Origin of the sequence: Cupriavidus sp. WKF15 (assembly GCF_029278605.1) — a bacterium.
GTDB lineage: Bacteria > Pseudomonadota > Gammaproteobacteria > Burkholderiales > Burkholderiaceae > Cupriavidus.
The window spans coordinates 1,062,424-1,117,204 of sequence record NZ_CP119572.1 but is presented as its reverse complement, the minus strand read 5'-3'; the positions used below and the strand labels follow the sequence as shown (position 1 = coordinate 1,117,204).

General features: G+C 64.8%; 56 protein-coding genes and 6 tRNA genes (2 of these 62 running past the window's edge). 23 read left to right on the top strand and 39 right to left on the bottom strand.

Annotated features, from left to right (window positions below; translation table 11 throughout):
* The 4 genes from dnaQ to CupriaWKF_RS05350 all read left to right on the top strand — a co-directional run.
* Positions 1-69: the end of a DNA polymerase III subunit epsilon gene (gene dnaQ, locus CupriaWKF_RS05365; RefSeq protein WP_276099975.1), read on the top strand. It extends 645 nt beyond the left edge of the window; 69 of the gene's 714 nt are visible here — the last part of the coding sequence; the start codon falls outside the window, past its left edge; its stop codon occupies positions 67-69.
* Between the two features lie 133 nt (positions 70-202).
* A tRNA-Val gene (locus CupriaWKF_RS05360) sits at positions 203-277 on the top strand.
* Between the two features lie 180 nt (positions 278-457).
* Positions 458-1,117 (top strand): hypothetical protein, encoded by a 660-nt coding sequence (locus tag CupriaWKF_RS05355; protein ID WP_276099974.1) that lies wholly within the window; start codon positions 458-460, stop codon positions 1,115-1,117.
* 206 nt (positions 1,118-1,323) lie between these two features.
* A complete protein-coding gene (locus tag CupriaWKF_RS05350; protein ID WP_276099973.1) occupies positions 1,324-3,297 on the top strand; it encodes a diguanylate cyclase in 1,974 nt (657 codons plus the stop codon).
* A 54-nt stretch (positions 3,298-3,351) separates the two neighbouring features.
* Here CupriaWKF_RS05350 and CupriaWKF_RS05345 read toward each other — a convergent pair whose 3' ends face one another.
* From CupriaWKF_RS05345 to CupriaWKF_RS05320, 6 genes are all read right to left on the bottom strand, one after another.
* The gene (locus CupriaWKF_RS05345; protein ID WP_276100674.1) at positions 3,352-5,067 is read right to left on the bottom strand and encodes an ABC transporter substrate-binding protein; all 1,716 of its coding nucleotides are present in this window, start codon (positions 5,065-5,067) and stop codon (positions 3,352-3,354) included.
* A gap of 123 nt (positions 5,068-5,190) precedes the next feature.
* On the bottom strand, positions 5,191-5,499 hold the full coding sequence (locus CupriaWKF_RS05340; protein ID WP_276099972.1) for a DUF2160 domain-containing protein: 309 nt from the start codon (positions 5,497-5,499) through the stop codon (positions 5,191-5,193).
* 22 nt (positions 5,500-5,521) lie between these two features.
* On the bottom strand, positions 5,522-6,367 hold the full coding sequence (locus tag CupriaWKF_RS05335; RefSeq protein WP_276099971.1) for a carbohydrate ABC transporter permease: 846 nt from the start codon (positions 6,365-6,367) through the stop codon (positions 5,522-5,524).
* Entirely contained in the window at positions 6,360-7,244 is an 885-nt protein-coding gene (locus tag CupriaWKF_RS05330) for a sugar ABC transporter permease (RefSeq protein ID WP_276099970.1), read from the bottom strand. The genes CupriaWKF_RS05335 and CupriaWKF_RS05330 overlap by 8 nt, the downstream gene beginning before the upstream one ends.
* Complete coding sequence (locus tag CupriaWKF_RS05325; protein WP_276099969.1) at positions 7,241-8,359, bottom strand: ABC transporter ATP-binding protein; 1,119 nt, start codon at positions 8,357-8,359, stop codon at positions 7,241-7,243. The genes CupriaWKF_RS05330 and CupriaWKF_RS05325 overlap by 4 nt, the downstream gene beginning before the upstream one ends.
* Before the next feature lies 1 nt (position 8,360).
* The gene (locus CupriaWKF_RS05320) at positions 8,361-9,482 is read right to left on the bottom strand and encodes an ABC transporter ATP-binding protein (protein WP_276099968.1); all 1,122 of its coding nucleotides are present in this window, start codon (positions 9,480-9,482) and stop codon (positions 8,361-8,363) included.
* Positions 9,483-9,644: 162 nt separating this feature from the next.
* Here CupriaWKF_RS05320 and CupriaWKF_RS05315 point away from each other — a divergent pair, with 162 nt between their 5' ends.
* Positions 9,645-10,415 carry a DeoR/GlpR family DNA-binding transcription regulator gene (locus tag CupriaWKF_RS05315; protein ID WP_276099967.1) on the top strand — a complete coding sequence of 257 codons (771 nt, stop codon included), beginning with the start codon at positions 9,645-9,647 and terminating at the stop codon, positions 10,413-10,415.
* Between the two features lie 79 nt (positions 10,416-10,494).
* Here CupriaWKF_RS05315 and purU read toward each other — a convergent pair whose 3' ends face one another.
* A complete protein-coding gene (gene purU, locus CupriaWKF_RS05310) occupies positions 10,495-11,361 on the bottom strand; it encodes a formyltetrahydrofolate deformylase (RefSeq protein WP_276099966.1) in 867 nt (288 codons plus the stop codon).
* Positions 11,362-11,430: 69 nt separating this feature from the next.
* Positions 11,431-12,273 (bottom strand): NUDIX hydrolase family protein, encoded by an 843-nt coding sequence (locus tag CupriaWKF_RS05305; RefSeq protein WP_276099965.1) that lies wholly within the window; start codon positions 12,271-12,273, stop codon positions 11,431-11,433.
* 56 nt (positions 12,274-12,329) lie between these two features.
* On the opposite strand from CupriaWKF_RS05305, the gene glpK reads away from it, so the two are divergent.
* The 3 genes from glpK (at position 12,330) to CupriaWKF_RS05290 (ending at position 16,109) form a co-directional block, all read left to right on the top strand.
* Complete coding sequence (glpK, locus tag CupriaWKF_RS05300; protein WP_276099964.1) at positions 12,330-13,880, top strand: glycerol kinase GlpK; 1,551 nt, start codon at positions 12,330-12,332, stop codon at positions 13,878-13,880.
* 39 nt (positions 13,881-13,919) lie between these two features.
* The gene (locus CupriaWKF_RS05295) at positions 13,920-15,524 is read left to right on the top strand and encodes a glycerol-3-phosphate dehydrogenase/oxidase (RefSeq protein ID WP_276099963.1); all 1,605 of its coding nucleotides are present in this window, start codon (positions 13,920-13,922) and stop codon (positions 15,522-15,524) included.
* A gap of 192 nt (positions 15,525-15,716) precedes the next feature.
* A complete protein-coding gene (locus CupriaWKF_RS05290; protein WP_276099962.1) occupies positions 15,717-16,109 on the top strand; it encodes a hypothetical protein in 393 nt (130 codons plus the stop codon).
* 41 nt (positions 16,110-16,150) lie between these two features.
* Here the strand turns inward: CupriaWKF_RS05290 and CupriaWKF_RS05285 are convergent, their stop codons facing one another.
* The 4 genes from CupriaWKF_RS05285 to CupriaWKF_RS05270 all read right to left on the bottom strand — a co-directional run bounded on the left by CupriaWKF_RS05285 (position 16,151) and on the right by CupriaWKF_RS05270 (position 17,760).
* Positions 16,151-16,378 carry a hypothetical protein gene (locus tag CupriaWKF_RS05285; RefSeq protein ID WP_276099961.1) on the bottom strand — a complete coding sequence of 76 codons (228 nt, stop codon included), beginning with the start codon at positions 16,376-16,378 and terminating at the stop codon, positions 16,151-16,153.
* A gap of 138 nt (positions 16,379-16,516) precedes the next feature.
* Complete coding sequence (locus tag CupriaWKF_RS05280) at positions 16,517-16,912, bottom strand: YXWGXW repeat-containing protein (protein ID WP_276099960.1); 396 nt, start codon at positions 16,910-16,912, stop codon at positions 16,517-16,519.
* 101 nt (positions 16,913-17,013) lie between these two features.
* Positions 17,014-17,217, bottom strand: coding sequence for a hypothetical protein (locus CupriaWKF_RS05275; RefSeq protein ID WP_276099959.1), 204 nt, complete (start codon positions 17,215-17,217; stop codon positions 17,014-17,016).
* 81 nt (positions 17,218-17,298) lie between these two features.
* The gene (locus CupriaWKF_RS05270) at positions 17,299-17,760 is read right to left on the bottom strand and encodes a DUF4149 domain-containing protein (protein ID WP_276100673.1); all 462 of its coding nucleotides are present in this window, start codon (positions 17,758-17,760) and stop codon (positions 17,299-17,301) included.
* 266 nt (positions 17,761-18,026) lie between these two features.
* On the opposite strand from CupriaWKF_RS05270, the gene CupriaWKF_RS05265 reads away from it, so the two are divergent.
* Positions 18,027-18,614, top strand: coding sequence for a YfiR family protein (locus tag CupriaWKF_RS05265; protein WP_276099958.1), 588 nt, complete (start codon positions 18,027-18,029; stop codon positions 18,612-18,614).
* Positions 18,611-19,885 (top strand): diguanylate cyclase, encoded by a 1,275-nt coding sequence (locus CupriaWKF_RS05260; RefSeq protein WP_276099957.1) that lies wholly within the window; start codon positions 18,611-18,613, stop codon positions 19,883-19,885. Before CupriaWKF_RS05265 ends, CupriaWKF_RS05260 begins: the two co-directional genes overlap by 4 nt.
* 43 nt (positions 19,886-19,928) lie before the next feature.
* Here CupriaWKF_RS05260 and CupriaWKF_RS05255 read toward each other — a convergent pair whose 3' ends face one another.
* Positions 19,929-20,204, bottom strand: a complete 276-nt coding sequence (locus tag CupriaWKF_RS05255) for a hypothetical protein (RefSeq protein WP_276100671.1) — start codon at positions 20,202-20,204, stop codon at positions 19,929-19,931.
* A 54-nt stretch (positions 20,205-20,258) separates the two neighbouring features.
* On the bottom strand, positions 20,259-21,107 hold the full coding sequence (locus tag CupriaWKF_RS05250) for a D-amino acid aminotransferase (RefSeq protein ID WP_276099956.1): 849 nt from the start codon (positions 21,105-21,107) through the stop codon (positions 20,259-20,261).
* Positions 21,108-21,595: 488 nt separating this feature from the next.
* Between CupriaWKF_RS05250 and CupriaWKF_RS05245 the strand changes: the two genes are divergently transcribed.
* Positions 21,596-21,880 (top strand): hypothetical protein, encoded by a 285-nt coding sequence (locus CupriaWKF_RS05245; protein WP_276099955.1) that lies wholly within the window; start codon positions 21,596-21,598, stop codon positions 21,878-21,880.
* Between the two features lie 37 nt (positions 21,881-21,917).
* On the opposite strand, the gene CupriaWKF_RS05240 is transcribed toward CupriaWKF_RS05245, so the two are convergent.
* From CupriaWKF_RS05240 to acs, 5 genes are all read right to left on the bottom strand, one after another.
* Positions 21,918-22,160 (bottom strand): hypothetical protein, encoded by a 243-nt coding sequence (locus CupriaWKF_RS05240; RefSeq protein ID WP_276099954.1) that lies wholly within the window; start codon positions 22,158-22,160, stop codon positions 21,918-21,920.
* 331 nt (positions 22,161-22,491) lie between these two features.
* A complete protein-coding gene (locus CupriaWKF_RS05235) occupies positions 22,492-22,782 on the bottom strand; it encodes a hypothetical protein (RefSeq protein WP_276099953.1) in 291 nt (96 codons plus the stop codon).
* A gap of 189 nt (positions 22,783-22,971) precedes the next feature.
* Positions 22,972-23,062 (bottom strand) — tRNA-Ser (locus CupriaWKF_RS05230).
* Positions 23,063-23,122: 60 nt separating this feature from the next.
* A complete protein-coding gene (locus tag CupriaWKF_RS05225; RefSeq protein WP_276099952.1) occupies positions 23,123-25,174 on the bottom strand; it encodes a VC_2705 family sodium/solute symporter in 2,052 nt (683 codons plus the stop codon).
* A 105-nt stretch (positions 25,175-25,279) separates the two neighbouring features.
* Positions 25,280-27,262, bottom strand: a complete 1,983-nt coding sequence (gene acs / locus CupriaWKF_RS05220; protein WP_276099951.1) for an acetate--CoA ligase — start codon at positions 27,260-27,262, stop codon at positions 25,280-25,282.
* Positions 27,263-27,575: 313 nt separating this feature from the next.
* On the opposite strand from acs, the gene CupriaWKF_RS05215 reads away from it, so the two are divergent.
* The 4 genes from CupriaWKF_RS05215 (at position 27,576) to murI (ending at position 31,723) form a co-directional block, all read left to right on the top strand.
* The gene (locus CupriaWKF_RS05215) at positions 27,576-28,487 is read left to right on the top strand and encodes a DMT family transporter (protein ID WP_276099950.1); all 912 of its coding nucleotides are present in this window, start codon (positions 27,576-27,578) and stop codon (positions 28,485-28,487) included.
* Between the two features lie 104 nt (positions 28,488-28,591).
* Positions 28,592-29,125, top strand: a complete 534-nt coding sequence (locus CupriaWKF_RS05210; protein WP_276099949.1) for a TIGR00645 family protein — start codon at positions 28,592-28,594, stop codon at positions 29,123-29,125.
* 191 nt (positions 29,126-29,316) lie between these two features.
* On the top strand, positions 29,317-30,840 hold the full coding sequence (locus CupriaWKF_RS05205; RefSeq protein ID WP_276099948.1) for a fumarate hydratase: 1,524 nt from the start codon (positions 29,317-29,319) through the stop codon (positions 30,838-30,840).
* A 73-nt stretch (positions 30,841-30,913) separates the two neighbouring features.
* On the top strand, positions 30,914-31,723 hold the full coding sequence (gene murI / locus CupriaWKF_RS05200; RefSeq protein ID WP_276099947.1) for a glutamate racemase: 810 nt from the start codon (positions 30,914-30,916) through the stop codon (positions 31,721-31,723).
* Between the two features lie 3 nt (positions 31,724-31,726).
* On the opposite strand, the gene CupriaWKF_RS05195 is transcribed toward murI, so the two are convergent.
* Positions 31,727-34,027: an ATP-binding protein gene (locus CupriaWKF_RS05195; protein WP_276099946.1), complete on the bottom strand. Its 2,301-nt coding sequence runs from the start codon at positions 34,025-34,027 to the stop codon at positions 31,727-31,729.
* Between the two features lie 412 nt (positions 34,028-34,439).
* Between CupriaWKF_RS05195 and CupriaWKF_RS05190 the strand changes: the two genes are divergently transcribed.
* The 4 genes from CupriaWKF_RS05190 to CupriaWKF_RS05175 all read left to right on the top strand — a co-directional run bounded on the left by CupriaWKF_RS05190 (position 34,440) and on the right by CupriaWKF_RS05175 (position 36,837).
* Complete coding sequence (locus CupriaWKF_RS05190) at positions 34,440-35,099, top strand: energy transducer TonB (RefSeq protein WP_276099945.1); 660 nt, start codon at positions 34,440-34,442, stop codon at positions 35,097-35,099.
* A 34-nt stretch (positions 35,100-35,133) separates the two neighbouring features.
* Positions 35,134-35,862: a MotA/TolQ/ExbB proton channel family protein gene (locus tag CupriaWKF_RS05185; protein WP_276099944.1), complete on the top strand. Its 729-nt coding sequence runs from the start codon at positions 35,134-35,136 to the stop codon at positions 35,860-35,862.
* A gap of 24 nt (positions 35,863-35,886) precedes the next feature.
* Positions 35,887-36,297, top strand: a complete 411-nt coding sequence (locus tag CupriaWKF_RS05180) for a biopolymer transporter ExbD (protein ID WP_276099943.1) — start codon at positions 35,887-35,889, stop codon at positions 36,295-36,297.
* 219 nt (positions 36,298-36,516) lie between these two features.
* On the top strand, positions 36,517-36,837 hold the full coding sequence (locus CupriaWKF_RS05175; protein WP_276099942.1) for a hemin uptake protein HemP: 321 nt from the start codon (positions 36,517-36,519) through the stop codon (positions 36,835-36,837).
* 134 nt (positions 36,838-36,971) lie between these two features.
* Here the strand turns inward: CupriaWKF_RS05175 and CupriaWKF_RS05170 are convergent, their stop codons facing one another.
* The 3 genes from CupriaWKF_RS05170 to CupriaWKF_RS05160 form a co-directional block, all read right to left on the bottom strand.
* Entirely contained in the window at positions 36,972-37,379 is a 408-nt protein-coding gene (locus tag CupriaWKF_RS05170; protein WP_211949045.1) for a heme-binding protein, read from the bottom strand.
* A 182-nt stretch (positions 37,380-37,561) separates the two neighbouring features.
* Positions 37,562-37,819 (bottom strand): hypothetical protein, encoded by a 258-nt coding sequence (locus tag CupriaWKF_RS05165; protein WP_276099941.1) that lies wholly within the window; start codon positions 37,817-37,819, stop codon positions 37,562-37,564.
* A gap of 264 nt (positions 37,820-38,083) precedes the next feature.
* Positions 38,084-38,407, bottom strand: a complete 324-nt coding sequence (locus CupriaWKF_RS05160) for a hypothetical protein (RefSeq protein WP_276099940.1) — start codon at positions 38,405-38,407, stop codon at positions 38,084-38,086.
* Positions 38,408-38,615: 208 nt separating this feature from the next.
* Here CupriaWKF_RS05160 and CupriaWKF_RS05155 point away from each other — a divergent pair.
* Positions 38,616-38,702: transfer RNA gene (locus CupriaWKF_RS05155), tRNA-Leu, on the top strand.
* A gap of 37 nt (positions 38,703-38,739) precedes the next feature.
* Here CupriaWKF_RS05155 and CupriaWKF_RS05150 read toward each other — a convergent pair.
* Complete coding sequence (locus tag CupriaWKF_RS05150; RefSeq protein ID WP_276099939.1) at positions 38,740-39,825, bottom strand: putative sulfate exporter family transporter; 1,086 nt, start codon at positions 39,823-39,825, stop codon at positions 38,740-38,742.
* Between the two features lie 95 nt (positions 39,826-39,920).
* On the opposite strand from CupriaWKF_RS05150, the gene CupriaWKF_RS05145 reads away from it, so the two are divergent.
* Positions 39,921-40,832, top strand: a complete 912-nt coding sequence (locus CupriaWKF_RS05145) for a LysR family transcriptional regulator (RefSeq protein WP_276099938.1) — start codon at positions 39,921-39,923, stop codon at positions 40,830-40,832.
* Positions 40,833-40,880: 48 nt separating this feature from the next.
* Here CupriaWKF_RS05145 and CupriaWKF_RS05140 read toward each other — a convergent pair.
* From CupriaWKF_RS05140 to uvrC, 5 genes are all read right to left on the bottom strand, one after another.
* Positions 40,881-40,954, bottom strand: a tRNA-Cys gene (locus tag CupriaWKF_RS05140).
* 103 nt (positions 40,955-41,057) lie between these two features.
* Positions 41,058-41,133, bottom strand: a tRNA-Gly gene (locus CupriaWKF_RS05135).
* A 65-nt stretch (positions 41,134-41,198) separates the two neighbouring features.
* A tRNA-Gly gene (locus tag CupriaWKF_RS05130) sits at positions 41,199-41,274 on the bottom strand.
* Between the two features lie 169 nt (positions 41,275-41,443).
* Positions 41,444-42,043 (bottom strand): CDP-diacylglycerol--glycerol-3-phosphate 3-phosphatidyltransferase, encoded by a 600-nt coding sequence (gene pgsA, locus CupriaWKF_RS05125; RefSeq protein ID WP_276099937.1) that lies wholly within the window; start codon positions 42,041-42,043, stop codon positions 41,444-41,446.
* A gap of 98 nt (positions 42,044-42,141) precedes the next feature.
* The gene (gene uvrC / locus CupriaWKF_RS05120; RefSeq protein ID WP_276099936.1) at positions 42,142-44,133 is read right to left on the bottom strand and encodes an excinuclease ABC subunit UvrC; all 1,992 of its coding nucleotides are present in this window, start codon (positions 44,131-44,133) and stop codon (positions 42,142-42,144) included.
* A 130-nt stretch (positions 44,134-44,263) separates the two neighbouring features.
* Here uvrC and earP point away from each other — a divergent pair, with 130 nt between their 5' ends.
* The gene (gene earP / locus CupriaWKF_RS05115; RefSeq protein ID WP_276099935.1) at positions 44,264-45,427 is read left to right on the top strand and encodes an elongation factor P maturation arginine rhamnosyltransferase EarP; all 1,164 of its coding nucleotides are present in this window, start codon (positions 44,264-44,266) and stop codon (positions 45,425-45,427) included.
* A 234-nt stretch (positions 45,428-45,661) separates the two neighbouring features.
* The gene (gene efp / locus CupriaWKF_RS05110) at positions 45,662-46,222 is read left to right on the top strand and encodes an elongation factor P (protein ID WP_224003567.1); all 561 of its coding nucleotides are present in this window, start codon (positions 45,662-45,664) and stop codon (positions 46,220-46,222) included.
* A gap of 97 nt (positions 46,223-46,319) precedes the next feature.
* Here the strand turns inward: efp and nagZ are convergent, their stop codons facing one another.
* From nagZ to CupriaWKF_RS05060, 10 genes are all read right to left on the bottom strand, one after another.
* Positions 46,320-47,369: a beta-N-acetylhexosaminidase gene (gene nagZ, locus CupriaWKF_RS05105; RefSeq protein WP_276099934.1), complete on the bottom strand. Its 1,050-nt coding sequence runs from the start codon at positions 47,367-47,369 to the stop codon at positions 46,320-46,322.
* A gap of 15 nt (positions 47,370-47,384) precedes the next feature.
* A complete protein-coding gene (acpS, locus tag CupriaWKF_RS05100; RefSeq protein ID WP_276099933.1) occupies positions 47,385-47,807 on the bottom strand; it encodes a holo-ACP synthase in 423 nt (140 codons plus the stop codon).
* Positions 47,804-48,586, bottom strand: a complete 783-nt coding sequence (gene pdxJ / locus CupriaWKF_RS05095) for a pyridoxine 5'-phosphate synthase (protein ID WP_276099932.1) — start codon at positions 48,584-48,586, stop codon at positions 47,804-47,806. The genes acpS and pdxJ overlap by 4 nt, the downstream gene beginning before the upstream one ends.
* 37 nt (positions 48,587-48,623) lie before the next feature.
* A complete protein-coding gene (recO, locus tag CupriaWKF_RS05090; protein WP_276099931.1) occupies positions 48,624-49,499 on the bottom strand; it encodes a DNA repair protein RecO in 876 nt (291 codons plus the stop codon).
* 5 nt (positions 49,500-49,504) lie between these two features.
* Positions 49,505-50,443, bottom strand: a complete 939-nt coding sequence (gene era / locus CupriaWKF_RS05085) for a GTPase Era (RefSeq protein WP_276099930.1) — start codon at positions 50,441-50,443, stop codon at positions 49,505-49,507.
* Positions 50,440-51,210 carry a ribonuclease III gene (gene rnc, locus CupriaWKF_RS05080; RefSeq protein WP_276099929.1) on the bottom strand — a complete coding sequence of 257 codons (771 nt, stop codon included), beginning with the start codon at positions 51,208-51,210 and terminating at the stop codon, positions 50,440-50,442. Before rnc ends, era begins: the two co-directional genes overlap by 4 nt.
* A gap of 1 nt (position 51,211) precedes the next feature.
* Positions 51,212-51,613 carry a DUF4845 domain-containing protein gene (locus CupriaWKF_RS05075; RefSeq protein WP_276100670.1) on the bottom strand — a complete coding sequence of 134 codons (402 nt, stop codon included), beginning with the start codon at positions 51,611-51,613 and terminating at the stop codon, positions 51,212-51,214.
* 56 nt (positions 51,614-51,669) lie between these two features.
* A complete protein-coding gene (lepB, locus tag CupriaWKF_RS05070) occupies positions 51,670-52,569 on the bottom strand; it encodes a signal peptidase I (RefSeq protein WP_276099928.1) in 900 nt (299 codons plus the stop codon).
* 92 nt (positions 52,570-52,661) lie between these two features.
* Entirely contained in the window at positions 52,662-54,455 is a 1,794-nt protein-coding gene (gene lepA, locus CupriaWKF_RS05065; RefSeq protein ID WP_276099927.1) for a translation elongation factor 4, read from the bottom strand.
* Between the two features lie 190 nt (positions 54,456-54,645).
* Positions 54,646-54,781, bottom strand: the end of a protein-coding gene (locus CupriaWKF_RS05060; RefSeq protein ID WP_276099926.1) for a glutaredoxin family protein. 149 nt of this gene lie beyond the right edge of the window; only the last 136 of its 285 coding nucleotides appear in the window; its start codon lies beyond the right edge, outside the window; the stop codon is at positions 54,646-54,648.

Genomic DNA, 54,781 nt, shown 5'->3' with positions numbered 1-54,781 from the left:
GTGCTCAAGCAGTTGGACAAGGCGAGCGGCGGCAAGACGGTATGGCAGGAATCTGCTGCTGCGACATGACCCTTGTGCGTCCGGCCCAGGAAAAAATCTGACGGAAGGGCTTTACAAGATACAAGAAGGTCTGCATAATCTCATTTCTCCGCTGCACGACGAAGTCAACGCCGTAGTCAACACGAAAGCGACGCAGCAGCTGGGGTGGTTAGCTCAGCGGTAGAGCACTGCCTTCACACGGCAGGGGTCACAGGTTCAATCCCTGTACCACCCACCAGATTCAGGAAAGCCAGCCTTGTGCTGGCTTTTTTCATTTCCGCGCTCCATTTCCGCACTCGCCTCGTACTCACGCCGGTTCCCGCAACGCCCCGGTACCGATTAAACGGTACCGTCTCATTCCGGCACGAACCCTGCGCCAATACGGTAGACCGCTCCACCATCGAGCAGGAGCGGGTTCATGCCGCAGTCGTCGCTTCGCCCTCCTTTGCAACCGATCCCCACGCAAGCGGTGTTCGCCTGGGCCGGACGCTACCCTGTGTCACCGGGCTGGTTCGAAATCCGCCCGGTCCGCGTTCCACGCGACGCCAGGCCCGTCTATGACGAAGACCTGGACTGCATCACCGGCTACCACCGCATTTTTGGCCCCACAGCCCTCACGTACGACCTGCTTGGCAGCTTCGTCAAGATCGACGAAGCGCACGAAGCCAGCCCGCGGCAGGTGGCCCCGCCCTACCTCGCCATCGGCGCCCTGTGGCAACCGGAAGCCTGCGGCATGACGCGCGCCGGCTTCCACGCCGAAGGCGCCGCACTCGACGCGCGCACCTGCGGCAAGCTGCGCGAGCGATTCATCCGACTGTCCCGCCTGCCGCTGCATTTCACCGCCGAGGCGCTGGCGGACATGCAACAGGCCGAGCGCTTCGTCCCACTGCATATCCTGCGGCTGGCGATGCGATGCGGCTGCCGTGAAGCCCCAACGGGCGACGCCGAAGCCGCCTCGGTGCGCTGTACCGTCGGCATCAGCCGCAAGCGGCAGCCCGCCTTGCTGGAACTGGCTGTCCGACTCTCCGACCGGGTCATTCTGCGCATCCGGCAATGGCCCGTTGGCACACCGCCATAACCGCGATACCGTCGCGCCGTTGCCACCAACACGCGCCAACGGAGTGCAGCCCGCACCACAATGCCGCGCCACTTATATCGACGGCTATGGCGATGATGGGCGCATCTGCTACCCTGAACGCCTGGTTCCGTACAAGAAGGGCGGGGTCGTCAGTCCAAATGCCCTGGGGCCGGAAACGGGTCAGTGCGCGGAAGAAGAAGCAAATCATGCGTCACTCAATCAAACTGCGGATGGCGGTCGCGACCGCCACGGTGGTTACGTTGATCATCGTGCTGCGGGCATTCGCTTCGCAGTACTACGCGTACTACAGCCTGAAAGACCAGCAGCAGAACCACCAGGACTCCCTGGTCAGGCTGGTCGCCGAACAGCTCGACGAAAAGATCGAGAACCGTGCCTCCGTCCTGCGCCACATCGCCCAGCAGCTGGCGCCCGCGCTGGGCAGCCGTCCGTCCGAACTCAAGCGCATCGCCACGCAGATGCCAGACCTGCCGGAGACCTTCAACGCCGTGTTCATGGCAGGCCCCAACGGGGCAATGATCTTCAGCACCGCGGTGCCGGAGGGCGTGCACATCAACCTGGGTGACCGCGACTATTTCCGCGCGATCGTCAATGGCGCACCATTTGCGGTTTCCGACCTGCTCCAGGGCAAGCTGACCAAGTCGCCCGGCGTGGTGCTCGCGGTTCCGCTGCATGGGCCGGGTGGCGAACTGCGCGCGGTGGTGGGCGGGGTCATCAACCTGTCGCTGGACAATTTCCTGCACGAACTGGCGCGCAGCCCTGCCGGCGTCACGGGCAGCTTCTGCCTTGTTTCCGCCGGCCCAAACCCGCGCTACGCCATGCACCCGGATCCTTCGAAGCTCCTGGCCTCGGCCAGGGCCATCGGCGAGACGTGCGGCGTCGACCAGCCCGAATCCTTCTGGGAGCCCATCCGCCCGCGCCAGCCGGTGATTGCGCGCTACCTGCTGGAATCCAACGGCTGGGAACTGGTATCCGTGCTGCCAGCCAAAGAGGCCTATGCACCGCTGTTCTCGGCGCGCCCTCGCGTGCTCGCCATTGCCGCGCTCTCGCTGGTGGTCGCAGCCGCGCTGATGTGGCTGGTGATGTGGCGGCTGCTCGCGCCGCTGCAGCGGTTGCACCGTGCCGTGCGCCGCGTCGCCACCAACCCGGCCGCCGCCGCGGAGTTGCCGGTGGGCCGCGAGGACGAGATCGGCGAGCTCTCCGCGACCTTCGCCGACGTCATGCGCCAGCTCTCCGAGCGCGAAGCCGCGCTGAAAACGGCCAAGGACCACGCCGCCGAGAGCGAAAAGCGCATCGAGGCCATTGCCAACCATGTGCCGGACTTTGTCTCGTTCATCGACATGAACGAGCGCTTTGTCTTCGTCAACCAGGCCTATGCGCGCCATTTCGGGCTGCCGGCACAGCAGATCATCGGCCTCTCGCTGCGCGAGCTGTGGGGCACGCAGGCCTATCTGGCCTCGCGCCCGCATCTGGAGCAAGCCTTTGCCGGCAAGGCCGTCAAGTTCACACGCGAAAGCCCGGACGGATCGGAATGCATGCAGTTCACTTGCCAGCCGGCCTGGAACGATGCACAGGACACCATCCTCGGGCTGCATCTGTTCGCGCGCAATGTCACCAGCGAGCGCCAGAAGCTGCGCAGCCTGGAAGCGCAGACCGTGTCCGACCACCTGACCGGGTTGCTCAACCGCAAGGGCTTCGACCGGCGTTTTGCCGAAGCCCTGGCACGCGCCGACGCCAGCGGGCAGGCGGCAGCGCTGCTGCTGGTCGACCTGGACGACTTCAAGGCCGTCAATGACGGCTACGGGCACGCCATTGGCGACCGCCTTCTGGTTGCCCTGGCCCAGCGCCTGACCTGCAGCGTACGCGAGGACGACGCCGTGGCCCGCATTGGCGGCGATGAGTTTGCGGTGATCCTGGAGAACGTCAACGATGTCCGGGCGGTCGAGCGTATCGCCAACACCATCGTGCAGACGGCGCTGGCGCCGGTCGTCATCGACGGGCAAGAGCACGCCGCCACCGTCAGCGTCGGCTCGGCCATTCACCGTCCCGGCGAAGGCATGTCCGTCAGCGAGCTGTTCATGCGGGCCGACATGGCTCTGTATGAAGCCAAGCGCCAAGGCAAGGCGCGCTATGCCGCGCCGCTGGAGGACACGCCAGCCTAGCCTGAAAGACGAAGGGCCTGCCACGCACCGTCAGGCAGGCCCCGGCTCAACGCCTCAGCGCACGCGCCCCTCCTTCCACGCTTGCAGCAGTTTGTCGTAAGAGATGGTCTCGCCCTTCGGCTTCTCGTTGTCGAGCTTCTTCCACGGCGCATGGTCGCTGGACAGCCACTTGGACGGATCGCCCTTGGCGTTAAGCTTGGGCGCGCAATTGCTCATGCCCGCGCGCTGCAGGCGCGCCATGACCTGGTCCATCTCTTCGGCAAGGTTGTCCATGGCGGCTTGCGGCGTCTTCTCGCCAGTCACCGCCGTGGCCACGTTCTTCCACCAGAGCTGCGCCAGCTTCGGATAGTCGGGCACGTTGGTACCCGTCGGCGTCCATGCCACGCGCGCCGGGCTGCGGTAGAACTCGATCAGCCCGCCGTATTTGGCCGCGTTCCTGGTCAGGTAGTCGTGATGAATGTCACTGTCGCGAATGAACGTGAGGCCCACCAGCGACTTCTTCAGCGACACCGTCTTGGCGGTCACGAACTGCGCGTAGAGCCATGCGGCGGCCAGCCGGTTGGGATCGGTGTTCTTGAAGAACGTCCACGAACCCACGTCCTGGTAGCCGTTCTGCATGCCCTGCTTCCAGTACGGGCCGTATGGCGATGGCGCCATGCGCCATTTGGGCGAACCGTCGGCGTTCACCACGGGCAGCCCCTTCTTGGTCATATCGGCGGTGAAGGCCGTGTACCAGAAAACCTGCTGCGCGACCTGGCCCTGCGCCGGCACCGGGCCCGCTTCCGAGAAAGTCATGCCCATGGCCTGCGGCGGCGCGAACTTCTTCATCCAGTCGATGTACTTGGTCAACGCGTAGACCGCCGCCGGGCTGTTGGTCGCACCGCCGCGCGACACCGAAGCGCCCACCGGCGTGCATTTGTCCTCGGCCACGCGAATACCCCACTCGTCGACCGGCATGCCATTGGGCAGGCCCTTGTCGGCCGTGCCGGCCATGGACAGCCAGGCATCGGTAAAGCGCCAGCCGAGCGACGGATCCTTCTTGCCGTAGTCCATGTGCCCATATACCTTCTTGCCGTCCAGCTCCTTCACGTCGTTGGTGAAGAAGTTGGCGATGTCCTCATACGCGGACCAGTTGGTCGGCACGCCCAGGTCATAGCCGTACCTGGCCTTGAACTTGTCCTGCAGATCCTTGCGCGCAAACCAGTCGGCGCGGAACCAGTACAGGTTGGCGAACTGCTGGTCGGGCAGCTGGTACAGCTTGCCGTCCGGCGCGGTGGTGAACTTGGTGCCGATGAAGTCCTTCACGTCGAGTCCGGGATTGGTCCATTCCTTGCCGGCGCCGGCCATATAGTCGGAGAGCGGCAGGATCGCGCCGTAGCGGTAGTGGGTGCCGATCAGATCGGAATCGGAAATCCACCCGTCATAGATCGACTTGCCCGACTGCATCGAGGTCTGCAGCTTCTCGACCACGTCGCCTTCCTGGATGATGTCGTGGTTGACCTTGATGCCGGTGATCTCCTCGAAGGCCTTGGCCAGCGTCTTGGACTCATACTCGTGCGTGGTGATGGTCTCCGACACCACGCTGATCTGCGTGATGCCCTTGGCCTTGAGCCTGGCGGCGGCATCGATGAACCACTTCATCTCGGCCTGCTGCTTGTCCTTGGACAGCGACGAGGGCTGGAACTCGTTGTCGATCCACTTCTTCGCCTCGGCCTCGCCCGCCCGGGCATGGCCGCATGCCAGCGCGGCCGCGCAGGCAAGGACCGTCATTGCTGACTTCACGTGCACGTTCATCAGTGTCTCCTCGAGAATCCCCTCCCCGTTTGCTGTCCGGGCGCGGCCCCGGGGAAGGGATAAGCCGCATGTCCCATGAAGGTTGAAGCGGGCCCGCTTTCAGCCCTTGCGCATGACCAGCAGCAAGACCAGCATCGACAGGCCGAAACTGATCCAGATGGACGGCTCCTCCGCCAGCGAGAACCATTGCATCAGGCTTTCGCCGAGCCCCACCCATGCCAGGTTGATCCAGGCGGCGCACATGAGCCCAATGAACAGCCGGTCGCCGCGGGTGGTGGCAATCGGCAGGAAGCCCTTGCGCTGCTCCGCCGGCGAGCGGACTTCCCACGCCGTCATGGCAACCAGCATGGCGACGATGCAGGCAAAGAACACGGCCACCGGCGTGGTCCAGACCATCCAGCTCAGCATGGCGATCTCCTCGCTCTTCGGACTAGACGCGGCCCATCGCGAAGCCCTTCGCGATGTAGTGGCGCACGAACCAGATCACGATGCCGCCCGGCACGATGGTCAGCACACCGGCCGCGGCCAGCACGCCCCAGTCCATGCCCGACGCCGACACCGTGCGCGTCATGGTGGCCACGATCGGCTTGGCGTTGACCGAGGTCAGCGTGCGCGCCAGCAGCAGCTCCACCCAGCTGAACATGAAGCAGAAGAACGCGGCCACGCCCACGCCGGCCTTGATCAGCGGCAGGAAGATGGTCAGGAAGAAGCGCGGGAACGAATACCCGTCCACGTAGGCGGTCTCGTCGATCTCGCGCGGCACGCCCGACATGAAGCCTTCCAGGATCCACACGGCCAGCGGCACGTTGAAGACCAGGTGCGCGAGCGCCACGCCAAGGTGCGTATCCATCAGGCCGATGGTGCTGTAGAGCTGGAAGAACGGCAGCAGGAACACCGCCGGAGGCGTCATGCGGTTGGTCAGCAGCCAGAAGAAGACATGCTTGTCGCCGATGAACTGATAGCGCGAGAACGCGTACGCCGCCGGCAGCGCCACCGTGATCGCAATCACCGTGTTCATGGCGACGTAGATCAGCGAGTTGATATAGCCCGAGTACCACGAGGCATCGGTGAAGATGGTCCGGTAATGTTCCAGCGTGAATGCCGCCGGCCACAGCGACAGCGTGGAGAGGATCTCCTCGTTGGTCTTGAACGACATGTTCACCATCCAGTAGATCGGCAGGATGGCGAACAGCAGGTAGGCCAGCAGGAACGTGGTGCGCCACGCCGTGGCGCGCTTGCGGGTATCAGAACGGGTATCAGGGCGCGTATCAGCCATGGGGCATGTCCTCGCTGCCGGCGGTGCCCGCGCGCTGCATCCAGTTATAGAGGATGAAGCACATGAGCAGGATGATCAGGAAATAGACGATCGAGAAGGCCGCGGCCGGTCCCAGGTCGAACTGGCCGACGGCTTTCTGCGTCAGGTACTGCGACAGAAAGGTGGTGGCGTTGCCCGGGCCGCCGCCGGTGAGCACGAAGGGTTCGGTGTAGATCATGAAGCTGTCCATGAAGCGCAGCAGGACCGCGATCATCAGCACGCCGCGCAGCTTCGGCAGCTGGATGTAGCGGAACACGGCGAAGCGGCTCGCGCCATCGATCTGCGCGGCCTGGTAGTAGGCGTCCGGGATGGCGCGCAGGCCGGCGTAGCAGAGCAGCGCCACCAGCGGTGTCCAGTGCCAGACATCCATGACCAGCACGGTCACCCAGGCATCGAAGGCGCTGCCGGTGTAGTTGTAGTCAAACCCTAGCGCGTCGAGCGCCGCACCGAGCAGGCCAATGTCGGTGCGCCCGAAGATCTGCCAGATCGTGCCGACCACATTCCAGGGGATGAGCAGCGACAGCGCAACGACAACCAGCACGGCCGATGACTTCCACCCTCTCGCAGGCATCGACAGCGCCAGCAGGATGCCAAGCGGTATCTCCACCACCAGCACCGCCAGCGAGAAGCCAAGCTGGCGCAGCAGCGCATCGTGCAGCTCGCCGTCGCGCAGCACGTTGCGGAACCACTCCGTGCCCACGAACACGCGCCGCTCGGGCGAGATGATGTCCTGCACCGAATAGTTGACGATGGTCATCAGCGGCAGGATGGCCGAGAACGCCACGCACAGCACGACTGGCAACACCAGCAGCCAGGCCTTCTGGTTGATGGGCTTCATGGCTGACTCCCTGGCACCAGCACTTCATTCACGTAGTAGCAGGTATGGCGGTTGAACACGGACAGCCACGCCGTATCGCCGGGGCGCAGCGCCGCGGCCTCGGGGCCAAGGCGCGCGCGCAGCGTGCCTGCCTGACTGCCAGCCTCCTGCACGGTGCCGGTCACCAGCCAGTAGGTGCCGATGTCCTGCGCGCGCTCCACGCGCACCGGCACGGCCTGCGTGTCCGCATTGCCGGCCAGGCGCAGGTACTCGGGCCGCACGCCGACGCGGAAACTGCCGGCGTCTTGCAGCGCGCCGGCCACCGCATCCGGCAGGGCCGGCAGATAGCGGCGCCCCGCCATGTCGACGGCACCGTCGCGCCAGCTTGCCGGCAGGAAATTCATGCCGGGCGAACCGATGAAGTTCCCGACAAAGGTATGCGCGGGCCGCTCGAACAGCGCGTCGGCCGAGCCGACCTGCACGGCCTTGCCACGCGACATCACCACGACCTGGTCGGCAAAGGTCAGCGCCTCGGTCTGGTCATGCGTCACGTAGACCAGCGTCAGCCGGAATTCATGATGGATCTCCTTGAGCTTGCGCCGCAGCTGCCATTTGAGCTGCGGATCGATCACGGTCAGCGGCTCGTCGAACAGGATCGCCGACACGTCCTGTCGCACCAGCCCGCGGCCCAGCGAGATCTTTTGCTTGGCGTCGGCCGCCAGCCCGCTCGCGCGCCGGTCGAGCGAGCCCGACAGGTCCAGCATCTCGGCCACGCGCCCTACCCGCTCGCGCACCTGCGCGGGCGGCACGCCGCGATTGCGCAGCGGGAAAGCCAGGTTCTCGCCGACGGTCATGGTGTCGTAGATCACCGGGAACTGGAACACCTGCGCGATATTGCGCGCCTGCGGCGAGTCGGCGGTCACGTCGCGGCCGTCGAACAGGATGCGTCCGTGCGACGGCCGCAGCAGCCCGGAAATGCAGTTCAGCAGCGTGGTCTTGCCGCAGCCGGACGGGCCCAGCAGCGCATAGGCGCCGCCATCCTCGAAGCTGAACCTGAGCGGCAGCAGCGCGTAGTCGTCGTCGGAGCGCGGGTTGGCGGCGTAGGCATGGGCCAGGTCCAGGTCGATGCGCGCCATGTCAGCCCCCTGCTACAGCGCCGGATGGCAGGATCCCGGCGGCCAGGGCGCCGGGCCGGCGCGGCGCGCAGATGCGCCGGCCGCTGTCATCGAACACATAGAGCTGCTCCGGCACCAGATGCAGTGTCAGTGGCGCGCCCAGCCGCAAGTCGAGCACGCCTGCGAACTGCGCGACCAGGTTGCCCACGGGCGTGTCGGCATGCACGAAGGTATCGGAACCGGACAGCTCGGCCAGCGCCACGCGGCCGGGCACCGGCACCGATCCCGGCGAACCCTCCAGACGCAGCGCCGCGGCGCGCACGCCGACGGTGACGGGGCCGCCGTGACGGCCGGCTTCGGGAACGGGCACGGAGATGACGTCTGACAGCGTGACCCGGCCGTCCTGCAACGACCCTTCGATCAGGTTCATGGGCGGATCGCTGAAGGCACGCGCCACGCGCAGCGAATCCGGATAGTGAAAGACTTCTGGCGTCGGGCCGTACTGCAGCAGTTCGCCGGCGTCGAGCACCGCGGTATATCCGCCCAGCAGCAGGGCCTCGGCCGGCTCGGTGGTGGCGTAGACGACGGTGGCCTCGCCCTGCGCGAACAGGTGGGTCAGCTCTTCGCGCAGTTCCTCGCGCAGCTTGTAGTCCAGGTTGACGAGCGGCTCGTCCAGCAGCATCAGCGGCGCGCCCTTGGCCAGCGCGCGAGCCAGCGCCACGCGCTGCTGCTGGCCACCCGACAGCTCGGCCGGGTAGCGGTCCAGCAGATGGTCGATATGCAGCCTGGCAGCCAGCGACCGCACCCGGGCAGCGATGTCATCCCGGTCTGCCTGGCGCCGCAGCCGCAGCGGCGACGCGATGTTGTCGAAGACACGCAGCGACGGGTAGTTGATGAACTGCTGGTACACCATCGAGACGTTGCGCGCGCGCACGGGCACTCCGGTCACGTCGGCGCCGTCCACCAGTACGCGGCCGGCGCTGGGGCGGTCCAGGCCCGCCATCACGCGCATCAGGGAAGTCTTGCCGGCTTGCGTAGCGCCAAGCAGTACCGTCACCGCGCCCGCCTCCGGCATCAGCGACATCGGGTATAGGCAGGCTTGCGAGCCCGCCTGCTGCGCAATGCCCTCGAGACTCAGCTGCATCCGATCTCCAATGTTCGAAATGCCCTTTGCATCACAGGAACCCAACGCGCGCCTGACGCGCACGATGCTTGGCTTTATGCTCGTTTTAGTAAATGAACGAACATAAAACAATAGTGCAGCGCATCATTTGTTTTCGTTTGTGTTTGAACTAGAATGCCTCGCATGACCCTCAATCCGCGCCAGACCGCCCTTCTCGAGGAAGTCCGCAGCCAGGGCTTTGCCTCCATCGACGCGCTCGCACGCAAGTTCGGCGTGACGCTGCAGACCGTCCGGCGCGACGTCAACCTGCTGGCGGAAAGCGGCATGCTGGCGCGCTTCCACGGCGGGGTACGGGTCGAGGGCTCGACCACGGAGAACATCGGCTACCGGCAGCGGCAGGTGCTCAACGCAGAAGGCAAGGTGCGCATTGCGCGCGCGGTGGCCAAGGCGGTGCCCGAAGGCTGCTCGCTGATCCTGAACATCGGCACCACGGTGGAAGAGATCGCCCGTGCGCTGATGCATCACCGCGGCCTGCGCGTGATCACCAACAATCTGAACGTGGCCGGCATCCTGGCCGACAATCCCGACTGCGAAGTCATCGTGGCCGGCGGCGTGCTGCGCTCGCGCGATCGCGGCATCGTCGGCGAAGCCACCGTGGAGTTCATCCGCCAGTTCAAGGTGGATATCGGGCTGATCGGCATTTCGGGGATCGAGGCCGACGGCACGTTGCGCGACTACGACTTCCGCGAGGTCAAGGTGGCACGGACCATCATGGAGCATGCGCGCGAGGTATGGCTGGCCGCGGACGCCAGCAAGTTCCACCGCCAGGCCATGGTGGAACTGGCGCACCTGTCGCAGGTGGACAGGCTGTTCACCGACCAGCCGCTGGCGGCCCCGTTCGGGCAGATCGTGGCGGACAGCGGAGTGAACTGTGTGGTGGCGGACCAGGACTGAAGCTGCCGCCAGGGCGGCGGCGCGCCCCGGTGTGCGCTGTCCGGCCGGCGCCATGCGCGCCGGCGGCAAGCCGCGGGGATTACTTGAACACGACCGTCTTGTGGCCGTTCAGCAGGATGCGGTGTTCGGCATGCCACTTGACCGCGCGGGCAAGCGCCACGCACTCGACGTCGCGGCCCACGGAGGTCAGCTGCTCCGGATCCATGCTGTGGTCGACGCGCGCGATTTCCTGCTCGATGATCGGGCCTTCGTCCAGGTCGGCCGTCACGTAGTGCGCGGTCGCGCCGATCAGCTTCACGCCGCGGTCATGAGCCTGGTAGTACGGCTTGGCGCCCTTGAAGCTCGGCAGGAACGAGTGGTGGATATTGATCGCGCGCCCGGCCAGCTTGCGGCACAGGTCGTCGGACAGCACCTGCATGTAGCGCGCCAGCACCACCAGGTCGATGTTCTGGTCGCGCACCACTTCAAACACGCGGGCTTCCTGCGCGGCCTTCTGCTCTGCCGACGCGTTCATCAGCGGCAGGTGGAAGAACGGCACGTCGTAGGACGCCGCCAGCTGGTAGAAGTCGCGGTGATTGGACACGATGGCCGCGATCTCGACCGGCAGCCCGCCCACCTTGGCGCGGAACAGCAGGTCGTTCAGGCAGTGCCCGATCTTCGACACCATGATCATCACGCGCGGCTTGGCCGCGGCGTCGAACAGTTCCCACTGCATGCCGAACTGGTCGCCCACCGGCGCGAACGCAGCCTTCAGCGTGTCCAGTCCCGGGCCGCCGGCCGGCGGGGTGAAATGCACGCGCATGAAGAAGCGGCCGGTGAATTCATCGCCGTACTGGTCGGAGTCGACGATATTGCAACCGTTCTGGAACAGCAGGCCCGATACGGAATGGACGATGCCCGGCTGGTCCGGGCACGAAAGAGTGAGAATGAATCCGGTGTTGCTCATCGTGAATTGTTCTGTCGGGTGCGTGCGGCAAGGGGCCGCGAGGGCGCAGGCGGGGCACGGGGCCCGGCGTCAGGCGGAATCGCCCGCGGATGCCAGCCAGCCGCGCCGGCGGAGGGCATCCAGCGTCACCAGTGTCGCATCGACCGTCATGGTGCCGGCCGACATGATAGCAAGCAATGCAGCGGGATCGATGCGACGGTGTTCGGCGACCTCGCCGTCCCGGTTGTGCGGAATGAAGTCGGCGGGCAGTTCCAGGTCATAGATATAGACGTGCTCCCACTGCACGCCTTCCGGAATCTCGCGCAGCACTTCGATGCGGCCATGGGCCTGTACACCACGCGCCAGCGCGGCCGGGATGCCCGATTCTTCCTCGCATTCGCGCACCAGCGTGGCCAGAGGGTCGCTGCCGTGCGGCATGCCGCCGGCCACCAGGTTGTCCCACATGCCGGGGTCGACCGCCTTGGCCTGGCTGCGCCGCGAGATCCAGAAATCCGGTTCGCCTCGGATCACGCCGTTCATGTGCGAGGCGAACGTGAGCAGGCCGAGGAAGCGCGCGGCGGCGCGCTCCACCACGGCCAGCGCCGGGGCGTCGAGTGCCGGCGTCACGGCGAACAGTTCATTGCGCCAGCCACGTACGTGGCCGGCGTCGGCAAGCTGCCTGGCCAGCGCCTCCAGCGCCGCGCTGCGCACCGCGAAGTCGCCACGGCCCGGCAGCAGGTCAACGCCGGGGCCGAGCGGCGTGTCCTCTTCAGGCCCCAGCAAGCAACCCATGCCGCGCAGGATCTCGGCATGATCGCGCGGCAGCCAGCCGACCTGCTGGCCCGACACCATCAGGCGCAGCTTGGTGGCGTAGTCAAAGGGGCTGCGCGCGGCAAGGGACGCGTCGATGGCGGCAAGGGTGTCGATAGGCATCGGCAGACGCAAGTTGAGGTTTCTCAGGGACTTCAGGGACTTCAGGGACGACAGGCATGAACCAGCAGACCACGCCCGCCGGGCAGCAGCAGTTCGTACTGGCGCTCGACCAGGGCACCAGCAGTTCGCGTGCCATCCTGTTCGATCACACCGGCAATCCGGTGCGGCTTGCCCAGCGCGAATTCCGCCAATATTACCCACATCCCGGCCACGTCGAGCACGACCCGTACGAAATCTGGCAGTCGCAGCTCGCGGTCGCGCACGAGGCCCTGAACGACGCCGGCATCTCCGCCTCGCAGTTGCGCGCCGTCGGCATCACCAACCAGCGCGAGACCACGGTGCTGTGGGACCGCAAGACCGGCGAGCCCGTGGGCCGCGCGCTGGTCTGGCAGGACCGCCGCACCGCGCCGATGTGCGAAGCGCTGCAGGATGCCGGCCATGAGCGGATGATCCGCGAGAAGACCGGGCTGGTCGTCGATGCCTACTTCTCCGGCACCAAGCTGCGCTGGATGCTCGACAACATCCCGGGCGCACGCGAACGCGCGCAGCGCGGCGAGCTGGCCTTCGGCACCGTGGACAGCTGGCTGATCTGGCAGCTCACCGACGGCGCGCGCCACGTGACCGACGTGTCCAACGCGTCGCGCACGATGCTGTTCAACATCCACACCTTCGAATGGGACGACGCACTGCTGGCGCTGCTCGACATCCCGCACAAGGTGCTGCCCGAGGTGGTGCCGTCGAGTGGCGAAGTCGCGCGCACGGCACCGCGCCTGTTTGGCGTGGAAGTGCCCATTGCCGGCATCGCGGGCGACCAGCAAGCCGCCACCTTCGGCCAGGCCTGCCTGTCGCCGGGCATGGCCAAGAACACCTATGGCACGGGCTGCTTCCTGCTGATGAACACCGGCCCGCAGCCGGTGGTCTCGCGCAACCGGCTGCTCACCACGATCGGCTGGCAGATTGACGGCCAGACGCAATACTGCCTGGAGGGCGGCGTCTTCATGGGCGGCGCCACCATCCAGTGGCTGCGTGACGGCCTGAAGATCATCGAAAGCGCCCCCGAGGTCGAGCCGCTGGCGCGCCAGTGCGACGACACCGGCGGCGTGGTACTGGTGCCGGCGTTTGCCGGGCTGGGCGCGCCCCACTGGGATGCGTTCGCGCGCGGCACGCTGGTCGGCATGACGCGAGGCACCGGCCGCCCGCAGATCGCGCGCGCCGCGCTGGAATCCATCGCGCTGCAGAGCGTGGACGTGCTCGAGGCCATGCAAAAGGATGCCGGCATCTCGCTGGCCGAACTGCGCGTCGATGGCGGCGCCTCGCGCAGCGACCTGCTGATGCAGATGCAGGCCGACCTGCTAGGCACGACCGTGGTGCGCCCGCGCGTCACGGAAACCACGGCATTGGGTGCCGCTTACCTGGCCGGGCTGGCCACCGGCTACTGGAGTGATCCGGGACAGATCGCCAGGCAATGGCAGGTGGAACGGCGCTTCGAGCCCAGGCTCTCGAGTGACGAACGCGCGCACCGGCTGAACCGCTGGCATCGCGCCGTCGACCGGGCCCGCGACTGGGCGCGCGAAGATGACGAGCCCACCGGCACCGCGAAGTCCTGATTGCAGCCGCGCCCGCCCTACCCCCCACCCGAACTTGTCATGCAGAAAGTCCCGACCCCGATCCAGCCACCGTCCCGCGCCGCCTTGCTCGCAAGTCTGGAACGGGAGCCCCGCTGGGACGTGATTGTCATCGGCGGCGGCGCCACCGGCCTGGGCACGGCCGTCGACGCGGCCTCGCGCGGGTACCGCACGCTGCTGGTGGAAGCCGCCGACTTTGCCAAGGGCACGTCGAGCAAGGCCACCAAGCTCGTGCATGGCGGCGTGCGCTACCTGGCGCAGGGCAATATCAGCCTGGTGCGCGAGGCCCTGCATGAGCGCGGACTGCTGGCCCGCAATGCCCCGCACCTGGTCTGGCCGCTCGGCTTTGTCGTGCCGGCCTACCAGCTCTTCGACCAGCCGTTCTATGGCATCGGCCTGAAACTCTATGACATGCTGGCCGGCAGCCTGAACCTGGACGGGAGCCGCTGGCTGAGCCACCGCGAGGTGCTGGCCGCCGCGCCGACACTGGCCGAGCACGTGGGCGGACGCCCGCTGCGCGGCGGCAACCTGTACTTCGACGGCCAGTTCGACGACGCCCGCCTGGCCATTGCGCTGATGCGCACGCTGTTCGACGTGGGCGGCACCGCCATCAACTACCTGCCGGTGACCGGCCTGTCGCAGCAGGGCGGCGTGGTCAATGGCGTGACGGTTCGCGATGCGCTCGGCGATGCCACCTTCCGCCTGCGCGCCGACTGCGTGGTCAACGCCACGGGAGTATGGGTAGACGCCGTGCGCCAGATGGAGGGCGGCCACGCCCGCACCATGGTCGCGCCCAGCCAGGGCGTGCACCTGACGCTGCCGCGCAGCTTCCTGCCGGGGGACCGGGCCGTCCTGATCCCGAAGACCGATGACGGCCGCGTGCTGTTCGTGGTGCCGTGGAACGGGCACACGATCGTCGGCACCACCGACACGCCGCGCCAGGACCTGCCGCTGGAACCCGATGCCAGCGCCGACGATGTCGACTTTATCCTGGATACCGCCTCGCGCTACCTGGCGCGGGACCCGAGCCGTGCCGACGTCACCAGCGTCTGGGCCGGCCTGCGGCCGCTGGTCAAGGCAACCGGCGAGGCATCGACCGCTTCGCTGTCGCGCGAGCACACCATCGTGGTGTCGCGCGCCGGGCTGATCACGGTCACAGGCGGGAAATGGACCACCTATCGCAAGATGGCGGAAGATGTCATCCAGACGGCGATCCAGCGCCAGATGCTGCGCGCCGCGCCGTGCGTGACGGCTGACCTTGCCCTGCATGGCGCCAGCGGCCTGCCCGCAGACCTGCCGGCGCCCAACTCGGTCTCGCCGGACCGTTACTATGGCAATGAGTTGCCGGCATTGCGGGCCCTGCCCGGCAACGAGAACTTCCTGGCGCCCACGGCGGGACTGACCGAGGCCCACGTGCGCTTTGCCGCGCGCCACGAACTCGCGCGACGTGTCGAGGACGTGCTGGCCCGGCGCAACCGGGCGCTCTTCCTGGATGCCCGCGCGGCCGTGGAGGCCGCGCCGCGCGTGGCAGCGATCCTGGCGCAAGAGCTCGGCCACGACGACGCCTGGCAGGCCGCCGAAGTGGCGAGCTTCCGCAAGCTCGCCGCCGGATATATGCTCGGCTGAGCCGGCCGGCTGCTGCCTTCCATACCAGACAGGACCACCGACATCGCCTTGCGCGACCTGGAGCAGACGGACAGGAATCCTCCCATGCCCGGCGGCTGTCGCGCCGTGCCATAGCGCGGCCTGTTATCGCCCCCCATTTGAGGCAATGGCATTCCGGGAGATAATGCGGGCCATTGCAATACGGAGAACACCATGGACGAGATTGAAGACCTGTCCGACCTGCCGATGCCACGCTTCATCTGGGGCTTCGCGATCGCCGCCGGCCGGGGCGGAGAGGTCCTGCACGACGAATTCGAGTACCTGACCCACACGCGCAGCCCGCGCTTCACGTGCCGCGTGGTCGAACTCGAGGACATGCCGGCCGACAGTGACGAAGGCGGCATCGACGGACGCATCGTCCACCCCGACGATCCGCGCCGCATGTTCTACATCACCGATGCCGGCATGGCACTGGTCAACTTTTCGCTGTTCGACAAGATGCCGGACCGCCAGAAGTTCAAGAAGATCTGCGACGAAGCGATCGCCAACTGGATGTTGCGCCGCGAATTCCTGGGAGATGAGGACGACGAGGGCGACGAAGAGTAAGGCCCGGGTGCAGCGCGGTCAGGCCTGCCGCCCGCGCTGCGCTAGACCGCTTCCCTTACCTCGATGAGATCCGCCGCCACGCGCTGGATCTCGGCATAGACGGGAATGGCATCGAGCGGGCCCGTACATCCCACGGCCGTTGCCTGGCTCGCATCGGCGCCCGGCGGCAGGAATACGAAGGCCATGCCGGGCCGCCAGCCCGGGTGGTTGCGCAAGCTGTCATTGAGGATGTCGAGATACTGAGCACGCGTGAAAACATGCTTTGCCATGGTCCGTCTCTCCGTGTCGGCTGCGGGCGGGCCAGATGGCCCGCAGGCGCTTCGCACTACCGGCGGGGATCGTAGCATGGCATGCCGCACGCCGGTCACCGTGAAGGCTGCCGGCTCAGCCTGACATCCGGCATTGCTTCAGCATTCGCCCTTCTTGGCGTGGCCCGGCGGGCAGTGATACCCCTTTGGCCCCTTGCCGCGGTGATCGTCCCAGCGGCCAGGTACCAGAACCCAGCCATCGCGCGACTGGATCCAGCGCGGAGACTCATAGACATAACCGGGCCGCTCATGCTCCCAGCGGCCCTGCTTCCACGCGTGCTTGTGATGATGATCGTCCCAGTCCCAGTAGCCCGGCATCCAGACATAGCCGGGGCGCGGCGCGGGCACGACCTCATAGACCGGCGCCGGCGGCGGCACGCCAATGGCAATGTTGACCGAGACCTGGGCCTGCGCCGGGAGGCCGGCGCCAAGTCCGCCGCAAACAAAGGCCGCAAGCAGGACCGCACGCGGCAGGACGCGAAAACGAGTCTTCATGGATACCCTATCTTGTAGATGTGGCCCAAGTCTAACTCCGAAGTGGGCACATCCATTGTAAGAAACGGTATCCCGGTGCGGACCCGAGACGGCGTGACGGACTAATGGTCCGCGACCATGGCTTTCAGTTCGGCATCGCCGGCGACTCGCGCCGCATCCGACGTGGTGAACGTATCGTCAGAGACAATGGTGCGCCGAATTTGCTGGGCATTGAAATCGACCAGTGAAATGATCCAGACATAGCGGCCCGCCTGGGGCGCCGTCTGCACGAAAGACTTCAGGCCGGAATGGGACTCGCTCGCCATGATCCACCTCCTTGCAATGCGTGTCTGAAAAGACTAGCACAGCATGGCGACAGTTCCCTGAACCCGTCACGGTCCAGTTCTTCAGCTGACAATGCGACCGAGCGTCGCCACCGCGACATTGAACAAACCCAGCACCAGATTGATACCAACCGCTTGCCGGATCCGGTTGAGCGCGGCGGCGGCGGCTGGCCATTCGCCAGCGTCCACATTGCGCCGCAAAGCGGGATAGGGCCCGAAGAAAACGAAGAGGAAGACCACGGCCATCACCACGCCGACGCCCGCCATCAGGTGCCAGTTCGGCGGTGCCGCGGCCATGCCGGCATGGGCCATCATGGCACCGCCGCTGAGCAGGATCAGCACCAGTGCCGCCCAGACCCATCGGAAGAAGCGGTCAAAGACTCCGCGCCAGAGGCGCAGGCGCGACGGTGGATCGAGTACCTGCCCCGCGACCGGGCGCAGGCACAGATAGGCGAAGAACATGCCGCCCACCCAGACGACGGCAGCGATCACATGCAGGAACAGTAGAAGCGGCAGGAAGGTCATCATGCGGTGTGGGGGGAATCGGCGCTGCGCACCAAAGCCTGCATTCTATGCGCCGCGCGCATTCACGCGCACAGGATGCCCGCAGGCCCGCTGACGATTCAGGATTGCGTCGATCCTGCCGATAACCGCCTCAGACAATGCCGGGAACCGCCCCCAACCTGCGTCCCGGCCCGATCAAAACGAGAACGCCATGGAACGCACTGCGTTCCATGCAAGAGCGGGCCCAGGACAACCCGATCAGGCCGTACGCACATTTCACCCACCTCATGGCTCGCGCCCCCGCCAGAATCCGCCCCAGGCGGAACCGAAGCCCCTTCCGCTACTGCCTGCGCCTGCTGGCGGCTACCGTGCTGGCTATCGTGCCAGCCGTATTGCCGCCGGGCGCGATCGCTCAACCCGCCCCGCAACGCGCCGACATGGTGGCGCGGGTCGTCTTCAGCCTGCTCGGCTACGCGCACTGGCCGGCCGAGCGGGAGTCGATTCGCCTCTGCGTGGACAATACCAGCCAGTATCCGGCCCGCCTGCTCGAAGGCGGGGCGCTGAGCAACGGCCGCCAGGTGCGCACGCGCGAAGTCGATGTCATGTCGGAACCGCTCGCGAGCCAGTGCGATGCGCTCTATCTTGGCACCATGACCGACGCCCGGCGCCAGCGCCTTGCCGCGGAACTGACGGGCCGGCCAGTGCTGGTCATCAGCGAAGAGGACTTCGAGTGTGAGGTTGGCAGCATGTTCTGCCTGAACATCCGCGAGAGCCAGGTGTCGTTCCGCGTAAATCTCGATTCGCTCGCCCGCAGCGGTGTCCATGTCCATCCGGCCGTGCTGCAACTGGGCCGGCGCCGGGGCGCATCGTCATGAAGCCTGGATCGCGGCTTGCCAATGGCCGGCAACGCCCTACCCTCTACGGTGCGCTGCGCCGCATCCACCTTGGCGTGGCGCTGCTGGCGGTCTGCACGGCGGGGCTCTCGCTGACCGCGCTGGGCCTCACGGCATTGCGGGTCTATGCCGACCACAACCTGCGGCTGGTGGCGCGCTCGATCGCCTATACGCTCGAAGCGCCCGTGGTGTTCCACGACAAGGCTGCCGCCAGCGAGACCCTGGCCCTGATTGCCGAGTCCGAAGATGTGTCGCGCGCCACGGTACTGGACCCGGATAACCGCGTCCTGGCGGACTGGCAGCGTCCGGGCCACGAACGCCGTGACGGCTTGCGGCACACCATCGGGGAACTGCTCAGTACTGGCGTGATCGAGCAGCCGATTCTGCATGACGCCAGGCCGGTCGGTATCCTGCGCATGACCGGCGACCCTTCCAATCTGCTGCACTTCCTGCTGCAGGGCGGGCTGGGCCTGCTCGCCTGTCTGCTGCTGACGGCGGTCAGCGCGCACTACATGTCGAGCCGCATGCTGGCGCAGATCGTCGAACCGCTGCGCAACCTGATGCGCGTGGCCCACGCCGTGCGTTCGGAGCGCGATTTTGCCCAGCGCACGCCACCCGCCCGCATCGAGGAGTTGAATGCGCTTGGCGACGACTTCAACGGCCTGCTCGACGAACTGGAAACCTGGCAACACCAGATGCAGCACGAGAACCGGTCGCTCGCTCATCGTGCCAGCCATGACTCGCTGACCGGCCTGCTCAACCGGTCAGCGTTCGAGGAATTGCTGGAACTCGCCGTACGCGCCGCGGCTGCAAGCACCGGCTATGCAGCCCTGCTCTATCTCGACAGTGATGACTTCAAGGGCATCAATGACCGCTTTGGCCATGCTGCCGGAGACGCCGTGCTGATAGCCCTGGCGCAACGCATCCGCGCAGGCGTGCGGGAGGGCGATGTAGTCGCCCGCCTGGGGGGCGACGAGTTCGCCGTGCTGACCACGTCCTTGCGCGCGCCCGCAGACGCCGTCCAGATCGCCGAGCAGGTCCTGCAACGGATCCCCGAGCCTGTCCATTTGCCCGATGGCACCTGCATCACCGCATCACTTAGCATTGGCATAGCCGTGTTCCCGGTGCATGCGCGGGGCAGCCAGGGGCTGCTGCACGCGGCCGACGCAGCCATGTACGGCGCCAAGCGCCGGTCTGGCGGGGCCTGGCAGAGTGCGGAGCCACGCCTGGAGACCATCCAGGACCAGTCATGACCCGTGCCTTCCACAGCGACACCGTGGAGCAGGCGTCCAGGGCTCAGCCGCCGAATGGATTCGGCGCGCGGTTCTCGATCGAGTCCGACAGATCGAACTCGTCGCGCACCTTGTCGACCACGGCGCGGATGCCGGCCTCGTAGCCGGTGCCCTTGCCGAAGCCCTTCATATCCCAGTTACGTCCGCGTGCATCACGCGGGTGCGGCTCAGGCATCGGCACGCGAATCCTGGCGCCATCCTCGCCGATTTCGTCGATCTGCTGCACTCGCCGGCTCACCTCGTCCTGCAAGGCGCGGCGGCCGCGCTCGCGCTTGGCCATGGCAATCTCCCGGAGCGGTTCGGCAGCCATGCTAGCACGTGCGTACCCGGCCGCTCAAAGCGAGGCCTTCGCAGCCTGATAGGCGTCGTAGAGCTTGCGGAATACCGGCCCGGGCACGCCGGTGCCGATAACCTGCCCGTCAATGGACACCACCGGCAGCAGCTCCTTGCTTGCCGACGACAGCAAGACCTCATCGGCGCCGAAGACCTCGTCACGCGAGATACGGCGCGCCTCCAGCGAGATATCGAACGTCTCGCAGAGTTCCTCCATCAGGCCGTAGCGGATGCCCTCCAGGATGAGGTTGTCCTTGGGCGGCGCCAATACCCGGCCTTTGCGCACCACCCACACATTGGACGACGAGGCTTCCGTGAGCCAGCCATCACGGAACTGGATAGCCTCGGTCACGCCATGCTCGGCAGCGTGTTCCGCAGCCAGCACATTGCCGAGCAGCGAGGTCGACTTGATCTGGCAATTCAGCCAGCGGCGGTCCTCCATCGTCACGCATGCTACGCCCTTTGCAACGGCCTCCGCCGACGGCAGCACCATTGGATTGGTCATGATCAGCACCGTCGGCGTGACCGCCTTGGGAAAGGCGTGCGCCCGCCGCGCCACGCCGCGCGTGACCTGGATGTACACCATCTGGTCGGAGAGTCCATTGGCTTCCACCACGCGTGCAATCAGCGCCAGCCATTCGGATTCGCTGTGCGGATCGGGAATGCCGATTGCTGCCAGACTGCGCGCAAGGCGCGCCAGGTGCTGGGCGCCGCGGAACGGCTTGCCGTGGTAGATCGGGATGACTTCGTAGATGCCATCGCCGAAGATGAAGCCGCGGTCCAGCACAGGGATGCGGGCTTCGGACAAGGGAGTCAATTCCCCATTGAGGTAGACGGTGGGTTCGGACATGGTGCGGGCGCGTTGGAAGGGATGTCCGATTCTTTCACAGTGCGAGACGGCAGCCTATGCAAATGGCGCATAAGGTGGCCAGGAAAAGCGAAAGCGATGAATGTCGTCCGCCCCTCGAATTCATAACAACGCGGCCAAAATCCTTCCTTTCTGAACAGGGACTCGCTGCGAAGACTTCCGATACAGTACTCCGCTACCCTGTTCAAGGAGACGGGCATACCTTCGCGAATTGTTCGCGTTTCGCCAGCTGCCTTGGGGTGGTCCATGCAATCAGCTGGCCTGCCCGCCCCGCTTCATTTCGCTACGCTGGATGCGGCTATTGCTGCTGGCTGGCACTACGCCAGGAAGGAGCACGCCGTGCTGGAAATATGCAGGGAGGGCGGGACGGTCCGGCTACGCAGCGCAGGGACGGAGGACGCGCCAGCAAGGACTTCACGGAATGAGAAAGCGACTCCTGGCGAGGATAGGCGCGACCTGAAGGTCATATCGTGAGCTCGATCACAGCCGTGCCCTGCTTGCTGTGCGGCGATCTTGCGCGACGTTGGCGTGACCGTCGCGATCAGCTCCATGGCGATTGCGTGTATCGCTGCGCACGCTGCGGCGGGCGCTTTTCCGTCACAGGCGACGCCTCTTCGGCAATCGGCAAGGGCCAGTGGAACACTGCGGAACTGATGGATGCAGTCAGGCAGCATATTGCCATGGGCGCACTGCCGCGCATCGAGAACATCGGCGGCATGCCGAGCGTGAGGCCGGTTGGCCGTCAGACGCCTTGACGCGCCTGGCCGTCGTTTGCAAACGGCGCCCGTCCCCTTAACCTGGATAGGTCATGTCATGCAAAATCAGCGCTCGATGCTTGACCAGATCGCTGAGGCTATCGCATAGCCTGGCACGGATTTGCTCGGCGCTATTGCTTTCAATGCCGTCCCGCTTGAGTTCCGCGATCCGTCGCTCCTGCGCGTGAATGCGCTGCCCCAGGCGCTCAATGGACCGTTCCGTGTCATCCAGCTCCTTGAGGTCCTCCTGGATGTTCCGAGGCGCCAATCGTGCTTGCATGATGGCCTCCTTGCAGATGCTGCCATGACTTGGTGATAGCTCTTGCGCGAGGCGTCCGGTATCGGAGGAAGTCCGACAAGGAACGGAGAGGTGTCGAGGCCAATAAAATCTGCGCGCAGAGAAAAGCCCCTCGGTGCGGGGGCCTCGAGGGGCTGAAGGACCTGTAGGCTGGAGGAGATCCGGCACCTACGTGAGGCCAGTCTACGTCGCGGGCAGGCTGGCCGCATCACCCACCCGGGTCAATCTTCACTGCGCGCGGGCAGGTTCGAATAGTCGAATAGTGAGCCTGCGCTGGCCGCCAACCTGGATCACCGGCCGTCAACGCATGCACTCACGAGCGCTTGCATTCGACCTTCTCCTCATAGTCACCGTTGTCTTTCCACTCGCGCTCGATCAGGCAGGGGCCTTCGCGGTACTTCTGCTTTTGCTCATAGCCAGGCGGACCGCCTTTGCATTTTCGCTTCTCCTTGTACTCGCCATCGCCCTTTTGCTTGCGCTCGACCTTGCACGGGCCGTCGCGAAATTTTTCCTTGTACTCGGTACTATCGGCGCGCGTCACTGGCGAGACCAGGAAGAAGCAGAGAAACAGGGTCAGGCCGGCTGTTCGGGATGTTCGGGACATTAGGCAGATGTGCGGCATCGGGGGCGCCAGAATAGCGAAAGCGGCTTTGGGCAGCTGTATCAAAGCGTTACGCCCCTCCTCGGAATTGCAATCGTGCAGGCAAACAAAAAGGGCTGGGGTCGATGACCCAAGCCCTTTTTATAACCCTGCCGTCAGCTGTCGCTAACCCGCAAAGCCTTACAGAATGTGTGGCGGAGAGAGGGGGATTCGAACCCCCGATAGGCTGTTAACCTATACACGCTTTCCAGGCGTGCGACTTAAACCACTCATCCATCTCTCCGGGAAGTCAGCGATTATAGCAGAGCCCGGCAACGCGTCCAGCGTTTCGTGATCTTCCGCCCTACCCCTTTCGCAAGTAGCTCACCAGGCGGTCGATCACAGGCGCGTTCCGTGGCGTGACCAGGCTGACCAGGATGGCCGCGGCAAAGCCCGCCGGAACGCCGAATGCCCCAGACGCAATCGGGTCCACGCCGAACCACCGGTCGCCGAAAATCCCGGTCATGCGGGTAAAGAACGGATAGTTGACGAATATGTAGTAGACCGAGATGCCAAGCCCCGCGGCCATGCCCGCTACCGCGCCGGCGGCGGTGGTGCGGCGCCAGAAGATGCCCAGCACCAGTACCGGGAAGAAGCTGGAGGCTGCCAGCGAGAAGGCAGCGCCGACCAGGAACAGGATATTGCCAGGACGCAGGGAGGTGACGTACGACGCGAACAGCGCTACCCCTAGCAGCACGATCTTGGCCGTGGTGACGCGCCGCTGGTGGCTCGCCTGGCGGTCGACCATGTGATAGAAAACGTCGTGCGACAGGGCATTGGCGATCGTCAGCAACAAGCCGTCCGCGGTGGACAGCGCGGCCGCCAGCGCGCCGGCGGCGATCAGCCCGGATATCACGTAAGGCAGCCCGGCAATCTCCGGCGCCGCCAGCACGATCATGTCGGGCTGCAGCAGGATTTCCGCCCATTGCACGATGCCGTCGCCATTGACATCGCGCAGGGCGAACACAGGCGGATCGACCTTGCGCCACTGCACGACCCACTGCGGCAGCTCGGCATAAGGCGTGCCGACCACATGCTGGAAGAACTCGTATTTGACCAATGCCGCCAGCGTGGGGGCTGATACGTATAGCAAGGCGATGCAGAGCACAGCCCACGCCACGGAGTTGCGCGTTTCCTTCACCGAGGGCGTGGTGTACAGGCGCGTGAGAATGTGCGGCAGGCTGGCAGTCCCCACCATCAGGCAGAACACCAGCAATACGAAGTTCAGCCGCTTGTTCCCGCGCTCGTGTTCCGAGGCCGAGGGATAGGGCTCGGTCGATGGCGTGGAAGGCTGGCTGCGCGCGAGCGCGTCTTCGCGCATCTGGTTCCACTGCTGCTTCGCGGCGGCCGCATCGGCGGGGAATTCGATGCGTTCACGTTCTACCGCCTTGATCTCCCGCAGCGGCGCATTGCGCCCGCGCAGGTCCCGAAGCCGCGCGTCGAGCGCGTCGCGCTCTTCGGCGAACGATTCCGGCAACCGCGCGATGCGGTCCTGCATCTGGATGGCCTGCTGCCGGTAGTACTCTCGTACTGCCTGCTCGGCCGGCTCGCGCTCGAGTTGCCGCTCGCGCTGGTCCAGCTGTGACAGCAGCGGGCCATAGCTCAGTTGCGGCACGACTTCCTGATGGTGCTTCCACGCAATCATCGAAACCGTGACGAGGAAGGCGACGATCATCATGATGTACTGCGCCACCTGGGTCCATGTCACGGCGCGCATGCCGCCCAGGAACGAGCAGACCAGGATGCCGGCCAGCCCGAAGAATATGCCGACCGCGAACTCCACGCCGATAAAGCGCGTGACCACGAGGCCTACGCCCTGGATCTGCGCGACAAGGTAGACAAACGAGCACAGCGATGCCGCCAGTACCGCGATGGCGCGCACCGGCAGATTGCCGCCCGGCTTGCCATTGCCGTAGCGCGCCGCCAGGAAATCGGGAATGGTATAACCCCCGTACTTGCGCAGATACGGCGCGAGCAGGAACGCGACCAGGCAATAGCCGCCGGTCCACCCCATCACGTAGGCCAGGCCTTCATAGCCGGACGCGAACAGGATGCCCGCCAGGCCGATGAAAGATGCCGCGCTCATCCAGTCGGCCGCGATCGCCATGCCGTTGAACATGGCGGGCACGCGCCGCGCGGCCACGTAGTATTCGTTGAGATCCGAGGTGCGGCAGATCAGGCCGATGCAGGCGTAGATCGCGATCGTGATAAAGAGAAAGACATAGCCGAGCCAGAGCGCATCGGCATTGGATTTCTCTAGCAGCCCCATCATGCCGACGAAGCCGAACAAACCCAGCGTGAACAGGCCGTAGTACAGCATCAGCCGGCGGCGGAAACGCGACTGGGCGTCGGGCATAGGCAGAGCGGTCTGGCAGTTGAGGGGGAACGACAGTGAAGAACCCGCCGGCGCGCTGAGCGCGGCGGCGGGTTCGGTCGGGCTGGGCGCTACCGGATGATCCGGTTACTGCGCCTGCTTGAGTTGATCAAGGATTGCGGGATTTTCCAGCGTGGAGGTGTCCTGCGTGATTTCCTCCCCCTTGGCCAGCGAACGCAGCAGACGCCGCATGATCTTGCCCGAGCGCGTCTTCGGCAGGTTATCACCGAAGCGGATGTCCTTCGGCTTGGCGATCGGGCCGATTTCCTTGGCCACCCAGTTGCGCAGCTCCGTGGCGATTTTCTGCGCCTCGGCATCCGACGGACGCGCGCGCTTGAGCACCACGAACGCACAGATCGCCTCGCCAGTGGTGTCATCCGGACGGCCCACCACCGCGGCTTCGGCCACGATCGGGTTGGCAACCAGCGCCGACTCGATCTCCATCGTGCCCATGCGGTGCCCCGACACGTTCAGCACATCATCGATGCGGCCCATGATGGTGAAGTAGCCCGTCTCCTTGTCGCGGATCGAGCCATCGCCGGCCAGGTAGAGCTTGCCGCCCAGCTCTTCGGGGAAATAGCTCTTCTTGAACCGTTCCGGATCGCCCCAGATGGTGCGGATCATCGCCGGCCAAGGGCGCTTGACCACCAGGATGCCGCCCGCGCCATTCGGTACATCCTGCCCGGTCTCGTCGACAATCGCCGCCATGATGCCCGGCAGCGGCAGCGTGCACGAACCCGGCACCAGCGGCGTCGCGCCCGGCAGCGGCGTGATCATGTGGCCCCCGGTCTCGGTCTGCCAGAAGGTGTCGACGATCGGGCAGCGCTCGTTGCCGATGTTCTTGTGGTACCACATCCACGCTTCGGGGTTGATCGGCTCGCCCACCGTGCCGAGCAGGCGCAGGCTCGACAGGTCATACTGCTTCGGGTGGATCTTCTCGTCGGCCTCGGCGGCCTTGATCAGCGAGCGGATCGCCGTCGGCGCGGTGTAGAAGATGCTGACCTTGTGGCGCGCGATCATGTCCCAGAAGCGGCCGGCGTTCGGATAGGTCGGCACGCCTTCGAAGATGATCTGGGTCGCGCCCGCGGCCAGCGGACCATAGGCGATGTAGGTGTGGCCGGTGACCCAGCCGATATCGGCGGTGCACCAGAAGAGATCGTCGGGCTTGATGTCGAAGGTCCACTGCATCGTCATCAGCGCCCACAGCAGGTAGCCGCCGGTGCCGTGCTGCACGCCCTTGGGCTTGCCGGTCGAGCCCGAGGTGTAGAGCACGAACAGCGGATGCTCGGCGCTCACGGGCACGGCCTCGCAGGTATCGGGCTGGCCGGCCGAGACGTCTTCCATCCAGCGGTCGCGGCCTTCAGTCCAGTTGACCTTGCCGCCGGTGCGGCGATAGACGATCACGTGCTTCACCGCCTCGCAGTCACCAAGCGCGAGCGCGTCATCGGCAATCGCCTTGAGCGGCAGCGCCTTGCCGCCGCGCATCTGCTCATCGGCGGTGATCAGCGCCACGGCGCCAACGTCCACCAGCCGCTCCTGCAGCGACTTGGCCGAGAAGCCGCCGAACACGACCGAATGCGTGGCGCCCAGGCGGGCGCAGGCCTGCATCGCCACGACGCCTTCGATCGACATCGGCATGTAGATCACCACGCGGTCGCCCGTCTTGATGCCGAGTGCCTTCAGTCCATTGGCAAAGTGGCAGACCCTGGCGTGCAGATCGCGGTAGGACACGCGCGTCACGGCGCCATCGTCAGCCTCGAACACAATCGCCGTCTTGTCGGCATTGCCGTTCTGCAGATTGCGGTCCAGGCAGTTGTACGAGGCATTGAGCTCGCCATCCTCGAACCACTTGTAGAACGGCGCATCGCTCTCGTCGAGCACCTTGGTGAACGGCTTGTTCCAGTGCAGCAGGGCGCGCGCGCGGCTGCCCCAGAAGCCCTCGTAGTCGCGCTCCGCCTCGGCACACAGCGCGTGGTAGGCATCCATGCCCGAGATCGTCGCTTGCCGGACGAAGGACTCGGGCGGATTGAAAACGCGATGCTCTTGCATCACCGATTCGATGGTGGACATAGGCGGGTCTCCTGGTATTTGACTGAACGGCTTGGCTGCCAAATTACGCGCAGCGGCTTACTTAAACCTGACGCTCCCCACGCTGCGGCATCGCCGCCGGATCTTTGCTGCAAAGCAATAAACCTGCGCGTCGGATGCCCAGCAAGGAATGTGCAGCCTTCTTCATTAGGCTAGCACAGCTATAATCCCTCGGCCCGATATTCGGGCGCCTGAGCGTCCACAGCGCGCCGACGCCGGTGTCTGCGGATCGCCCACACCCTGCCCGCACCCTGCCCGCACAAAGGGCTTCGTGCTCACTCCCGAGGCAGCATCCGTGTCCATCTACCCGTTCTTCCTGATCGCCTCGATGGCACTCGTCGGCAGCAACGTCGGCCTGGGCAAATCGATCATCGCGCATGTGCCGGTGCTGCTGTTCGCGCTGCTGCGCTTTGTCATCGCCATCGTCTGCCTGTCGCCGTGGTACCGGCCTGCGCGCATGCGCCAGGTGTCGCGTGCCGAATGGCGCAACCTGTTCCTGCAGGCGTTCTTCGGCACCTTCCTGTTCACGCTGCTGATGCTCAATGGCGTGCGCCTGACCAGCGCGATGGCCGCTGGCGTGATTACCAGCACCATCCCCGCGACGGTGGCTATCCTGTCCTGGCTGTGGTTGCGCGAACGGCTATCGCGCCGGACGGTGGCATCGGTGCTGCTGGCAGTGGCCGGCGTGGCCGTACTGAACGTGGCGCGCGGCAGTTCGCATGGCGCGGGCAGCGGAGGCAGCCAGGCCCTGCTCGGCAACCTGATGATCCTGGGTGCGGTGGTCTGCGAATCGACCTACGTCATCCTGTCGCGCCGACTGACGCAGACGCTGGCTGCCATCGAGATCTGTGCCTACACGCACCTGATTGGCGGCCTGCTGATGCTGCCGCTGGGCTTCATCCCCCTGCTCGACTTCGACCTGTCCACCGTGCCGATGCAAACCTGGCTCATGCTGCTGTGGTACGCATTGTCCGCGAGCGTGTTCTCGTTCTGGCTGTGGATGAAGGGCATCCGGCACGTACCGGCCCAGCTCGCGGGCGTATTCACGTCGGTGCTGCCGGTGGCCGCTGCCGCCTACGGCATCGTCTTCCTGGGCGAGACGCCAGGCTGGCCGCACGCCGTGGCACTGGGCTGCGTGCTAGGCGGCATCGTGCTCGCGAGCTGGCCGGGGCCATTGGCCCGCCGGGGATTGCGGGACCCGGCCTGAAACGTTTCAGGAAGTGACAGGCATCGCAGCGCACAATATGGGCACGGTACAATCGAACGCTATTTCGATTGTCTTGTTACATAGACTTTTCTGCCCGATTGCCCATGGCCCAATCTTCGATGCGCCCCATCCCCCGCCTCATCTTTGCCTCGCGCTGGCTCCAGCTGCCGCTGTACCTCGGCCTGATCGTCGCGCAAGGCGTCTACGTCTATCACTTCATGGTCGAGGTGTGGCATTTGCTGTCGCACGTGACCGAGTACGACGAGAACAAGATCATGCTGGTGGTGCTGGGCCTGATCGACGTGGTGATGATCTCCAACCTGCTGATCATGGTGATCGTGGGCGGCTACGAGACCTTCGTCTCGCGCCTGGGTATCGACAACCACCCCGATGAGCCCGAATGGCTCGACCACGTCAATGCCGGCGTGCTCAAGGTCAAGCTATCGATGGCGCTGATCGGCATCTCGTCGATCCACCTGCTCAAGACCTTCATCGACGCGGAACAGCGCTCGACCCATACCATCATGTGGCAGGTGGCCATCCACCTCGCTTTCCTGTTGTCCGCCCTGGCAATGGCCTGGGTGGATCGCATGACTTCCCATCCAGTCAGCGTTCATATGGCGCCTGAAGCACACTAAGGCAGCGAACCACGCTGGCCTCACCCGGACTGCGGCCTGGCGCCGCGGTTCTTCATTTGGGACGCCGCCTACGTCGCCATATGGTGAAAAAAGCACGCGGAGCCTTGTGGACGCCTGTATGCAGGCGGGCAGAGCGCCCCGGCTCGGTGTATGATTTCGGGCTGTGTTTCACCGCTGCCACCCCCCACAAAATGACCGTCATCAAGCAAGAAGACCTCATCCAGAGCGTCGCCGACTCCCTGCAGTACATCAGCTACTACCATCCGATGGACTACATCACCAGCCTGGGCCGCGCCTATGAGCTGGAGCAGAGTCCCGCCGCCAAGGATGCGATCGCGCAGATCCTGACCAACAGCCGCATGTGCGCAGAAGGCAAGCGCCCGATCTGCCAGGACACCGGCATCGTCACGGTCTTCGTCAAGGTCGGCATGGACGTGCGCTGGGATGGCGCCACCATGAGCCTGACGGACATGATCAACGAGGGCGTGCGCCGCGGCTACACCCATCCGGACAACGTGCTGCGCGCCTCGATCGTCAGCCCGCCCGAAGGCGCCCGCAAGAACACCAAGGACAACACCCCGGCCGTGATTCACTACGAGATCGTGCCGGGCAACACCGTCGACATCCAGGTCGCGGCCAAGGGCGGCGGCTCGGAGAACAAGTCCAAGTTCGTGATGCTGAACCCGTCCGATTCCATCGTCGACTGGGTGCTGAAGACCGTACCGACCATGGGCGCCGGCTGGTGCCCGCCGGGCATGCTGGGCATCGGCATCGGCGGCACCGCCGAGAAGGCGATGGTCATGGCCAAGGAATCGTTGATGGAATCGATCGATATCCAGGACATCATCGCCCGCGGTCCGAAGGATTGGATCGAGGAACTGCGCGTCGAGCTGTATGAGAAGGTCAACGCGCTGGGCATCGGCGCACAGGGCCTGGGCGGCCTGGCCACCGTGCTGGACGTCAAGATCATGGCCAGCCCGACGCACGCCGCGTCCAAGCCGGTGGCGATGATCCCGAACTGCGCCGCGACCCGCCATGCGCACTTCACGCTGGACGGCAGCGGCCCGGCCAAGCTCGAAGCGCCTGACCTGTCGCAATGGCCGAAGGTCGAGTGGGCACCGAACACCGAAACCTCCAAGCGCGTCGACCTGAACACGCTGACGCCGGAAGAAGTCGCCTCGTGGAAGCCGGGCCAGACCCTGCTGCTCAACGGCAAGATGCTGACGGGCCGCGACGCCGCGCACAAGCGCATCGCCGACATGCTGGCCAAGGGCGAGAAGCTGCCGGTGGACTTCAAGAACCGCGTGATCTACTACGTCGGCCCGGTCGATCCGGTGCGCGATGAAGCCGTCGGCCCGGCCGGTCCCACCACCGCCACGCGCATGGACAAGTTCACCGAGATGATGCTGGCCGAGACCGGCCTGATCTCGATGATCGGCAAGGCCGAGCGCGGCCCGGTGGCGATCGAGGCCATCAAGAAGCACAAGTCGGCCTACCTGATGGCCGTGGGCGGCGCCGCTTACCTGGTGGCCAAGGCGATCCGGGAAGCCAAGGTGGTCGGCTTCGAAGACCTCGGCATGGAAGCTATCTACGAGTTCGACGTCAAGGACATGCCGGTGACCGTCGCCGTGGACAGCGAAGGCACCTCGGTGCACAAGACCGGCCCTGCCGAATGGCAGGCCAAGATCGGCAAGATTCCGGTCGCGGCGCTGTAAGATTGCACGCTTGCATGAAAAAGCCGGGTTCTCCCCGGCTTTTTTTCCACCCCCGCCTTTCCCCTTGCCCAACGTGAACCCCGCTCCCATCGGCGTCTTCGATTCCGGCCTTGGCGGCCTGTCCGTGCTGCGCGAGATCCGCGCATTGCTGCCGCAAGAGTCGCTGCTCTACCTGGCCGACTCGAAGTACGCGCCTTATGGCGAGAAGCCGGAGTCGTTCGTGCAGGCACGCACGCTGCAGGCCTGCGAATGGCTGCTGGCGCAAGGCTGCAAGGCGCTCGTCATCGCCTGCAATACCGCCACCGGCCACGCCGTGGAGCTGCTGCGCCAGGCGCTGGCAGTACCGATCATCGGCGTGGAGCCCGGCCTCAAGCCAGCCGCGGCGGCCAGCCGCAGCAAAGTGGTAGGCGTGCTTGCCACCGCCAATACGCTCAGGAGTGCAAAGTTCGCACGCTTGCTTGCATCACTGGACGGCGAAAGCCGGTTCATCTGCGAAGCCGGCCTGGGGCTGGTGCCGCTGATCGAGCAAGGCGACATCAATGGCCCGGACATACGCGGGCGGCTGGACAATTACCTGACGCCGATGCTGGAGGCAGGCGCCGACACGCTGGTACTCGGCTGCACCCATTACCCTTTCCTCTCCGACACCATCCGCGAGATGGTTGGCGAGCAACTGGCCCTGGTCGATACCGGCAGTGCCATTGCGCGCCAGCTGGCCCGCAAGCTGGTGGAGCACGCGCTGGCGACCGCACCCGACGCCGTCCCGCAAGACCGCTTCGCCTCGACCAAGGATGCCGCCCACCTGCGGCAGATGGCGGCCACGCTGCTGCATATCGAGGCGCAGGCGGAAACGGTGACGATCGAACCCGCCCCTGCTTTCTGACGCCTACTTCAGGAAGCCCAGCGGACGGTGCGCGCGCACGTCGGGCTTGACCGCGTGCTCGTGCCGCAATTGCGCGAGAAACTCTTCCGGCGTGAGCGAATCGCCGAGCAGCACGCACTGGCGCTTGACCGTGGCGAAGTCGCCGGGGGTCAGGCAGTCCATGGCGTCCAGCTCGTGCCGCATGGCGTCCGTCAGCCGGGCCTCGTCACCGTCCAGCGCTTCATCGACAAACATCGTGGCGCGCTGACCGGCCTTCAGCGGCAGGAAGCGGATCTTGAACGAGAACCTGCGCAAGGCGGCCTCGTCGATGCGGTCGAACAGGTTGGTGGTGCAGATAAAGATGCCGTTGAAGCGCTCCATGCCCTGCAGCATCTCGTTGACTTCCGATACCTCATAGTTGCGCACGGCCTGCTGGCGGCTTTGCATGAAGCTGTCGGCCTCGTCCAGCAGCAGCACGGCGCCGTCTTCCTCGGCCCGGGCGAACATGGCAGCAATCTGCTGCTCGGTCTCGCCCACGTACTTGCTCATCAGGTCCGAGGCGCGCCGGATCATCAGCGGCAGGTCCAGCGCCGCGGCAATATGCTCGGCCAGCGCGGTCTTGCCCGTACCCGGCGGACCATAGAAGCACAGCGTGCCACGCTGCCGCACGCGCAGCGCCTCGATGATCTTGGCGACTTCGTAGCGTGTTTCGAGATGCAGGTTGTCGAGACGGTAGTGCGTCACGACCGGCCTGGCCTCGGCTTCCGGCCGCAGCCCCATGGCGCGGTCGGCATGTTCGAGCTGGCGCATGATCAGGGCCTCGACCGGCTCATCCACGTCCGGCCGCGCGAGCTGCACGAAGCGCGCGGCCGACTGTACCTGCGCCGGCGTCAGCGACTTGCGTCCCGCCAGCGCGGTGATGAATCCATCGCTGACGTCCAGCCCGCCCAGGTGCTTGCGGATGATGTTCTCGCGCACCAGTGGCGGCGGGATCTTCAGTTCCAGGTGGAACTGGAAGCGGCGCAAGTAGGCGGGGTCGATCTGCCGGATCGAATTCGAGATCCAGATCACAGGGACGGGGTTCTGCTCCAGCGTCTGGTTGACCCAGGCCTTGCCGTTCACCGAGGCGCGCGCGTCCTCCTGGCCAAACAGGCTCATCAGCTCGCGCGAGCTGCCAGGGAAAACGTCCTCGACTTCGTCGAACAGCAGCGCGGTACGCGGCCGTCCGCGCAGGAAGGCCTGCGACACCTGCAGCGAGCGGTAGCGATCCTTGCCCGACAGGCTGTTGCCGTCGCGGTCCAGGCAGTCGACCTCGTACAGCTCGCAACCGGCCTCGCACGCCAGTAGCCTCGCGAACTCGGTTTTGCCAGTGCCGGGCGGGCCGTAGATCAGCACGTTCACGCCTGCGGCATGCTGGCGCGTGCCATTCGAAAGCAGTGCAGTGAGGTAACGAGCATCGGTCTCGACATGCGGATAGTCCGAAACCGCCAGCGTAGGCGGTGCGGCCGGGCGCGTGAACACCGCCATCATCTCGGCCTCATTGGCATAGTTGCCAAGCAGCACATGCAGCAGGCGGTCGGACAGGCGCATCAGGTCGCCGAGGTCGGTCACGCTGTTCTCGGGCAATGGCTGCTCGATCAGGTTCAGCGTCTCCAGGCGCGAGCCGGGCCGCAGCGAGGCGGCTACGTCCGCCGGGCTCGCGCCGGTCAGTCCGGACAGGATCTGGAATGCCTCCTGGCTATGGGCCACCTTGCAGTCCACCATCACGGCGCGCAGGTCGCGCTTGTACTTGGCCAATGCAGCGAACAGCAACAGCTTGCGCTCGTGCTCGGGCAGGTCAAGCACATGGCTGAGCATGTCGATGTTGCGCACCAGCAGCACACGTTCGCCATCGAGCCGCGATGCGATCGCCGCAGCCGAGGCATCGAACACCGCAAACATATCCTTGGCATGGTGCTTGACGTACTCGTCGAGGTAGTAGAACAGGGCACTCTCGTCGAAAGCGCTGTTCCACTGGCCGTGGCGTTCCAGGAACTCCTCGGGCGTCAGGCGCCCCGCCCCTTTCCACGCGGGCATATCGGCGCAACGGGCAGACAGGAAGCGCTGCACGCGCAGCACGACACCATACGGCCACACCATCTCCTGGGCGCTGACCGTGAGCACGTCATTGATATTGCTGCGCAGATTGAAGCGCGGACCCAGCGCACAGACGACCCGCAAGGCAAACTGGGCGCACATCCAGTCCAGGGCCGAACTGGCCGAGATTCCCGGGCCGGGGCGCAGTATTTTCGCGCGGTCCTCGTCAGCAAAACGTGTGAAGTCCATGGCCTCATCCCCGTGCACCCGATTGCGACACCGCAACGGGCGTACCACCACGCTCGCAGTCTTTTTCCTATGCTAGCGCGCTTTGCGGCTTGCGGCCCATTCCGCAGGCCCCGCGACTGGCCAGTCTCTGTGCTACCGGCCACCCACTCGCAACGTTGTCTGGATTTGGGGGTATAACTGGCCTTCGGATAAATTTCCAGCTGCGACGCACAAATCACAACAAATAAGAATCATTATCGTTTATACTCGCAACCTGACACGCCGCCAGAGAGTGGCGCTCCCCGGCAAACCCTGTTGCAGGAGCGTTTATCATGGAATTGCTTGTTAGTTTGCTGGTCGGATGTGGTATCTCGCTGATCCTGTTCTATCGCAAGTGACTCTGTGCCGGCTGGCAGACTCTGTTGTTCACCTCATGTTCGATCAACGCTTCTTCAAGATTACGCTCGCCGTCCTGCTGTTCCACGCCGGCCTGCTTTACCTCATCCAGAGTGGCCTGGGCCGCAAGATGACCGAGGCGGTGATCGCCCCGGAGATCATCGCCCGCATCATTCCGCTTGAGCAGCCCAAGCCGCCCGCGCCCGCGCCGGAGCCACCCAAGCCCAAGACGGAAACGCCGCCCAGGCAGGTGAAGGTCACCACGCCGCGGCCGACGCCACCCCAGCCCAAGCCGGTTCCGCAACCGGTTGCCGCGCTGCCGCCGTCGCCCACTGCGATCGAAGCACCACCGACACCGCCGACGCCCCCTGCTGCCGCGGCACCCGCGCCCGAGCCGGCACCGGTCTCCGCCGCGCCGCGCGCCGTGGGCATCGGCGAGATCCAGTGCTCGCCGCCGCAGCCGAATTATCCGGCCCAGTCCCGCCGCATGGGCGAGACCGGCAAGACCGTGGTGCGCCTGACAACGGATGAATCCGGCAAGGTGGTCAAGACGTCCGTAGTATCCTCCAGCGGATCGTCCCGCCTGGACCAGGCTGCCGTGGACGCGGTCCAGCGCATGCGCTGCAAGCCGTACATGGACAACGGCCGCGCCATCGCCGTGACCGCGCAGCAGCCGATCGGCTTCGAACTCAACTGATCTCAACCTAACAACGAACTCACCAGGAACCAACATGCAGGACCTCGGACTTTCCCACCTCTGGTCGCAAGGCGATTTCGTCATGCGTGCGACGGCCATCATTCTGCTGATCATGTCGCTCTTGTCGTGGATCGTGATCCTTACGAAGGCGTGGGATCTGGTTCGCCTGAAGAAGATGGCGCATGGCGCGGAAAAGCGCTTCTGGCACTCGGACGACTTCGACCATGCCCTGGAAACGCTGGGTGCCAGCGACGCCAACCCGTTCCGCACGCTGGCCATCGCCGGCAAGGACGCCGCCCAGCACCACCGCGCCAGCCAGCCGCAGCTGCATGACGTCATGGATATTTCCGACTGGTTGACGCGTTCGCTCAAGAGCTCGATCGACGACGCTGTGGCACACATGCAGTCGGGCCTGGCGGTGCTGGCTTCGGTGGGTTCCACGGCGCCGTTCGTGGGCCTGTTCGGCACGGTGTGGGGCATCTATCATGCACTGATCGGCATCGGCGCCTCGGGCGTGCCGACGATCGACAAGGTCGCCGGGCCGGTCGGTGAAGCACTGATCATGACGGCGTTCGGCCTGGCCGTGGCCATTCCGGCAGTGCTCGGCTACAACGCGCTGACGCGCGGCAACAAGTCGGTCATCTCCAAGCTGAACCGCTTTGCCCACGACCTGCACGCCTACTTCGTGACCGGCGCCCGCGTCCGCCCGACCGGCGCCCGAGCCGAAGACAACGCCGTGCGGCTCGCCGCGGCACGGCAGTAACACCACCGCATCAAGGAAGTCATCATGGCATTTGGCACCCTCGACGACGATGACGAGGTGATGAGCGAAATCAACATGACGCCGCTGGTCGACGTCATGCTGGTACTGCTGATCATCTTCATCATCACGATCCCGGTCATCAATCATGCGGTGAAGATCGATCTGCCGCGCGCAAGCAATACGCCGAACGATTCCAAGCCGCAGAGCATCAACGTCTCGATCGATGCCCAGGGCAAGGTCTACTGGAACCAGACCGAGGTAGACGATGCCGCGCTGGCGAACAACATTGCCCTGGCCGCCCAGCAGGAGCCGCAGCCTGAACTGCACCTGCGCGCGGACCGCGAGGTACGCTATGAGCGCGTGGCCGAGGTCATGGCCGCCGCACAGCATGGTGGACTGGGCAAGATCGGCTTCATCACGGAACCGAAACAGTAGGCATGGTCTGACCTTGCTATGCAAAAAAAGGCATCCCGCGGGATGCCTTTTTTCTTTGGCAGTATCGCTGGGCCAAGTATGTAACGATTGGTCGCCACCGTTGAAATGATAACGGTTCTCATTTATGATCATCCCATCGCAAGCACGGCCCCGGTGACGCGCCATACCTCGGCCGCCCGGCGTGCGAGCCAATCCCTCATTGCCGAACGGAGCCAGATAATGAGCACCCTTTCCCTGCCGCTGTCGCAACCCCGTGAAGTTACCCGCCGCCGCCTGTCGCTGCGGCGCGTGGAAGTTGCCCCTCAGGGCCGGCGCGATACACCTGCGTCATCAGCGCTCGAATCCGTGAAATCCGCTGTGGCGGCCATTCCCGCCCGCCTGGAGGCCCTCGTTCGCGAGAGCCGTCCGAATGCGCCTGCGGGCGAGCCTGTCGCACTGGAAACCATCATGCGTGGTGCCACGACGCTGCCGATCCGCCATAACGGCGAGATCTACACACTGCGCGTCACGCGCTACGGCAAGCTGATCCTGACGAAGTAAGGGAATGACACGGCGCCGGCACTGCAGTGCGGGCCGTCACAAGACGTGAGAGGGTGGCCGGCCGAACGGCCTGCCGATGGCAGTATCGCGTTTGCCAGCCCCGCAGCCAGCTGCGGGACTTCCGGCGAAACGGATCAGAGGCCCAGCGCGGCAATTCCGGCACGGGCGATCTGGGCGTCTTCGGTCGACTTGACACCCGATACGCCTACCGCACCGACGACCTGCTCATTGCAGACGATGGGCACGCCGCCTTCCAGCATGCCCTGCAGCGTCGGGGCAGTCATAAAGGAATAGCGGCCGTTGTTGATCATGTCTTCGTAGACCTTCGATTCGCGTCGGCCCAGGGCCGAAGTGCGGGCCTTCTCCGTCGCGATATAGGCCGAGATCGGTGCAGTGCCGTCCAGGCGCTGCATGGCGAGCATGTGGCCACCATCGTCCACCACTACGATCGAGACAGCCCACTGGTGCGCCTTTGCCTCGGCCTCTGCTGCGGCCATGATCTTTTTCACGTCTTCTGCCGTCAGCACGGTCTTTTGCTGCATACCACTCTCCTGATGTTCATACGGTGTGAGGCGGAAGTATAGCGCCGCGCAAATGTCACAGTCACCGCGCCGGGCGCGTTGGCAAGGGTCAAACACAATTGCCAAAAACAACATGACCCGCACGATAGGCGGGTCAGGTTGCAGATCAGTCGACGTCGCGAGACGCCGGGAACTGGTATGCGTCAGGCGCCGTCGGTAAACGGATCCGGTTTGCTGGTGCGGGCACCGTCGGTGAACGGATCAGGCTTGGTGATCCGGGCGCCATCGGTATAGGGATCGGTCTTGCCGACGCGCGCGCCATCGGTGAACGCATCAACCTTGCCGACCTTGGCACCATCCAGGAACGGATCGACCTTGCCCGTGCCGGCAAACGACGGCAGCGACATAGCGGAAAGCGCCGCCAGGGCGGCGGCTGCCGCCAAACTACGCTTGATGTTCATGAGAGATTCCCCTTTATCTCAGTGACAGACAGGCGCCGCGCGGGACACGATCTCTTCGTATGACATCGCGGCGCCACACATGCAGTTTAGGGGAAAACCCTAATACGAACATCAACAAGCCTTTGAGCAGTCTATTCAGAAAATTTGACTGCACGGACGGCGTAGGGAACTTGCCAGGAACGGCCTGCCACCCACCTCAGGCGAACCGAACAAAACAAAAGAGCCCCGAATCGGGGCTCTTTCTTTCAAAAACCTTCCTGCCTGTCAGCGCCAGTGGCCATGACCGTGGTAGCCACGGGGGCCGTAGTACGGACGCGGGCCATAGTAGCGCGGGCCGTAATAACGCGGACCCGGACCGTAGTAGCGCGGACCGTAGTACACAGGAGCCGGCGCGTAGTACACCGGAGCCGGCGCCACCACGACCGGCGGTGCGGGCGGATAGTACACCGGAGCCGGAGGATAGTAAGCCGGCGCGCCGATAACCACGCCAGGCACACCGATCGCAACGCCAACACTCACATGGGCCATTGCCGCACCCGACGCAAGGCCAGCGACGATACCGAATGCTGCGAGCCACCAACGTTTCATTTCCTGCCCCTCTGTCCCGGATTTCCTGATGACTCTATTTTAGTGGCTCGGAACTTTCCGAGTGCAACGGCGCCCACGACATTGTTACGAGCCGTAACAGAAGAATCACTTTTGCTGTCTTTTGCTGGAAAACGGGCTTTGCGGAGAAGTCCTGGCAGCCCGCACTTGCATCCCGGATGCGCAGCCACCACAATGTTGGGCTTTCCGCGCGGCCGTGGAGAAATTGGTAGACTCAGCAGACTTAAAATCTGCCGCCCTTACGGGCTTACGGGTTCGAGTCCCGTCGGCCGCACCAGGCTGGCTGCGGCCGACGCCTCATCCCGCCCTTCCGCTCAGGCCATCAGGTAGCAGAGCGAAGCCCCGCCGACCATCAGGAAGACAAAGAGCACACCAGCCAGGGCGAGCGGCTTGCGCCCCGCGCGCAGCAGGTCGCCGATCCGCGTGTGCAGGCCGATGGCCAGCATGGCGCAGGCAAGCATCCAGTTGTCCAGAGCGATCAGGCCACCCTTCCATTCCTGCGGGACGGCGCCGGCAGAGTTCACTGCCATCACAGCCACGAAGCCGACGGCAAACCACGGCACCGACTTCAGCAGGCCACTCAGGCGCGGAGTACCGCCCTGGGCCTTGGCATCCTTGTTCGGCCACAGGGCCATCACCAGCAGCACCGGGCCGAGTGCCAGCACACGTACCATCTTGGCCACCACGGCGGCGTCTGCGGTGGTGTCGCCGATCATCTTGCCCGCTGCAATCACCTGTGCAACTTCATGCAGCGTCGCGCCGGTGAAGATGCCGAACATGCGCTCACTGACATTCCAGTGCCATGCGCCCGTCACCAGCTCGAACAGGTACGGATAGAGCAGCATGCCCACGGTACCGAACAGCACGACCGTGGCCACGGCAACCGCCGTCTGCTTGTCGTCGGTACGCACCACGGAAGACACCGCGATCGCCGCGGCTGCGCCGCAGATGGCGCTCCCCGAGCTGACCAGGATAGCTTCGCGGCGGCTCAGGCCGAATACTTTTGTACCGATCAACGTACCGAACAGGAGGGTGCCGAGCAGCATGGCAAGCGGTACCACGATGCCGGGCAGGCCGAGCGCGGCGATCGATGCAAACGTCAGCCGCAATCCGTACAGGGCCACGCCAAGACGCAGCAGGTAGTGGCGCGCAATCTGCATGCCGGGGGCCAGCGGTTGCAGCCAGTGCTTGGGCAGCGTGTTGGCTGCGACCATGCCAGCACACATCGCCAGCGTCAGCGCACTGAGGCCATAGCGCGAAATGGCTGGATGGTCGGCCAGGACCATGGCCAGCCACGCCACGCCCCCCAGGGGCAGCAAAGGCAGCAGGCGCTGGTGCCAAGGCAGCACGGCGGCTGAAGAAACCGCCTGGGCGGAGTTGGTAGCGGACACGGATGACATGGCGGCAGGGGTTTTGATTAGGTGTATGAAGCGTACCCCGCCCCCTTTAATCTGCAAAACGGGTAATATCGGTATGAATTACCTGAAATGTCGATATGGATCAGCGACCCCTTCGCCTGACGTTGCGCCAGCTGCAGGTCTTCGTCTCTGTGGCACAGCACGGCAGTACGGTTGCGGCTTCGGACGCCCTCTCGATGTCCCAGTCGGCCGTCAGCGCCTCGCTGGCGGAACTGGAACGTGCGCTCGACGGGCCCCTGTTCGATCGCGTGGCACGGCGCCTGAGCATCAACGAGACCGGGCGACAGTTCTTTCCGCGCGCCCTGTCGCTGATCGACCAGGCACAGGAGCTTGAGCGGTTCGCGACGCAAACCGGGGTGCAACTGCGCATTGCCGCCAGCAATACCATCGGCAGCTATATCCTGCCGGCGCTGATGGCTGGCTTCCGCGCCTCTCAGGGCGGACCATGCCAGCTGGACCTGCGAATCGGCAATACGCGCGACGTATTGCGCTCGCTGCTGCAGTTCGATGCCGACATCGGGCTGGTTGAAGGCGCGAGCCATGAGCGCGAACTGCGCAGCATGCCGTGGTGCGACGACGAGATGGTCGTAGTGGTTGGTCCCTCCCATCCGCTTGCGGCCGCGAATGCGCCGCTCGATGGGTTGCGCGATGCCGAATGGATCGTGCGCGAACCCGGATCCGGCACGCGCGAGATCATTGAGGAAAGACTGATGCCGCTGCTTGGCGAGCTGCGTTTCGCACTGGAACTCGGCAACGCGGAGGCCATCAAGCGCGCGGTGATGAGCGGCTTCGGCGTGAGCTGCCTGTCGCTGCACGTGGTCCGCGATGAACTGGAACGCGGCACGCTGGTGGCGGTGCGACAGGGCCTGCCTCATATCGTCCGTCCGCTGCAATTGGTGGTGCACCAGGACAAGTTCCCGACACGTGGGCTGTTAGCCTTTACCGAATATCTGCGGGTCACCGCCAAACAGGTTGGCGCACAGACATAGACGATGCACAAACGAAAACAGCGCCCGATGGGCGCTGTTTTCCTCAACTGGAGGCGGAGGTCGGAATCGAACCGGCGTACACGGCTTTGCAGGCCGCTGCATAACCACTCTGCCACCCCGCCAGGTGACGTGCTGCTGGATTGTATCCGCATTCACCAAACGCTGCTGGCAGCGCCTGCGGTTACCAACCCAAACAAAAAGGGAAGCGCTGCTTCCCTTCGGGGATGGAGCGGGAGACGAGTCTCGAACTCGCGACCTCAACCTTGGCAAGGTTGCGCTCTACCAACTGAGCTACTCCCGCGTACAACTTTTACTGCTACGAGCCCGACTGCAAGCAGCTGCCTGCCATCCAACCCGGAACCAACCTGGAGCGGGAGACGAGTCTCGAACTCGCGACCTCAACCTTGGCAAGGTTGCGCTCTACCAACTGAGCTACTCCCGCATGGAGATACTTCCTGCCGATCAGCCCTATGAGCTACGCAACTGGCTGCAAATAACAGCTTCTTGCGCTAAACCGGCTTATCTTGCTGCTTTCGTTTGCGTCGTCAGCAGCGAGAACGAGATTATTGCAAAGAACGGTTCCGTTCGTCAACCCCTTTTTGCGCGCAGCATCATTTTTGCGCGCGCGCCTCATTGAGGACACCGGCACGCTCGCGGATCTGCGGCCATGCAAGCTTCATGTAATAGAACATCGACCACAGCGTCAGCACCGCGGCCACGTAGATCATCCATGTGCCCATTACCTGCGCGTCGATGCCGAACAGGCGATCGCCGTAGAGCAGCATCGGGATCGCAATCATCTGCACCGTGGTCTTCAGCTTGCCGAGGAAGTTCACCGCCACGCTTTTGGAAGCGCCGATCTGCGCCATCCACTCCCGCAAGGCCGAGATCGTAATCTCGCGGCCGATGATGACCAGCGCAACCAGGTCCGCCACGCGGCCCAGCGCCAGCAGGGACAGCAACGCGGCCGTGACCATCAGCTTGTCCGCCACGGGGTCCAGGAACGCGCCGAACGCCGAAGTCTGGTTCCAGCGCCGCGCCAGGAAGCCGTCCAGCCAATCCGTGACTGCGGCGATGATGAAGAAGGACGCCGCGGTGACATTCTTCGTGTGCATCGGCAGCCATGCTTCCGGCAGGTAGTACACGCCCACCACGAGGGGAATCATGGCGACGCGCAACCAGGTCAGCAGGATCGGGATATTGAAGGGCATGGGGCTGGAAGACCGACTGGGCAATGGCGAATTCCGCGATTGTCGCCGATTTCGGCGCCAATGCACGCCCGGCGGGTTAAATCGCCGGGTCTAAGGCATCAATGAAGCTGGCGATAGATCTCTTCGGCGAGGACACGGGAAATGCCGTCGACGCTGGCCAGTTCGTCAATGCTGGCCGCCATCACGCCGCGCAGGCCGCCGAAGCGGGTCAGCAGCTTCTGCCGCCGGCGCGCGCCCACGCCCTCGATCTCTTCCAGGCGCGAGGTCGTGCGGGCCTTGGCCCGGCGCGCGCGCATGCCTGTGATGGCAAAGCGGTGCGCCTCGTCCCGGATTTGCGCGACCAGCATCAGCGCCGCGCTGCCCTGACCGAGTTCAAGCGACGGCCTGCCGTCGGCGAACACCAGGGTCTCGAGCCCGACTTTGCGGCCCTCTCCCTTGGCCACGCCGACCAGCAGTCCGATATCGAGACCCAACTCCTCGAACACCTGGCGCGCCACTTCCACCTGCCCCTTGCCGCCGTCGATGAGCACCACGTGCGGCACCGTCGACGACGCCTCGCCGGCAGTGTCAAGCCCGCCCTCCTCCTGCATCTGCTCGACCAGCTTCTGGTATCGGCGGGTCAGCACCTGGCGCATGGCCGCGTAGTCGTCGCCCGGCGTGATGTCCTGGATGTTGTAGCGACGGTACTCGCCGTTCTGCATATCGTGATGGTGAAACACGACGCAGGACGCCTGCGTCGCCTCGCCCGCGGTATGGCTGATGTCGAAACACTCCACGCGCAGCAGCGCCAGGTCTTCCAGGTCGATGCCGATCGTCTCCGCCAGCGCGCGGGTGCGCGCCTCCTGGCTGCCCTGCTCCGCAAGCCGCCGTGCGAGTGCCAGTGCCGCGCCCTGCTGCGCCATTTCCAGCCATGCCTTGCGTTGGCCCTGCGGTTGCCGCACAAGCGCAATCTTGCGCCCCGCATGGAGCGCGAGCGCGTCAAGCAACGCCGCATCGTCGGGCACGTGGCTGACGACGATGATGGGCGGCGCCGCCTGATCCAGGTAGTGCTGCGCCATGAAGGCCGACAGCACGCGCGCCGCGATGCGTTCCACGCCCGGCGGCCCGGCCGGCGCCGGATCGCCTTCCGTGCTCCCGGCACTGTCGTCGCTGTCCTCGACGATCATTGCCGCTTCGTCGGCATGCGCGGGGAAGTAAGCCTTGTCGCCCAGATGGCGGCCGCCACGCACCATGGCCAGGTTGACGCACGCGCGCCCGCCTTCCACGACTACCGCCAGGATGTCGATGTCGCGCGCCTGGCCAACCTCCTCCACCGCCTGCCGCTTGAGCACGGTCGACAGTGCGGCGATCTGGTCGCGCACCGCTGCCGCCTGCTCGAACTCCAGCCGCATGGAATGCTCTTCCATCTTCGATTGCAGCCCCTCCAGCACCTCGGTCTCGCGGCCCTGCAGGAAACGCGCCGCGTTGCCGACGTCGCGCGCGTAGTCCGCCTCACTGATCGCACCGACACACGGGCCCGTGCAACGGTGGATCTGGTGCAACAGGCAGGGTCGCGTCCGGTTGTTGAAGACCGTGTCTTCGCAGGTGCGCAGCTGGAACACCTTCTGCAGGATCTGCATGCTCTCGCGTACCGCGTAGGCGCTTGGGAACGGCCCGAAGTACTGGTGCTTGCGGTCCGTGGCGCCGCGGTAATAGGCCATGCGCGGGAAGCGGTGGCCGGTCAGCTTGAGAAATGGATAGGACTTGTCGTCGCGGAACAGAATGTTGTACCGCGGCGCCAGCGCCTTGATCAGGTTGTTTTCGAGCAGCAGCGCCTCGGCCTCCGTGCGGACCACGGTGGTTTCCATCCGCGCGATCCTGGCCACCATCATGGCGATGCGCGGCGACAGCTGCGTCTTGTTGAAGTAGCTCGATACCCGCTTCTTGAGGTCGCGCGCCTTGCCGACATACAGCACGTTGCCGGCGCTGTCGAAATAGCGGTACACGCCGGGCAGGCCCGGCAGGCGGGCAATGACGGGCTTGGGGTCGAAGGGTTCTGCCGGTGCCGCTTCAGGCGGTTGGGCCGAAGCGTCTGGAAGCTGGTCGGACATGAGGGACGATGACCAAATCGATGTGGCCGGCTCGCGATTCGCGGCAACGGCTCTAAAATCCGAAGTTTAGAGCAATTCACTGCCGCACCCCGCTTTGCCCGCGCTCGCTGCCTTTCCTGCCACCTCTGCCATGCCAATCCGTTCCTGGGACATCTTCTGCACCGTCATCGACAATTTCGGCGATATCGGCGTCTGCTGGCGGCTGGCGCGCCAGCTTGCACAGGAACACGGCCACCTGGTGCGCCTGTGGGTCGATGACCTGCATAGCTTTTCCCGGCTTGCGCCCGCGCTGGACACGACGGCCCGCCAGCAGCACCTGTCCGGCGTGGAAATCCTCACGTGGCGCCCCGGTGGCGATGCCGATGACCGAGCCCGCTTTGCCGACCTTGCCGTCAACGACGCCGTCATCGAGGCGTTTGCCTGCCACTTGCCGGATGCGTTCCTTGCACGCATGGTGGCGCGCGAGCACGCACCGGCATGGATCAACCTGGAATACCTGAGCGCCGAGCCCTGGGTACGCGAGCACCACGGCATGCCTTCGCCGCATCCGCGGCTGCCGTTGATCAAGCACTTCTTCTTTCCTGGCTTCGAGCATGGGACTGGCGGCCTGCTGCGCGAGTCGATGCTGGGCGACCAGCGCGATACGTTCCTGGCCGGACCAGCCGCGCAAGCCGCCCTGTGGCACCGGCTGCAAGTGACGCCCGATGCCAGTGCGCTCAAGGTCAGCCTGTTTTCCTACCAGAACCCCGCGCTGCCCGCGCTGCTCGAGCAATGGCGCGATGGCGCGGAACCGGTCCAGTGCCTGATTCCGCACGGCATGGCGGCGGAGCAGCTGGCGGCATGGTCGGGCGAAACCGCCGCGCCTGGCAAGGCGCTGGTGCGGGGCAACCTGCAGGTCAATATCGTGCCCTTCGTGCGGCAGGAGCACTACGATGAAATGCTGTGGGCCTGCGACCTGAATTTCGTGCGCGGCGAAGACTCGTTCGTCCGTGCGCAGTGGGCGGCGCGGCCGCTCGTGTGGCATATCTACCCGCAGGATGAGGACGCGCACCGCGACAAGCTGGACGCGTGGCTCGGGCTGTTCAGCCGCAGTGGCGTGGACACCGCCGCAGCCCGGGCCCTGGCGGATTTCTGGCACGCCTGGAATGCGTATGGCAATGCACCCGACTGGGCCGCCTTGCGCAGCAAACTGCCCGTGCTGACACAAGCCGCCAGACAATGGCAGACGCGCCTGCTCGGCTTGGGTGACCTGGCGGCAAATCTCGTGGCGTTCTGTGAAAATCGGGTAAAATAGTCGGTTGATTTGATGGCGACCGGGCCGGGTAACCAAGGCTCCCAGCCGGCAGCGCTGCAACGCGCGCCGCAGCGCGGGAACCTGAGCGAACACTGAGCACGGGGTCAGGCGCGCGTGGGCACGGGCCCAACAGGCGCCAAAACGGCAAGGCGACAGGGCTTCCTGCAGGCCGCGCCTCCGCCACACCTCGCCATACCAATTTCCGAGACTTTCTTTTTCAGGAAAACAGTTCAGATGAAAATCGCACAGGAACTCCGCGTCGGCAACGTGTTCATGATGAACGGCGCCCCGATGGTTGTGCAGAAGGCCGAGTACAACAAGTCGGGCCGCAACGCCGCCGTGGTCAAGATGAAGTACAAGAACCTGCTCACCGAAGCCCCGGGCGAATCGGTGTTCAAGGCTGACGACAAGTTCGAAGTCGTGGTGCTCGAGCGCCGCGAATGCACCTACTCGTACTTCGCCGACCCGATGTACGTGTTCATGGACGCTGACTACAACCAGTACGAAGTCGAGCAGGACAGCATGGGCGACTCGCTGAACTACCTCGAAGACGGCATGGCCGTGGAAGTGGTCTTCTACAACGACAAGGCGATCTCGGTCGAAATGCCCACCACGCTGGTGCGCGAAATCGTCTACACCGAGCCGGCTGTCAAGGGCGATACTTCGTCGGGCAAGGTATTGAAGGGCGCCAAGATCAACACCGGTTTCGAACTGCAAGTGCCGCTGTTCTGCAACATCGGCGACAAGATCGAAATCGACACCCGCACCGGCGAATACCGCAGCCGCGCCAACTAAGCGCACGGCTCGCCCCCGCCGCACCAGCGGGGCCGGTAACGGAAAAAGGCAGCCCCGGCTGCCTTTTTTGCTGTCCGCCGCAAACGCGGCCGCCCGTTCAGGCGATCAGGTCGTGCTCCTTCAGCAGGCGCAGCGCGGCACGATACTCCCCCTCCTGCTGCAGCTTGTTCCAGTCGAGCGGCTTGCGGCGCGCGAAAAGCTTGCGGATGCGGCGCTGCGAAGTCTTGTCGATGCCGGCATCCAGTTCGGCCAGCAACTGATCGGCACGCTCGGGGTGGTTGCAGATCAGCACCATGTCACAACCGGCGGCGAGCGCGGCACGCGCGGCTTGCGTGACATTGCCGGCCACGCTGGCCCCTTCCATGCTCAGGTCGTCACTGAAGATGACACCCTCGAAGCCCAGCTGCGCGCGCAGGATGTCCTGCAGCCAGAACGGCGAGAAGCCCGCCGGATTGGGGTCGACCTTCGGGTAGATCACGTGCGCGGGCATGACCGACGCCAGCGACAGGCCCATCCAGTCGTACGGGCGCGCGTCCTGTGCAAGGATCTCTTCCAGGGGCCGCTCGTCCACGGGAATCGCGACATGCGAGTCAGCCTCGACATAACCATGGCCTGGGAAATGCTTGCCGCAGTTGCTCATGCCCGCCAGCAACAGCCCATGGTTCAGGTGGCCCGCCAGCATGGTGACCACGCGCGGGTCGGCGTGGAAAGCACGGTCGCCGATCACGGCGCTGCGGCCGTAGTCGAGGTCCAGCACCGGCGTGAAGCTCAGGTCGATATCGCAGGCGCGCAGCTCGGCGGCCAGCACGTAGCCGCAGCTCACCGCGGCCTTGGTGGCAGCGAGCACGTCGCGATCCCAGAGCGCGCCCAGCTTGCTCATGGCAGGCAGGTGCGTAAAACCATCGGTCTTGCAGCGTTGCACACGCCCGCCTTCATGGTCGATGCAGATCAGCACGTCGTCGCGAATGGCGCGAATGGCGCGGGTCAGCGCCAGCAGTTGCGCACGCGATTCGAAATTGCGCGCAAACAGGATCACGCCGCCGGTCAGCGGGTGTGCAATGCGGCGCGCGTCTTCGGCATCGAGCTGCTTGCCGACGACGTCGAGCACCACCGGTCCCGGCCGTTTGCCGGAGAGCTTCTTGGTCATGGATATGGTTCGAGGCTAGGCTGGATTTTCCGGGATGGCCGCATGGCCGCCCCGCTCGGCGATTGCGAAGGCAACCGCGTAGTCATGCTCATCACTGACACTGACACGTATCGTCAGGCCGCGTTCCCGGACCCATTGGGCGAGTTCGCCGTGACATATCGGTGTCGGCTCGCCCGATGGCAGGTTCATCAGTTCCATCGCGCGCCAGGTCATCGGCCAGCGCATGCCGAGTCCGATCGCCTTGGAGAAGGCTTCCTTGGCGGCAAAGCGCGTTGCCAGGAAAGCCAGGCCGCGCCGCTCCGAGCGCGCCTTGCGCGCGTGGTACTTGACCAGCTCGTCCGGCCCCAGCACCTTCTCGGCGAAACGGCCGCGCGTGCGCTCCATCACGCCCTGGACGCGCGCGATCTCGATGATGTCGGTGCCGACGCCGTAGATCACGCCGGGCTGCCTGCAGCGGGATAGCGGGTACCCAGGCGCGCGGCCACCATGATGGCCTTCATCTCGCGCACGGCGTTCTGCCAGCCGGCGAACACCGCGTGCGCAACGATCGCGTGGCCGATGTTCAGTTCCTTGATGCCCGGTAGCGCGGCGATGGGCTGCACGTTCGTGTAGTGCAGGCCGTGGCCCGCATTCACCACTAGGCCATGACGGATGCCGGCATCGACGCCATCGGCAATGCGGCGGAACTCGACGGCCTGCTCGTCGGGCGTATGCGCATCGGCATAGCGTCCGGTGTGCAGTTCGATCACCGGTGCGCCGCAGGCTGCGGCAGCGGCGATCTGGTCGGCATCGGCGTCGATGAAAAGCGACACGCGGATACCCGCCGCGGCCAGTTGCCTGCATGCCGCACTGACCTGCTCGAAGCGCCCCGCCACGTCCAGGCCGCCTTCGGTGGTCACCTCCTCGCGCCGTTCGGGCACGAGGCATACGTCCTGCGGACGGATCTCGCAGGCAATGTCGAGCATCTCCTGCGTAATCGCGCATTCGAGATTCATGCGCGTGGTCAGTTGCGGACGCAGCGCGCGCACATCGGCGTCGCGGATATGGCGGCGGTCTTCGCGCAGATGCAGCGTGATCAGGTCCGCGCCGGCCTCCTCGGCCTGCAGCGCAGCCTGGATCGGGTCGGGATACACCGTGCCGCGCGCATTGCGCAGCGTGGCAACGTGGTCGATGTTGACGCCAAGGTCGATGACGCCCGGATTTGCGTGGAAGATCATGCTTGCGGAATCAGCAATGGGCCGGTAGCCCGGCAGGTCAGAGGTAGTGCAGGTCGATCAGGATCTGCCGCGTCTTGAGCGGCGCACCCTGCAGATAATAATGCAGAAGGAAGCGCATCAGCGCGCGGCTTTGCAGCGCGGTCTGCGCGCGCCCGTAATCGTCCTGCGACATGTCCAGCAAGGTCTGGCCCGAGACCACGGGCCACGACGACGGGTCGCTCGGCTGGGCCCTGCGCACGCCGCGCTCGGGCTGGTAGACATAGTCCAGGCCAGGCTGCACGCTCTCGCCGGTGCTCAGGCACTGGTCGAAGGCCACGGCGAAACCCGTTTCCTGCAGCAGCACGCGCTCGAAACTGCGCAGCACCAGGCCCGCGGGCTCCCCATGCGCCAGGCGCGTGAGCGTGGCCATGTAGTGGCGGAACAGCGCCGGATGGCCGTCTTCGCGCGGGCAGAACCGCATCAGCAGCTCATTGAGGTAGAACGCGGACAGCAGCGCGTCGCCGGACAGCGGCGGCATGCCGCCGACCCATTCGGCGCGCGTCAGCGTCTTGACCTCGCCACGGCCGCTCCAGGAGAGGGAAATCGGATGAAAGTGCTGCAGCACCGGGCGCAGGGAGGAATGCGGCCGCTTGGCACCCTTGGCAACCATCGACAGCCGGCCGTGGTCGCGGGTGAATACATCGAGTATCAGGCTGGTTTCGCGATACGGCCACGCGTGCAGCACGAAGCCCGGTTGCTCCGACACGCGGGACTCGCTGCGCGCCGGAACGATCCGCATGGCCCGATCCATCATCGCACGACCGGCGGCATCGGCCATACCCGGCAGCGCGCGGTTGTCGAGCAACTCGGCGGCTTCGTCCACTACCGGATCGGCGCGGCGGGCCTTGGCGGGCCAGCGCGCGAACTCAGGCATCTTGCTCACTCGTAGCCGTAGGCGCGCAGTCCGGCTTCGTTGTCGGCCCAGCCGCTCTTCACCTTGATCCACATTTCCAGGTAGACCTTGCCGTCGAAGAGCTTTTCCATGTCGAGGCGCGCCTCGGTGGAAATCTGCTTGAGCTTGTTGCCCTTGTTGCCGATGATCATGGCCTTGTGCGCGTCGCGCTCGACCAGGATGGTGGCGAACACACGGCGCAGGCGCCCTTCCGTCTCGAACTTGTCGATGATGACGGTACTCGTGTACGGCAGTTCGTCACCGGTCCAGCGGAACACCTTCTCGCGGATGATCTCCGAGGCCAGGAAACGCTCGCTGCGATCGGTCATCGCATCCGTGTCGTACATCGGCTCGCCTTCCGGCAGGTAGGGGCGGATGATCTCGAACAGGCGCGCGATATGGTCGCGCGTCTTGGCCGACATCGGCACCACCTCGCGGAACGGAAAGAGCTGCCCCATCTTTTCCAGGAAGGGCATCATCACCGCGGCACGGTCGTCGCCGGTCACACGGTCGAGCTTGTTCGTCACCAGCAGCACTGGCGTGTTCTTCGGCAGCAGCGCCAGCACCTTTTCATCATCCGTGCCATAGTAGCCGGCCTCGACCACGAACAGCACCAGGTCCACCGACGACAGCGTGGACGTGACCGCGCGGTTGAGCGAGCGGTTCAGCGCACTGGCGTGGCGAGTCTGGAAGCCGGGCGTGTCGACGAACACATACTGCGCATCCTCGGTGGTCTGGATGCCGACGATGCGATGGCGCGTGGTCTGTGCCTTGCGCGACGTGATACTGATCTTCTGGCCGACCAGCGCGTTCATCAGCGTGGACTTGCCGACATTGGGACGGCCGACGATGGCCACGGTGCCGCAGCGAAACGCCTCGGCTGGGGTATCCGCGGCAGGCTGCTGCGGATGATTGGATTCGGTCATTCCTTCAACCTGAGAGACAACTGTGGGTCCTGCGGCACCGGCTGCTTGCGCGTCTTGCCGGTACGCTCGGCGCGGCTGCGCTTGAGCAGCTGCGGCACCAGCTTCTGGACTTCATCGAGCGCCAGCTTGGCCGCCGCCTGCTCCGCTGCACGGCGCGAGGCACCGGTGCCGAACACCCGGACTTCCAGTTTAGGCACCATGCACTCGACTTCAAACTGCTGGCTGTGCGCGGCGCCGTGAGTGGCGATTACGTTATATTGAGGCAAGGCAATCTTGTGGCCTTGCAGGTATTCCTGGAGCAGCGTCTTGGCGTCCTTGCCAAGCGTGCGTGGATCCACCTGCTCCAGGATGGGGATATACAGCTTGCGGATCAGCGAGCGCGCGGCCTCGAAGCCCGAGTCCAGGAACACGGCGCCGACGATGGCTTCCAGCGCATCGGCAAGGATCGAGGGACGACGGAAACCGCCGCTCTTCAACTCGCCTTCGCCCAGGCGCAGCGCCTCGGAGAGCTGCAGCATCTGGGCGATCTCGTACAACGCCTGCTGCTTGACCAGATTGGCGCGCACGCGGGACAAGTCGCCTTCATCCAGCTTGCCAAACATGCCGAACAGCATGTCTGCCACAGCGCAGTTCAACACCGAATCCCCAAGGAATTCCAGGCGTTCGTTGTGCTGGGCGCTGTGGCTGCGGTGCGTCAGCGCCTGCTGCAGCAACTCAGGCTTGCTGAAGCGGTAGCCGAGACGTTGCTGCAAGGCGTCGAGGTTCATATCAATGCTGCGTTCCCGAATAGCTAATCAGTAGGCTCAATGGACCGTAGACGGGGACCTCGGTCCGGTAGGCAAAATCGACCGACTGGATCGTTCCGTTCTCGTCTTCGCGGATCTGGAGGTCTTCACCTCGCACCGCGGCAATCCGGTCGATGCTTGCCTGTTTATCAAAATACTCCACCACCTCTCGCTTGTTGGTGGCCTTCTGCTTGGCGTAGCTGGCAGCGCGCTTGACGGAAAAATACTCCGTCAGGCTCGGTATTGCCCTCAGTGCGGGCAGCGCAATGCCGATCACGAAAAAAATCACCACCAGCAGCGTCCAGAGGGAAAACCCCTGCGCCCGCCGTCGGCCCGGGCTAACCCGTCCCCGGCCATCATTCCTGACCCGACCCAATTGCCCCATCTGACCCATTTGCGCTTCCCTCTTCTAGTTGAGCGTTCTTGCGCCGCGCGGGTGTTTTATTTGAATGCCCCGACGCGCCCGAAATTACCGAGGTTCATCCAGATCACGAAGGCCTTGCCGACAATATTCTGGTCCGGCACGAATCCCCAATAGCGGGAATCCAGGCTGTTATCGCGATTGTCACCCATCACGAAATAGTGACCTGCGGGCACCTTGCAGGTCACGCCCTGCTGATTGTAAGTGCAGTTTTCCCGGAACGGGAAATCAGGATCAGCGCCGGCAACAAACGCCGGCCGGTCCACGTCGTTCAGGATGCCATGCTCCACGCCACCCGGCAGCTTCTCGGTGAAATGCTTGGAATAGGCCAGGCGCTCCTCGTCGAGATAATCGGGCAGCGGCGTGTAGTCGGCCGGCTTGCCATTGATGGTCAGGTGCTTGTTCGAATACTGGACCACGTCGCCGGGCACACCGATGACACGCTTGATGTAGTCGAGCGACGGATCTTTCGGGTAACGGAACACCATAACGTCGCCGCGCTGCGGCTCGCCAACGTCAACGACTTTCTTGTTCACCACCGGCAGGCGAATACCGTAGTCGTACTTGTTGACCAGGATGAAATCGCCGATCAGCAAAGTGGGAATCATCGAACCGGACGGAATCTTGAACGGCTCCACCACGAAGGAGCGCAGCACGAACACTGCCAGGATGACCGGGAAGAAGCTGGCAGAGTATTCGAGCCACCATGGCTGGCGCAGCTTTTCCTCCGCCAGGCGCTTGCGCGTGGAATCGATCTCGCCGGATCCGAAACGGCCCTGCAGGTCCGACTGGCGCGAATCGAATTCGGCCAGCGCCAGGCGCGCCGAAGCGCGCCGCTGCCGCTCAAACACAAGCTTGTCCGCGATCCACGCGATACCCGTGATCACCACCAGCACAAAAAGGATCAGTGCAAAATTCATGACGGCTTCTGGTTCTTGGATGTCCTGCTACAGCTTCTTCTTCTGCCACTGCGCCATTTGCGCCGCGGTCCCGTTCCTGCCTGTGCAGCCGCTTACTTGTCGTCGACCTGCAGGATGGCAAGGAACGCCTCCTGTGGAATCTCGACGGTGCCGACCTGCTTCATGCGCTTCTTGCCGGCCTTCTGCTTTTCGAGCAGCTTCTTCTTGCGCGAAATATCGCCGCCGTAGCACTTGGCCAGCACGTTCTTGCGCAGCGCCTTGACGTTCTCGCGCGCAATGATGTTGGAGCCGATCGCGGCCTGGATTGCCACGTCGTACATCTGGCGCGGAATGATCTCGCGCATTTTCGCCGCCACTTCGCGGCCGCGGTATTGCGAGTTGGAACGGTGCACGATGACTGACAGCGCATCGACCTTGTCGCTGTTGATCAGGATATCGACCTTGACCACGTCGGACGGGCGATATTCCTTGAACTCGTAGTCCATCGAGGCATAACCGCGCGATACCGACTTCAGGCGGTCGAAGAAATCCATCACGATTTCCGCCATCGGGATCTCATAGGTCAACTGCACCTGCTTGCCGTGGTAGCTCATGTTGATCTGCGTACCGCGCTTCTGCGTGCACAGCGTAATCACCGAGCCGACATATTCTTGCGGCATATACAGGTTGACCGTGACGATCGGCTCCAGGATGGCCTCGATCCGGCTCGGGTCGGGCATCTTGGCCGGGTTCTCCACCGTCACCGTGGTGCCGTCGCGCATCTGCACCTGGTACACCACGGTCGGCGCCGTGGTAATCAGGTCCATGTCGAACTCGCGCTCCAGGCGCTCCTGCACGATTTCCATGTGCAGCAGGCCGAGGAAGCCGCAGCGGAAGCCGAAGCCCAGCGCCTGCGACACTTCCGGCTCGAACATCAGCGAGGCATCGTTCAGGCGCAGCTTTTCCAGCGATTCGCGTAGCGCCTCATACTGGTTGGCCTCGACCGGATACAGGCCGGCGAACACCTGTGGCTTGACTTCCTTGAAACCCGGCAGCGGCGCCTCGGCCTTGCGCGCGACCGTGGTAATGGTGTCGCCGACCTTGGCGGCCTTCAGTTCCTTGATGCCGGCGATGACGAAGCCCACCTGGCCCGCGGTCAGCGCGTCGCGCTGCACGGACTTCGGCGAGAACACGCCGACCTGCTCCACGAGATGCTGGGCGCCGGTGGCCATCAGCAGCGCCTTGTCCTTCGGACGCAGCGTGCCATTGACCACGCGCACGAGCATGACCACGCCGACGTAGTTGTCGAACCACGAATCGATGATCAGCGCCTGCAATGGCGCGTCGGCATCGCCCTTGGGCGGCGGTACCTTGGCGATCAGCGCCTCGATCACGTCTTCCACGCCCTGGCCGGTCTTGGCCGAGCACGGCGTGGCATCCTGCGCGTCGATGCCGATGACGTCCTCGATTTCCTGGATGGCATTGGCCGGGTCGGCCTGCGGCAGGTCGATCTTGTTGAGCACCGGCACCACTTCCACGCCGAGCTCGATCGCGGTGTAGCAATTGGCCACGGTCTGCGCCTCGACCCCCTGCGAAGCGTCGACCACCAGCAACGCGCCTTCGCAAGCCGACAGCGATCGGCTCACTTCGTAACTGAAGTCGACGTGCCCCGGCGTGTCGATCAGGTTCAGGTTGTAGACCTTGCCGTCACGGGCCTTGTAGGTCAGCGCGGCCGTCTGCGCCTTGATGGTGATGCCGCGCTCCTTCTCGATATCCATCGAGTCGAGGACCTGGGCCTCCATTTCGCGATCGGACAGCCCCCCACACAGCTGAATGATCCGGTCGGCCAGGGTGGATTTCCCATGGTCGATATGGGCGATGATCGAGAAATTGCGAATATGGTCCATCTAATCTTCGGGCAAGCGCCAGTGTCTTCGCCCTGGCAGCAGCGGATTCGTGAACGGCCCGCCGCGGGCGCTCTCATAGGGAACGCCCGTGGGAAGGCCGCGGGTCTTGGGGCGCGGATTTTGCGCCAAACTGGAATTTTACCGGATTTTCAATGACTTCCGGGCCGTGAATGGGCGAATTGCCGGGCCCTTATGCGCGACCGGATGTGGCTGTTCCGGCGCACGCCTGTGCCGCAAGCCATGTGCGGACCGCCAGGGCGTCCAGGAAGTAGTGGCAAAGTTCGCGGGGCCCTTCCGGTCCCATTGCGACCAGCACAGGCACGCGC

Excerpts from the sequence above, each read along its gene's own strand:
- CupriaWKF_RS05210 (WP_276099949.1), top strand. The coding sequence starts at position 28,592 with ATGGCCCAATCTTCGATGCGCCCCATCCCCCGCCTCATCTTTGCCTCG.
- CupriaWKF_RS05170 (WP_211949045.1), bottom strand. The coding sequence starts at position 37,379 with ATGCAGCAAAAGACCGTGCTGACGGCAGAAGACGTGAAAAAGATCATG.
- pdxJ (WP_276099932.1), bottom strand. The coding sequence starts at position 48,586 with ATGATCTTCCACGCAAATCCGGGCGTCATCGACCTTGGCGTCAACATC.
- nagZ (WP_276099934.1), bottom strand. The coding sequence starts at position 47,369 with ATGACCAAGAAGCTCTCCGGCAAACGGCCGGGACCGGTGGTGCTCGAC.
- CupriaWKF_RS05270 (WP_276100673.1), bottom strand. The coding sequence starts at position 17,760 with ATGACCTTCCTGCCGCTTCTACTGTTCCTGCATGTGATCGCTGCCGTC.
- CupriaWKF_RS05150 (WP_276099939.1), bottom strand. The coding sequence starts at position 39,825 with ATGTCATCCGTGTCCGCTACCAACTCCGCCCAGGCGGTTTCTTCAGCC.
- CupriaWKF_RS05305 (WP_276099965.1), bottom strand. The coding sequence starts at position 12,273 with ATGCCTATCGACACCCTTGCCGCCATCGACGCGTCCCTTGCCGCGCGC.
- CupriaWKF_RS05175 (WP_276099942.1), top strand. The coding sequence starts at position 36,517 with ATGAGCACCCTTTCCCTGCCGCTGTCGCAACCCCGTGAAGTTACCCGC.
- CupriaWKF_RS05355 (WP_276099974.1), top strand. The coding sequence starts at position 458 with ATGCCGCAGTCGTCGCTTCGCCCTCCTTTGCAACCGATCCCCACGCAA.
- CupriaWKF_RS05340 (WP_276099972.1), bottom strand. The coding sequence starts at position 5,499 with ATGCTGAGCTGGATGGTCTGGACCACGCCGGTGGCCGTGTTCTTTGCC.
- efp (WP_224003567.1), top strand. The coding sequence starts at position 45,662 with ATGAAAATCGCACAGGAACTCCGCGTCGGCAACGTGTTCATGATGAAC.
- CupriaWKF_RS05180 (WP_276099943.1), top strand. The coding sequence starts at position 35,887 with ATGGCATTTGGCACCCTCGACGACGATGACGAGGTGATGAGCGAAATC.
- CupriaWKF_RS05260 (WP_276099957.1), top strand. The coding sequence starts at position 18,611 with ATGAAGCCTGGATCGCGGCTTGCCAATGGCCGGCAACGCCCTACCCTC.
- CupriaWKF_RS05325 (WP_276099969.1), bottom strand. The coding sequence starts at position 8,359 with ATGGCGCGCATCGACCTGGACCTGGCCCATGCCTACGCCGCCAACCCG.
- CupriaWKF_RS05275 (WP_276099959.1), bottom strand. The coding sequence starts at position 17,217 with ATGGCGAGCGAGTCCCATTCCGGCCTGAAGTCTTTCGTGCAGACGGCG.
- CupriaWKF_RS05335 (WP_276099971.1), bottom strand. The coding sequence starts at position 6,367 with ATGGCTGATACGCGCCCTGATACCCGTTCTGATACCCGCAAGCGCGCC.
- CupriaWKF_RS05320 (WP_276099968.1), bottom strand. The coding sequence starts at position 9,482 with ATGCAGCTGAGTCTCGAGGGCATTGCGCAGCAGGCGGGCTCGCAAGCC.
- CupriaWKF_RS05240 (WP_276099954.1), bottom strand. The coding sequence starts at position 22,160 with ATGCAAGCACGATTGGCGCCTCGGAACATCCAGGAGGACCTCAAGGAG.
- CupriaWKF_RS05235 (WP_276099953.1), bottom strand. The coding sequence starts at position 22,782 with ATGTCCCGAACATCCCGAACAGCCGGCCTGACCCTGTTTCTCTGCTTC.
- uvrC (WP_276099936.1), bottom strand. The coding sequence starts at position 44,133 with ATGTCCGACCAGCTTCCAGACGCTTCGGCCCAACCGCCTGAAGCGGCA.
- CupriaWKF_RS05225 (WP_276099952.1), bottom strand. The coding sequence starts at position 25,174 with ATGCCCGACGCCCAGTCGCGTTTCCGCCGCCGGCTGATGCTGTACTAC.
- lepB (WP_276099928.1), bottom strand. The coding sequence starts at position 52,569 with ATGAATTTTGCACTGATCCTTTTTGTGCTGGTGGTGATCACGGGTATC.
- recO (WP_276099931.1), bottom strand. The coding sequence starts at position 49,499 with ATGCCTGAGTTCGCGCGCTGGCCCGCCAAGGCCCGCCGCGCCGATCCG.
- rnc (WP_276099929.1), bottom strand. The coding sequence starts at position 51,210 with ATGAACCTCGACGCCTTGCAGCAACGTCTCGGCTACCGCTTCAGCAAG.
- CupriaWKF_RS05145 (WP_276099938.1), top strand. The coding sequence starts at position 39,921 with ATGGATCAGCGACCCCTTCGCCTGACGTTGCGCCAGCTGCAGGTCTTC.
- CupriaWKF_RS05075 (WP_276100670.1), bottom strand. The coding sequence starts at position 51,613 with ATGGGGCAATTGGGTCGGGTCAGGAATGATGGCCGGGGACGGGTTAGC.
- lepA (WP_276099927.1), bottom strand. The coding sequence starts at position 54,455 with ATGGACCATATTCGCAATTTCTCGATCATCGCCCATATCGACCATGGG.
- CupriaWKF_RS05190 (WP_276099945.1), top strand. The coding sequence starts at position 34,440 with ATGTTCGATCAACGCTTCTTCAAGATTACGCTCGCCGTCCTGCTGTTC.
- CupriaWKF_RS05195 (WP_276099946.1), bottom strand. The coding sequence starts at position 34,027 with ATGGACTTCACACGTTTTGCTGACGAGGACCGCGCGAAAATACTGCGC.
- CupriaWKF_RS05285 (WP_276099961.1), bottom strand. The coding sequence starts at position 16,378 with ATGGCAAAGCATGTTTTCACGCGTGCTCAGTATCTCGACATCCTCAAT.
- acs (WP_276099951.1), bottom strand. The coding sequence starts at position 27,262 with ATGTCCACCATCGAATCGGTGATGCAAGAGCATCGCGTTTTCAATCCG.
- pgsA (WP_276099937.1), bottom strand. The coding sequence starts at position 42,043 with ATGCCCTTCAATATCCCGATCCTGCTGACCTGGTTGCGCGTCGCCATG.
- CupriaWKF_RS05330 (WP_276099970.1), bottom strand. The coding sequence starts at position 7,244 with ATGAAGCCCATCAACCAGAAGGCCTGGCTGCTGGTGTTGCCAGTCGTG.
- glpK (WP_276099964.1), top strand. The coding sequence starts at position 12,330 with ATGAACCAGCAGACCACGCCCGCCGGGCAGCAGCAGTTCGTACTGGCG.
- CupriaWKF_RS05295 (WP_276099963.1), top strand. The coding sequence starts at position 13,920 with ATGCAGAAAGTCCCGACCCCGATCCAGCCACCGTCCCGCGCCGCCTTG.
- CupriaWKF_RS05265 (WP_276099958.1), top strand. The coding sequence starts at position 18,027 with ATGGCTCGCGCCCCCGCCAGAATCCGCCCCAGGCGGAACCGAAGCCCC.
- CupriaWKF_RS05250 (WP_276099956.1), bottom strand. The coding sequence starts at position 21,107 with ATGTCCGAACCCACCGTCTACCTCAATGGGGAATTGACTCCCTTGTCC.
- CupriaWKF_RS05165 (WP_276099941.1), bottom strand. The coding sequence starts at position 37,819 with ATGAACATCAAGCGTAGTTTGGCGGCAGCCGCCGCCCTGGCGGCGCTT.
- purU (WP_276099966.1), bottom strand. The coding sequence starts at position 11,361 with ATGAGCAACACCGGATTCATTCTCACTCTTTCGTGCCCGGACCAGCCG.
- CupriaWKF_RS05290 (WP_276099962.1), top strand. The coding sequence starts at position 15,717 with ATGGACGAGATTGAAGACCTGTCCGACCTGCCGATGCCACGCTTCATC.
- era (WP_276099930.1), bottom strand. The coding sequence starts at position 50,443 with ATGACCGAATCCAATCATCCGCAGCAGCCTGCCGCGGATACCCCAGCC.
- CupriaWKF_RS05185 (WP_276099944.1), top strand. The coding sequence starts at position 35,134 with ATGCAGGACCTCGGACTTTCCCACCTCTGGTCGCAAGGCGATTTCGTC.
- CupriaWKF_RS05315 (WP_276099967.1), top strand. The coding sequence starts at position 9,645 with ATGACCCTCAATCCGCGCCAGACCGCCCTTCTCGAGGAAGTCCGCAGC.
- CupriaWKF_RS05160 (WP_276099940.1), bottom strand. The coding sequence starts at position 38,407 with ATGAAACGTTGGTGGCTCGCAGCATTCGGTATCGTCGCTGGCCTTGCG.
- CupriaWKF_RS05255 (WP_276100671.1), bottom strand. The coding sequence starts at position 20,204 with ATGGCCAAGCGCGAGCGCGGCCGCCGCGCCTTGCAGGACGAGGTGAGC.
- CupriaWKF_RS05345 (WP_276100674.1), bottom strand. The coding sequence starts at position 5,067 with ATGACGGTCCTTGCCTGCGCGGCCGCGCTGGCATGCGGCCATGCCCGG.
- CupriaWKF_RS05280 (WP_276099960.1), bottom strand. The coding sequence starts at position 16,912 with ATGAAGACTCGTTTTCGCGTCCTGCCGCGTGCGGTCCTGCTTGCGGCC.
- CupriaWKF_RS05350 (WP_276099973.1), top strand. The coding sequence starts at position 1,324 with ATGCGTCACTCAATCAAACTGCGGATGGCGGTCGCGACCGCCACGGTG.
- earP (WP_276099935.1), top strand. The coding sequence starts at position 44,264 with ATGCCAATCCGTTCCTGGGACATCTTCTGCACCGTCATCGACAATTTC.
- CupriaWKF_RS05205 (WP_276099948.1), top strand. The coding sequence starts at position 29,317 with ATGACCGTCATCAAGCAAGAAGACCTCATCCAGAGCGTCGCCGACTCC.